At 59.2% G+C, this 44,180-nt stretch carries 43 protein-coding genes and 1 pseudogene (1 of these 44 only partly in view); 28 read left to right on the forward strand and 16 right to left on the reverse strand.

The features are described from left to right. Window positions 1–95, forward strand: the final stretch of a protein-coding gene (gene ubiT, locus ACP2AU_RS13120; RefSeq protein WP_426376656.1) for a ubiquinone anaerobic biosynthesis accessory factor UbiT. Its footprint begins 451 nt before the window's first position; 95 of the gene's 546 nt are visible here — the last part of the coding sequence; its start codon lies off the left edge, out of view; the stop codon is at window positions 93–95. A gap of 99 nt (window positions 96–194) precedes the next feature. After that, entirely contained in the window at window positions 195–521 is a 327-nt protein-coding gene (locus ACP2AU_RS13125) for a carboxymuconolactone decarboxylase family protein (RefSeq protein ID WP_426376657.1), read from the forward strand. Window positions 522–577: 56 nt separating this feature from the next. On the opposite strand, the gene ACP2AU_RS13130 is transcribed toward ACP2AU_RS13125, so the two are convergent. Further along, entirely contained in the window at window positions 578–892 is a 315-nt protein-coding gene (locus tag ACP2AU_RS13130) for a hexameric tyrosine-coordinated heme protein (RefSeq protein WP_426376658.1), read from the reverse strand. A gap of 341 nt (window positions 893–1,233) precedes the next feature. On the opposite strand from ACP2AU_RS13130, the gene ACP2AU_RS13135 reads away from it, so the two are divergent. Genes ACP2AU_RS13135 through ACP2AU_RS13150 form a run of 4 tightly spaced genes read left to right on the forward strand, consistent with a single transcriptional unit; the run spans window position 1,234 to window position 6,371 of the window. After that, window positions 1,234–2,841, forward strand: coding sequence for a cbb3-type cytochrome c oxidase subunit I (locus tag ACP2AU_RS13135; RefSeq protein WP_426376659.1), 1,608 nt, complete (start codon window positions 1,234–1,236; stop codon window positions 2,839–2,841). Then, window positions 2,838–3,443 (forward strand): cbb3-type cytochrome c oxidase subunit II, encoded by a 606-nt coding sequence (locus ACP2AU_RS13140; RefSeq protein WP_426376660.1) that lies wholly within the window; start codon window positions 2,838–2,840, stop codon window positions 3,441–3,443. The genes ACP2AU_RS13135 and ACP2AU_RS13140 overlap by 4 nt, the downstream gene beginning before the upstream one ends. Window positions 3,444–3,451: 8 nt before the next feature. Further along, complete coding sequence (locus ACP2AU_RS13145) at window positions 3,452–4,048, forward strand: c-type cytochrome (RefSeq protein ID WP_426376661.1); 597 nt, start codon at window positions 3,452–3,454, stop codon at window positions 4,046–4,048. Window position 4,049: 1 nt separating this feature from the next. Further along, window positions 4,050–6,371, forward strand: a complete 2,322-nt coding sequence (locus ACP2AU_RS13150) for a heavy metal translocating P-type ATPase (RefSeq protein ID WP_426376662.1) — start codon at window positions 4,050–4,052, stop codon at window positions 6,369–6,371. Here the strand turns inward: ACP2AU_RS13150 and ACP2AU_RS13155 are convergent. Then, window positions 6,351–6,458 (reverse strand): annotated as a pseudogene (locus ACP2AU_RS13155) (DUF2892 domain-containing protein); the annotation flags it as partial. The gene ACP2AU_RS13150 and the pseudogene ACP2AU_RS13155 overlap by 21 nt on opposite strands. A 64-nt stretch (window positions 6,459–6,522) precedes the next feature. On the opposite strand from ACP2AU_RS13155, the gene ACP2AU_RS13160 reads away from it, so the two are divergent. Both ACP2AU_RS13160 and ACP2AU_RS13165 read left to right on the forward strand, forming a co-directional pair. Continuing rightward, on the forward strand, window positions 6,523–6,972 hold the full coding sequence (locus tag ACP2AU_RS13160) for a hypothetical protein (protein ID WP_426376663.1): 450 nt from the start codon (window positions 6,523–6,525) through the stop codon (window positions 6,970–6,972). A 90-nt stretch (window positions 6,973–7,062) separates the two neighbouring features. Beyond that, the gene (locus tag ACP2AU_RS13165; protein WP_058341687.1) at window positions 7,063–7,776 is read left to right on the forward strand and encodes an MOSC domain-containing protein; all 714 of its coding nucleotides are present in this window, start codon (window positions 7,063–7,065) and stop codon (window positions 7,774–7,776) included. 14 nt (window positions 7,777–7,790) lie between these two features. On the opposite strand, the gene ACP2AU_RS13170 is transcribed toward ACP2AU_RS13165, so the two are convergent. The 3 genes from ACP2AU_RS13170 to ACP2AU_RS13180 are packed head-to-tail and all read right to left on the reverse strand — an operon-like array spanning window position 7,791 to window position 8,813. Further along, entirely contained in the window at window positions 7,791–8,156 is a 366-nt protein-coding gene (locus ACP2AU_RS13170; protein WP_058341688.1) for a DUF488 domain-containing protein, read from the reverse strand. Between the two features lie 36 nt (window positions 8,157–8,192). After that, window positions 8,193–8,351, reverse strand: a complete 159-nt coding sequence (locus ACP2AU_RS13175; RefSeq protein ID WP_426376664.1) for a hypothetical protein — start codon at window positions 8,349–8,351, stop codon at window positions 8,193–8,195. A gap of 54 nt (window positions 8,352–8,405) precedes the next feature. Further along, the gene (locus ACP2AU_RS13180) at window positions 8,406–8,813 is read right to left on the reverse strand and encodes a radical SAM protein (protein WP_426376665.1); all 408 of its coding nucleotides are present in this window, start codon (window positions 8,811–8,813) and stop codon (window positions 8,406–8,408) included. On the opposite strand from ACP2AU_RS13180, the gene ACP2AU_RS13185 reads away from it, so the two are divergent. After that, window positions 8,778–8,984 (forward strand): hypothetical protein, encoded by a 207-nt coding sequence (locus ACP2AU_RS13185; protein ID WP_426376697.1) that lies wholly within the window; start codon window positions 8,778–8,780, stop codon window positions 8,982–8,984. The genes ACP2AU_RS13180 and ACP2AU_RS13185 overlap by 36 nt on opposite strands. Window positions 8,985–8,993: 9 nt before the next feature. Here the strand turns inward: ACP2AU_RS13185 and ACP2AU_RS13190 are convergent, their stop codons facing one another. Continuing rightward, on the reverse strand, window positions 8,994–10,325 hold the full coding sequence (locus tag ACP2AU_RS13190; RefSeq protein WP_426376666.1) for a ferredoxin reductase family protein: 1,332 nt from the start codon (window positions 10,323–10,325) through the stop codon (window positions 8,994–8,996). A 202-nt stretch (window positions 10,326–10,527) separates the two neighbouring features. Between ACP2AU_RS13190 and ACP2AU_RS13195 the strand changes: the two genes are divergently transcribed. Genes ACP2AU_RS13195 through ACP2AU_RS13205 form a run of 3 tightly spaced genes read left to right on the forward strand, consistent with a single transcriptional unit; the run spans window position 10,528 to window position 15,561 of the window. Next, window positions 10,528–11,166 (forward strand): TetR/AcrR family transcriptional regulator, encoded by a 639-nt coding sequence (locus ACP2AU_RS13195; protein WP_426376667.1) that lies wholly within the window; start codon window positions 10,528–10,530, stop codon window positions 11,164–11,166. After that, the gene (locus ACP2AU_RS13200; RefSeq protein ID WP_426376668.1) at window positions 11,150–12,472 is read left to right on the forward strand and encodes an efflux RND transporter periplasmic adaptor subunit; all 1,323 of its coding nucleotides are present in this window, start codon (window positions 11,150–11,152) and stop codon (window positions 12,470–12,472) included. The genes ACP2AU_RS13195 and ACP2AU_RS13200 overlap by 17 nt, the downstream gene beginning before the upstream one ends. Continuing rightward, window positions 12,469–15,561, forward strand: a complete 3,093-nt coding sequence (locus ACP2AU_RS13205; protein ID WP_426376669.1) for an efflux RND transporter permease subunit — start codon at window positions 12,469–12,471, stop codon at window positions 15,559–15,561. The genes ACP2AU_RS13200 and ACP2AU_RS13205 overlap by 4 nt, the downstream gene beginning before the upstream one ends. 41 nt (window positions 15,562–15,602) lie before the next feature. Here ACP2AU_RS13205 and ACP2AU_RS13210 read toward each other — a convergent pair whose 3' ends face one another. Next, window positions 15,603–16,496 carry a U32 family peptidase gene (locus ACP2AU_RS13210; RefSeq protein WP_426376670.1) on the reverse strand — a complete coding sequence of 298 codons (894 nt, stop codon included), beginning with the start codon at window positions 16,494–16,496 and terminating at the stop codon, window positions 15,603–15,605. 13 nt (window positions 16,497–16,509) lie between these two features. Then, the gene (gene ubiU, locus ACP2AU_RS13215; RefSeq protein WP_426376671.1) at window positions 16,510–17,505 is read right to left on the reverse strand and encodes a ubiquinone anaerobic biosynthesis protein UbiU; all 996 of its coding nucleotides are present in this window, start codon (window positions 17,503–17,505) and stop codon (window positions 16,510–16,512) included. A gap of 282 nt (window positions 17,506–17,787) precedes the next feature. Between ubiU and ACP2AU_RS13220 the strand changes: the two genes are divergently transcribed. Beyond that, complete coding sequence (locus ACP2AU_RS13220; protein ID WP_426376672.1) at window positions 17,788–19,809, forward strand: methyl-accepting chemotaxis protein; 2,022 nt, start codon at window positions 17,788–17,790, stop codon at window positions 19,807–19,809. A gap of 52 nt (window positions 19,810–19,861) precedes the next feature. On the opposite strand, the gene ACP2AU_RS13225 is transcribed toward ACP2AU_RS13220, so the two are convergent. From ACP2AU_RS13225 to hemN, 3 genes are all read right to left on the reverse strand, one after another. After that, complete coding sequence (locus tag ACP2AU_RS13225; RefSeq protein ID WP_426376673.1) at window positions 19,862–19,996, reverse strand: putative transporter small subunit; 135 nt, start codon at window positions 19,994–19,996, stop codon at window positions 19,862–19,864. Next, a complete protein-coding gene (locus tag ACP2AU_RS13230; RefSeq protein WP_426376674.1) occupies window positions 19,993–21,669 on the reverse strand; it encodes a sodium:solute symporter family protein in 1,677 nt (558 codons plus the stop codon). The genes ACP2AU_RS13225 and ACP2AU_RS13230 overlap by 4 nt, the downstream gene beginning before the upstream one ends. 476 nt (window positions 21,670–22,145) lie before the next feature. After that, window positions 22,146–23,555, reverse strand: coding sequence for an oxygen-independent coproporphyrinogen III oxidase (gene hemN / locus ACP2AU_RS13235; RefSeq protein WP_426376675.1), 1,410 nt, complete (start codon window positions 23,553–23,555; stop codon window positions 22,146–22,148). A 177-nt stretch (window positions 23,556–23,732) separates the two neighbouring features. Here hemN and ACP2AU_RS13240 point away from each other — a divergent pair, with 177 nt between their 5' ends. Further along, window positions 23,733–25,265 (forward strand): cryptochrome/photolyase family protein, encoded by a 1,533-nt coding sequence (locus tag ACP2AU_RS13240; RefSeq protein ID WP_426376676.1) that lies wholly within the window; start codon window positions 23,733–23,735, stop codon window positions 25,263–25,265. Between the two features lie 34 nt (window positions 25,266–25,299). Here ACP2AU_RS13240 and ACP2AU_RS13245 read toward each other — a convergent pair whose 3' ends face one another. Continuing rightward, window positions 25,300–26,988 (reverse strand): HAD family hydrolase, encoded by a 1,689-nt coding sequence (locus ACP2AU_RS13245; protein ID WP_426376677.1) that lies wholly within the window; start codon window positions 26,986–26,988, stop codon window positions 25,300–25,302. Between the two features lie 69 nt (window positions 26,989–27,057). Here ACP2AU_RS13245 and ACP2AU_RS13250 point away from each other — a divergent pair, with 69 nt between their 5' ends. Both ACP2AU_RS13250 and ACP2AU_RS13255 read left to right on the forward strand, forming a co-directional pair. Next, on the forward strand, window positions 27,058–27,198 hold the full coding sequence (locus ACP2AU_RS13250; RefSeq protein WP_426376678.1) for a DUF2256 domain-containing protein: 141 nt from the start codon (window positions 27,058–27,060) through the stop codon (window positions 27,196–27,198). After that, window positions 27,198–28,721, forward strand: coding sequence for an FAD-binding domain-containing protein (locus ACP2AU_RS13255; protein ID WP_426376679.1), 1,524 nt, complete (start codon window positions 27,198–27,200; stop codon window positions 28,719–28,721). Before ACP2AU_RS13250 ends, ACP2AU_RS13255 begins: the two co-directional genes overlap by 1 nt. Before the next feature lie 2 nt (window positions 28,722–28,723). Here ACP2AU_RS13255 and ACP2AU_RS13260 read toward each other — a convergent pair whose 3' ends face one another. After that, a complete protein-coding gene (locus ACP2AU_RS13260) occupies window positions 28,724–29,185 on the reverse strand; it encodes a universal stress protein (protein ID WP_426376680.1) in 462 nt (153 codons plus the stop codon). Continuing rightward, entirely contained in the window at window positions 29,157–30,776 is a 1,620-nt protein-coding gene (locus ACP2AU_RS13265) for a BCCT family transporter (RefSeq protein WP_426376681.1), read from the reverse strand. Before ACP2AU_RS13265 ends, ACP2AU_RS13260 begins: the two co-directional genes overlap by 29 nt. 202 nt (window positions 30,777–30,978) lie before the next feature. Here ACP2AU_RS13265 and ACP2AU_RS13270 point away from each other — a divergent pair, with 202 nt between their 5' ends. Then, the gene (locus ACP2AU_RS13270; RefSeq protein WP_426376682.1) at window positions 30,979–32,889 is read left to right on the forward strand and encodes a methyl-accepting chemotaxis protein; all 1,911 of its coding nucleotides are present in this window, start codon (window positions 30,979–30,981) and stop codon (window positions 32,887–32,889) included. A gap of 105 nt (window positions 32,890–32,994) precedes the next feature. Here the strand turns inward: ACP2AU_RS13270 and ACP2AU_RS13275 are convergent, their stop codons facing one another. Then, entirely contained in the window at window positions 32,995–33,765 is a 771-nt protein-coding gene (locus ACP2AU_RS13275) for a hypothetical protein (protein ID WP_426376683.1), read from the reverse strand. Here ACP2AU_RS13275 and ACP2AU_RS13280 point away from each other — a divergent pair. The 5 genes from ACP2AU_RS13280 to ACP2AU_RS13300 all read left to right on the forward strand — a co-directional run bounded on the left by ACP2AU_RS13280 (window position 33,737) and on the right by ACP2AU_RS13300 (window position 37,258). Continuing rightward, window positions 33,737–34,831 (forward strand): ricin-type beta-trefoil lectin domain protein, encoded by a 1,095-nt coding sequence (locus ACP2AU_RS13280; RefSeq protein WP_426376684.1) that lies wholly within the window; start codon window positions 33,737–33,739, stop codon window positions 34,829–34,831. The genes ACP2AU_RS13275 and ACP2AU_RS13280 overlap by 29 nt on opposite strands. 134 nt (window positions 34,832–34,965) lie before the next feature. Then, complete coding sequence (locus ACP2AU_RS13285) at window positions 34,966–35,337, forward strand: hypothetical protein (RefSeq protein ID WP_426376685.1); 372 nt, start codon at window positions 34,966–34,968, stop codon at window positions 35,335–35,337. Beyond that, the gene (locus ACP2AU_RS13290) at window positions 35,228–36,028 is read left to right on the forward strand and encodes a helix-turn-helix domain-containing protein (protein WP_426376686.1); all 801 of its coding nucleotides are present in this window, start codon (window positions 35,228–35,230) and stop codon (window positions 36,026–36,028) included. The genes ACP2AU_RS13285 and ACP2AU_RS13290 overlap by 110 nt, the downstream gene beginning before the upstream one ends. A gap of 48 nt (window positions 36,029–36,076) precedes the next feature. Further along, the gene (gene cadR / locus ACP2AU_RS13295) at window positions 36,077–36,541 is read left to right on the forward strand and encodes a Cd(II)/Pb(II)-responsive transcriptional regulator (RefSeq protein ID WP_426376687.1); all 465 of its coding nucleotides are present in this window, start codon (window positions 36,077–36,079) and stop codon (window positions 36,539–36,541) included. A 63-nt stretch (window positions 36,542–36,604) separates the two neighbouring features. After that, a complete protein-coding gene (locus ACP2AU_RS13300; RefSeq protein ID WP_426376688.1) occupies window positions 36,605–37,258 on the forward strand; it encodes a cation transporter in 654 nt (217 codons plus the stop codon). 1 nt (window position 37,259) lies between these two features. Here ACP2AU_RS13300 and ACP2AU_RS13305 read toward each other — a convergent pair whose 3' ends face one another. Beyond that, a complete protein-coding gene (locus ACP2AU_RS13305; RefSeq protein ID WP_426376689.1) occupies window positions 37,260–38,177 on the reverse strand; it encodes an AEC family transporter in 918 nt (305 codons plus the stop codon). A gap of 189 nt (window positions 38,178–38,366) precedes the next feature. Between ACP2AU_RS13305 and ACP2AU_RS13310 the strand changes: the two genes are divergently transcribed. The 6 genes from ACP2AU_RS13310 (at window position 38,367) to ACP2AU_RS13335 (ending at window position 43,929) form a co-directional block, all read left to right on the forward strand. Beyond that, window positions 38,367–38,816: a c-type cytochrome gene (locus tag ACP2AU_RS13310; RefSeq protein ID WP_426376690.1), complete on the forward strand. Its 450-nt coding sequence runs from the start codon at window positions 38,367–38,369 to the stop codon at window positions 38,814–38,816. A gap of 10 nt (window positions 38,817–38,826) precedes the next feature. Beyond that, window positions 38,827–40,242, forward strand: coding sequence for a cbb3-type cytochrome c oxidase subunit I (locus ACP2AU_RS13315; protein ID WP_426376691.1), 1,416 nt, complete (start codon window positions 38,827–38,829; stop codon window positions 40,240–40,242). A 61-nt stretch (window positions 40,243–40,303) separates the two neighbouring features. After that, entirely contained in the window at window positions 40,304–41,254 is a 951-nt protein-coding gene (locus tag ACP2AU_RS13320) for a 4Fe-4S binding protein (RefSeq protein ID WP_426376692.1), read from the forward strand. Between the two features lie 14 nt (window positions 41,255–41,268). Further along, on the forward strand, window positions 41,269–43,092 hold the full coding sequence (locus ACP2AU_RS13325) for a nitric oxide reductase activation protein NorD (RefSeq protein ID WP_426376693.1): 1,824 nt from the start codon (window positions 41,269–41,271) through the stop codon (window positions 43,090–43,092). Window positions 43,093–43,103: 11 nt separating this feature from the next. After that, complete coding sequence (locus ACP2AU_RS13330) at window positions 43,104–43,679, forward strand: cytochrome c oxidase subunit 3 (RefSeq protein WP_426376694.1); 576 nt, start codon at window positions 43,104–43,106, stop codon at window positions 43,677–43,679. A gap of 10 nt (window positions 43,680–43,689) precedes the next feature. Continuing rightward, window positions 43,690–43,929 carry a cytochrome C oxidase subunit IV family protein gene (locus ACP2AU_RS13335; RefSeq protein ID WP_426376695.1) on the forward strand — a complete coding sequence of 80 codons (240 nt, stop codon included), beginning with the start codon at window positions 43,690–43,692 and terminating at the stop codon, window positions 43,927–43,929. The last annotated feature ends 251 nt before the right edge of the window (window positions 43,930–44,180 follow it).

The raw sequence follows: 44,180 nt of genomic DNA on the forward strand, positions 1-44,180 counted from the left end.
TCGAAGGGGACACGGAACTGGGACTCGCGCTGAAAAATCTGCTTGATAGCCTGGATTGGCACGTACAGCTCAGGGATTTGCTGAAGCCCTGGTAGATGACCACTCGGGGAAGGTTTGCGTGTAAGATCAAAACCTGTCTACCGCGTTGAAACCGACCGCTCAGCCGATGCGGCCACCCTAATCGAGGACATACAATGGATAAACATAACAGCGAACTCCCTAAAACCTTCGTTGCCTTCAGCCAACGATTTCCAGAGCTTCAGCAAGCGCACAAGCAACTCGGTAAAGCCCTTGCCGATGCTGGCCCTCTCGATGAAAAAATGCGCGCAGCGGTAAAGTTGGGCGTCTGCGTTGGAGCAGGTCGCGAATCCGCGCTGAAATCCCACATCCGTCGCAGTCTGGAACTGGGCCTCACACGCGAAGAAATTGAGCACGCGCTGGTGCTGGGCATGAATTCAATAGGCTTCCCGGCAACGGTCGCCGCCTGGCAGTGGGCTCAGGAAGCCCTTAGCCAGGAGTAACGTTTTTTCAACAGATCAGGCAGTTCAGGCGGCCTTTGAGGGCCGCCGAAACACATTTACTTCCAATAGCCGTTGGCCTCGGCCACGGTCTGAAAATGCACAGCGATCACTTCTGAGGCATGAATAAGTGCTTCACCATCCTGAGAATATTTGGTCCGTTCACGGAACAGGACTTCCTTGTTCGACTGGGTACTTTTAACCCCCATACGGGACAACTTAATCGCGAGTTCGAATCCCTGTTGGGGTGTTTCGGTGATCAACGTTGGCAACCAGTCGCCTGACGTCTTCCCGTCCTCGGCATGGCCGGTCAAAGGAAAAGCGACCAGCAACGCGACCAACATCATCAGTGACTGTCGTTTCAGGTGGATCATCTTTCACTCCTTGCTCTCATCTTTTGTTATCACGACATCGGGACGAAATTATGTACATCCGCGGCCCGGCACCGCCTTCTTGATATTAAGAACCACATAACACTTATTTTCAATGCATCTTCTTTCTTATAGAGAGACGTCATCGCAAGCATTGCCATGCAATTTTTGGCACATTGGCCAGCAAAATGATCTGAATCAAGTTATCGGTCGATACTGACATTTATTCGCTCTATGGTAGGCGAAAGCTGTGCCGCAACGGCTCCACTGCATCCGCAATTCACTTGCCCATCAGATAGACGGAAAATTAAAGCATTTAATATGACTCTTTATCGGAAAATCCTATGACGCCTACCATTGCCGTTCTCCTCATTATTACCTTTCTGCTGTCGACGGTCGGTTTGCTGCTCTTGATCTGGTCGATCGCCAACAACCAGTTCGGTCACAGTGAGAAATCCGCCCGAACGATTTTTTCGCCCGGCGAAGAGGGCATCGGCGAAGATCCTGCGAAAGCCCCGCAACGCCAGAAGCGGGAATTGTCCGACGCCGAATACCAGGCGCGATACGATGCCGACCAATCTTCCCGGCTGGCCAGCCTGAGCTGGCTGTCTTCGGGTGTTTTCTGGCTGCTTCTGGGCTCCGCCTACGGCCTGCTTTCCTCTGCCAAGATGCATATGCCGGAACTGCTGGCTAACAGTGAGTTCCTGACCTTTGGCCGAGTTCGTCCCATGCACCTGAACGCAGTCACCTATGGCTGGGCGTCCATGGCGGGCATCGCTGTCGCGCTGTTTCTCATCCCCCGATTATTCAAGACCCGCCTGGCCGGCGGCCGGTTTGCCATTGCCGGTGCCGTCTTCTGGAATATCGGCCTGGTGCTCGGGCTGGGGGCCATCAATCTGGGCTTGTCCGACGGCAAGGAATGGCTGGAATTCCCCTGGCAGGTGGATTTACTGTTTGTTGTCGGCGGTGCGCTGGCCGCCGTCCCCCTACTGCTGACCGCCAAACAAAGGACGGTCTCTCACCTCTACGTCACCAGCTGGTATTTTCTGGCGGCATTGGTGTGGTTCCCGTTCCTGTTTCTGATCGCCAACCTGCCCTACACCTTTCCCGGCATCTCGGGCGCCACCGTTAACTGGTGGTTTGCCCATAACGTGCTAGGCCTTTGGGTAACCCCCATTGGCATCGGCATTGCCTACTATATGATTCCGAAAATCCTGGGGCGGCCGATTATTTCCTATCAGCTGTCACTGATTGGTTTCTGGTCACTGGCGCTATTCTACAGCCAAGTGGGCATTCACCACCTGGTGGGCGGCCCCATTCCCACCTGGCTGGTCACCCTGTCGATTGTGCACAGTGTGATGATGTCGATCCCGGTCATTACCGTCGCCATCAACCACCACGGCACCATGATGGGTAACTTCCACCGGCTGAAAGACTCACCAACGCTGCGGTTTGTCTGGATTGGTTCGCTGATGTACACGGTGTCATCGCTACAGGGTTCCATGGAAGCCCTGCGCAGCGTCAACGTGATTACCCACTTCACCCACTACACCGTGGCGCACGCCCATCTGGGTATGTACGCCTTCCTCAGCTTCATCCTGTTCGGCGCGGTCTATTTCATTATGCCCCGGCTGATGAACTGGGAATGGCCCTGGCGCCGGTTGATTGCCCTGCACTTCTGGCTGGTGAGCATTGGCATTTTGATTTACGTGGTGTCACTGACCATCGGTGGCTGGAAGCAGGGCGTGGAACTGCTCACCGCCGACACACCGTTTATGGATATCGTAAGAATGACGCTTCCTTACCTGGAAGCAAGAACCATTGGAGGCGGCCTGATGACCGCGGGGCACATCGTATTTGCCATTCACTTTGTTGCCATGCTGAAACGGAAAGGCCAGCTTCACGACCAGCCCACGCTGTTTCGTAATCCGGCCCGGGAGGTAAACCAATGAAACGCGCTTTAGCAATCATGGTCGGTGCCGCGCTGATTCTGCTACTGGCCACCCTGACTCTGGTGGTTATGCCCTATCTGCAAATGTCGGCAGAGCAAGTGCCACCGGATCTGGAACCCTACACCGAGCGGCAACTCAAAGGGCGGCAAATTTACATCGCCAATGGCTGCGTTTACTGCCACAGCCAGCAACCCCGCGATCCATCCTTCGCCAGCGGCGACAAGGACCGCGGCTGGGGCCGCCCGTCTGTGCCCGGCGACTATGCCTACGACACGCCCCACCTTCTGGGCACCATGCGTACCGGGCCGGATCTGTTCAATATCGGTGCCCGCCAGCCCAGTAAAGACTGGCATCTGCTCCATCTTTACAACCCGCAGGCGGTGGTAAAAGACAGCATCATGCCACCCTACCGGTTCCTGTTCCGCTGGGTTCGCTCGGTGGGTGAGGACGACCCCGTCGTCCGATTGCCGGAACCCTATGCTCCGGAAGAAGGCTACATCGTGCCCACCGAACAGGCGCTGGCCCTGGTGGACTATCTGCTGGCTCTGGATCACACGTATCCGGCGCCAACGCTGCCCGAACCTGAAAAGACCCAGGAGTAACTGCCACCGTGATAACCGACAACGAACGCGCACGCCAGAGAGAAAACCCGGAACCCGAAGAAGGGATGCGGAAAACCCCGATGATCGTTTTGCTGTGGATCGCGGTGCTGATTGTCTGGGGTGTGGGCTACTACGCCTACAACATCGGCAAGCCATTACTGGGCGGTGACAGCCGCACGGCACCCGAGGTAAAAGTGAGCAGTGCCGGCGACGAAGGCGGCAGTGGCATCAATGGAAAAACCGTATTCAATGCCCAGTGTGCATCCTGTCACCAGGCTAATGGCCAGGGGGTGCCGGGCGCCTTTCCGCCGCTTGCCGGCAGTGAATGGGTGGTGGCCGCCCGCGACATCCCTATTGCCATTGTCCATGATGGCTTGCAGGGCGAGATTGAGGTTGAAGGCCAGACCTACAACGGCATGATGCCCGCCTTCAAAGGCACCCTGAGCAATGACGAAATTGCCGCTGTGCTCAGCTACGTTCGTCAGGAATGGGGAAACCAGGCAGAACCCATCACCGGCGCCCAGGTGGAGGAACATCAGACCGGCGTGGGCGAACGTGGCTCCTGGTCGGCCGCTGAACTGAAGGAAACCTACCAGGCCCCCTGATGTGAACGCGCCAGGCATCGCAAGCAAGCAACAACCAGACGACACCATCCTGTTTGTTCGGGGAATGTACTGCGGTAGTTGTGCAGCCGCCGTGGAAAGCCTGCTCAAACGCCAGCCGGGGGTACTGGATGCGACCGTCAACTTTGCCGCCGGCACCGCCCTGTTGCGCTGGGATACCACTCAAACCGGCGTTGCAACGTTGGCGCAGGTGGTTCGCCGGCTGGGTTATCGACTGCAGGATGCGCCCCCGAACGCCAATAGCCAGGGGGTCGATCTGGCCCGAAAAAAACTGCAGTGGCGACTGGCCGCTGCCGTAGTGTTCGGGATGTGGTGCATGATGCCCGCACTGCTGGTTTACCTGGCTCCGCTGGGGCTGGTGGAACCGGAAGCCACCTGGCCACTGGCTCTGGCCAGCGGCGTGTTCGCCCTGCCGGTCCTCACCTACTCCGGTGCCCACTTCTACCGGGCTGGCTGGCGCACCCTGCGCATGGGGGTGCCCGGGTTGGATACTCTGATCACCTTCGCGGTGGTGGCCGCCACCCTGCTATCCGCCTGGCGCCTGAGCCAGGGCGAGAGCCACGTCTACTTTGATGCGGCAGTCATGCTGATTACCTTTCAACTGATTGCCCGGCTACTGGATACCAATGTACGGCGCCGGGCCACCGACATCATTCACCGCTACCTGGGCCAGAACAACAGCACCCCGGTAACTCTCGACGACGGCAGTTTCCGGCAAATACCGGCAGACCAGGTGACGCCCGGCATGCGGATTCGGCCGGAGGCCGGGCAACCATTCAGCCTGGATGGCTGCATCACCTCAGGCGAGGCACTGGTCGACTTCGCCCTGATCACCGGCGAGAGCCAACCAGTCCCGGTTCGGCCTGGCGACCGGGTGTATGCCGGTTGCGTATTGATTGAAGGTTGCCCGCAAATCCGGGTAACCGCAGGGGTCGGCCAGCGGCGAATCGATGGTATTACCCGTGCCATACATCAACTCTTGTGCCGGAAAACTTCGCTGCAACGGCTGACCGATCGCATTGCCCGGGTGCTTTTACCCACCGTAGTGGTTGCAGCGTTGGCCTCGGTGGTGCTGGCCTGGTTTCAGGGAGCAGCGCCGGGCGAATCACTGGCCCGGGGGCTGGCCGTGCTGATCATCAGCTGCCCCTGCGCCCTGAGCCTGGCTATTCCATTGGTGATAATGATGGGGTATGCCCGGCTGGCGACCCGGGGCATTTTGTTGCAGGATCCGGCCGCCTTTGAGTTGGCGGCTGATATTGAGGTGGTGGTTTTCGACAAAACCGGCACGCTCACCACCGACCGCCCCGCCATCGCAGCCTGCCATCCACAACCCGGCTGGACACCTCAGGCCCTGTTGCAACTGGCCATCAATACCCTGCAGGGCTCCAGCCATCCCACGGCCCGGGGCCTGGCACTGGAAGGTGCCCCCAGCCTGCCCGAAGACATGGGGACCCGCACCGCCATACCCGGCCAGGGAACCCTCTGGCGGTTAGCCGAGCATCGGGTACTGGCTGGTCGAAGTCGCTGGCTGGAACAGCAGGGAGTGAGCCTGCCAGAGTTGGCAGATACCGGCATGAGCCTGCACCTGGCCTTCGATGGCCAGTACGCGGGCCGGATTGATTTTCAGGAACGGCTGAATCCCGAGGCTGCCGGGCTGATCGAACAGCTCAAAGCCCGGGGCATCGCCATCTATATGCTCAGTGGCGATACCCGAAACGCCAGCCTGGCGCTGGCAAAACGCCTGAACATACCGCCAGCCAGAGTGATATCCGAAGCGTCACCGGAGCAAAAACTGCGGTTTGTCGAAAACCTGCAGAATCACTACCCCACCGCGTTTATCGGCGATGGACTGAACGATGGCCTGGCGCTGGCTTCTGCCCGCATCGGCATCGCCATCAACACCGCCCCGGAGGCCGCCCAATCGGCCGCGGCGGTGCAGCTTACCGGTGGCCTGGATACCGTTGCCAGCACGCTCGATTTTGCCCGCCAGGCGCGGCGACTGATGCGGCAGAACCTGGTGTGGGCCATCGCCTACAACGGCCTGGCTCTGCCGCTGGCGGTAGCAGGCTGGGTGCAGCCGGTGATCGCCGCAGTGGCTATGTCCCTGAGCAGCCTGTGTGTGCTCGGCAACAGCCTGCGCATTCACCACGGCGATCAAACCCCGATCAACACCCCCGAACCCGGTCAAACCAGGCCTGAATCACGCATCCCGCAGCCCGAGCTTGCGCAAGATCATCATCGCCGGGCACCATCGGGTAAACGCCGACTGAATCAGATTGAGTGCTATAAAGCCGGTGAACAATAACCAGTAAGGGCTTACGTAATGGGCAAGCAGGATCGACACCAGGGTAAATACCCCGGCCATCAGGCGAAGGCCTTCATTAACCGTCATAATCAATCTCCCAAGTTGGTATAAAAACCTAAACCATCCCCGTTATCCAAAACAGGACGTGTTCATGTCACTGGCCGAAAAACTCTGCCTCAGCGCCGCTGCGCTTTTCTTTATCACCGGCCTGCTGACCGGTGTCTGGAAGTACGCCTGCATGGCCCGAAGCCCCAGGGCTGCGGCACCGCGCTATGTGGACATTGCCCACCGCAGCTCCCTGATGTACAGCTTTGCCGCGCTCTTACTGGCCTGGCTGACCCGCTACAGTGTTTACCCGGATTGGCTGAACACCCTGGCGGCCGCTTCTGCCCTGAGCTTTTTCGCACTGGCCATTGGCACCTACATAATCCACGGCATTCTGCGCGACACCAGCAACCAGTTACGTAAGCCACACCGGCTAGGCACAGCCTCCCTGCCAGGCTGGCTGGTAAACGGCTTTATGGTGGCCCTGATTGTTGCTGAAATCGGCGGCTCGCTGATTCTGAGCGCAGGCGCCCTGACCGGAATCTGGAACCTGTAACCAAGCTTATCGCCATTACCCGCCCGGCTCAGTGACAATGTCACCAAGCGCTCGGGCCTGTTGGCAAAACCCACAGCAAGGACATTGACGATGACTCACGCCCGCAAACCCGGCCCGATCAAGCTGCTGCAACTGCGCATCGGGCGCCTGCAGACTCTGGCCACCAGCGGTGTTGAAACCGGCATCTACAAACAGCCGGTGGATCAGGCCTTCCTCACCACAACCGGCCTTGAGCAGGATGAACACGGCGACCCACGACATCACGGCGGCCCTGAAAAGGCCCTGCATCATTTCGCCTCGGAGCACTACCGGGGCCTGCAGAATGGCCTGCCCGAACCCGCCGCCGGGCACTGCCAACCGGGCGCCTTTGGGGAAAACCTGGTCACCGAAGGGCTAACGGAGTCCGATGTCTGTGTGGGGGATGTGTTCCGGCTGGGCGACGCGCGGTTGCAGGTATCTCAGCCCAGGCAGCCCTGCTGGCGGCTGAATACCCGGTTTGGTATCGCCGATATGTCCCGGCGGTTTCAGGAGACTCTGCGTACCGGGTGGTACTATCGGGTGCTGCAGGAAGGCATGATTCACGCCCACGACAGCCTGCAACTGGAGCAAAGAGACAATTCCGACTGGCCCCTGAGCCGGGTGCTGGAAGTACTCTACCAGCGGCCACTGGAGCTGGAATCGTTACGTGGCATGGCAAGCCTGACCACTCTCTCGCCCAACCTGATCCAGCTTGCGAAAAACCGCCTGGCCCACGGCGAAATCGAAGACTGGCAGCGGCGATTGCTGGGCCCTGCCGCGGAGTGAGGATACATTCAATGTTACGGCAGGCGATTGGTTAACAGAAACTCCCGCAGCGCCACCGCATTGTTGTGTTCGGTATCTTTGGCGGCGAATACCAGCGTGATCCGCTTGTGGTCTTCCAAGAGTGTCATAAAAGCCTGCAGATCTTCCTCAGCCTCCGCTTGCTTCAGCTCTTCCAGATACCGGTTCTGAAACTCCGGCCACTTGTCCGGGTCATGGCCAAACCATTTACGCAGCTCGGTGGAGGGCGCCAGCCCTTTCAGCCAGTGATCGATGCTAGCATCCTCCTTGGCTACACCTCTGGGCCAGATGCGATCCACCAGCACCCGGGGCCCATCAGAGCGGGCGGCGGTGTCGTAGGCGCGTTTCAGGCGAATGTCCATCAATATTCCCCCCATCCTGAAAATAGCAATCCCAGCCTACGCCCGAAACTCCAGGGTTTCAAAGAGCGGACGCAGGGTGCTGCAAACCCGCAGACGATCTTCACCGCTCAGGGGGCAGGCACCAAGCTGATCGTTCAGCATCTGCTCGCTTCGGGCTGGCTGCACCGCAAACCGGCGAACTCCCCGTTCAGCCAAACACCGGCCCACACGCACTACCTGTTCAGCACTCTGCAGCGCACCATGCCAGGTTCACCGACACTCGAAGTCCACACCGGCCGTTCGCAGCGCATCAATCGCGGCCCAGCTGTCCAGCCCGGCCCGGCGATTGGTGGCGATCAGTTCGTAATCAGAAGGTAACGCCTTGATATCCAGCCCAACCCAGTCCAGATACGGCAACAAAGGCGTCAGCCGTCTGAGTTGCGGCACACCGGTATGAAGGCCGTTGCGGAATCCGAGTGTCCGGGTCTGCTGCATGGCGGGCAACAGCGCGGGCTGGATCGTCAGCTCTCCGCCGCTGAACACCACCGCATCCAGCAGGCCACGGCGCTTTAAAAGGTGCTCCAGAGCTTGCTGCCAGGTGATTTCCCCCGCCACCTTGCGCCGGGGAATCAGATGGGGGTTGTGGCAGTAGTGACAACGCCAGGGACAACCCTGCAAAAACAGGGTTGTCTGGAGTTGACGCCCGGAGAGCCCTCACTGGAAACGCCCGAGCGCTTCTGGATTCCAGAGCTCGCCTGGCACTTCCGGTTCTTCTGGCAGCAGCAGAACTGGTGTGGGCGTAGTCTGTATCAGAAAGCTCGGAAGCAAGGCCGGCTCCAGCACCAGTAAGCGCAGCCCTCAACGCATATCAAAAAACTCCCGGTGCATCCGCCGGGCCGGCATACCCCATTTCCGGAACTGGTTGAACAGCGTATTGGCCAGCCCCACCGGGCCGCAGTACCACAGGCTGGCGTTCTCCCAGTCGGGTACCGCATCCCGGATTTCCTCCGGCATCAGCCGGCCTTCGGTGCGGCTGCATCGAATGACCAGGTTCACGCCCGCGGCTTCGGCATCCGCCCGCAACTTGGCCAGGGCCTCCTCGCTGACATCCGCGGTAGGATGGAACAGGTAAACGGAACGATTGTCAGGACAACCCGCCAGGCGTCCCATCCGGGCAATAAACGGCGTAATACCAATACCCGCCCCCACCCAGATCTGGGTGCGGCAATCATCTTCAAAATCAAAGCCGCCATAGGGTCCCTCCAACGTAACCGGCATACCCTCGCAGATCCGGCGGCTTGCCCGGCGGGTGTGATCCCCCAGTTCTTTGACCACAAACTTCAGGCACCGGGTTTCCGGGTTCCAGTCCGAGGCAATGGTATAGGGATGCGGGCCTTCCGCCGCATCCGAGGTGATAAAGGCAAACTGCCCGGGGTTATGGCCAGACCAACCCTGCGTTAGCTTCACCAGAAATTCGAAAACTTTCAGGTCCGGATATCGGGTGACCGAAACCACCTCCCCCGCTACCTTCCGAACCTTGCCCGGCCAGCCAACCAGCAGCAAAACGGCTGCAACACTGCCCGCCACAACAGCGGCCTGAGTCAGCCAGCCAATGGGCGCTACCCAGTAATCAAACTCCATCAGGATAAAGCTGTGCCAGGCCAGGGGCAGGAACACCACCGCCAGCAATTTGTGGGTTTTACGGAACAGGTGGTAGGGAAAGGCCTTCACCAGCGCCAGCACAATCAGCACGGCAGCCGCATAGAAGGCCCACTCGCCCAAAGTTTCTGCCAGCCCCCTTTGGCTGCGGAACCAGGCTTCAAGGCCAGTGAGTTGCTGCCCTGCCCCTTTGCCGACCGGCTTTTCCAGCCAGCCCCAGCCCACCATCCACTTGGTGCCCTGCGCCCACCACCAATGCAGCGTGGCCAGCACCAGCGAACCAATGCCCAGCCATTTGTGCAGCCGGTACACCTTGTCCAGGCCACCAACCCAACGTTCCAGAACCCGGAGCCGCAGCGCCAGCACCAGGGCCCCCGCCATCATGACCACCGCCAGGATGCCGGAATACTGCACAAACACCGACCGGAACGGGAAGTAAGCAAACGGGCTCACCCAAAGGCTATCGGCTGCGAACCAGACAACACTGACGACTGCAACCAGCCCCCAGAAAAACAACGGAATACGCGACATGACAATTTCCTCTGCGTCGCCATCAACAAATAGCAAACTACGCTTACCACCGATCGTAATGCTTGAGGTAAATCAAACCGGATGGCCTTTACACGGTTTTTACCTACACCCTGAACCATGACTAGCCCACCTTGTTTCTTGCGTAATCGGCAACCACCTACCAGAATAAAGCAATTGATTACTTTCTTTCAGGGAAGCTCCAATGGCAACCACAAAAGCGCCCGAAAAACGAACCTACCAAAGCACCGAACTGCGCCAGTCCGCCACTATCGAGGCGGTCGTCCAGCTGTGTGCCGAACAGGACCCGGCCACCCTGACCACCGCCCGGATTGCCGATGAAGTGGGGCTGTCGCAGGGTGCGCTGTTCAAGCATTTCCCGAACAAAAGCCGGTTGTGGGAATCCGTGGCAGGCTGGGTCTCGGAGCAACTGACCAGCCAGGTGTTCCGGGAGGCGGACCGGCACGAACACGCTGATCAGGCCCTGGAAGCCATGTTTCGCGCCCATGTGGGCTTTATCGCCCGACACCCGGGCATTCCCCGCCTGATGCTGGGTGAGCTGCAAAAACCCGGCAACGGCCCCGCCAAAACCATCATCCGCCAGGCCCTTGCCCGCTACCGCAAAAAGGTGGTCGGTTTACTGAAGCTAGGCATCGAACGGGGGCGCATAGCCGCCGGTATCGATACCGAAGCGGCGGCGGTGTTGTACCTCGGCGCCATTCAGGGGCTGGTGGTTCAGGCAATGGTCAGCGGAGAGATTGCGACGCTTGAGCAGACTGCCCCCCGAATTTTCAAACTTTACAGCGCCAGTTTTCAGGAGATGAGCAATGACCCGGAAAAATAAACTGACGCTGGCGCTGGCCCTGATTGCCGGCATTGCCTTTGTGGTCATCATGGTAAAGCTGAAACAACCCCCGGAAAGGGTCGAGGCTCAAGCAACTGCGACGCCGGTGCGGATTATGGAAATCACTCCCCGTAAGTTCCGTACCGAAGCCCGCGGCTATGGTCAGGTGCTGCCGGCCCGAAGCTGGAATGCGGTGGCCAATGTGGGTGGCCGGGTTATCTGGAAACACCCAGAGTTGGAAAGTGGCAATCTGATCCCAGGGGGCACACGGCTGCTTGAGATCGACCCGACCCGCTATGAACTGGCCGAAGCCTCCGCCAGGGCGGACCTGGCCGGCATTGAAGCGGAGCTGCGACAGCTGGACCAGGAAGAACGCAATACCGGCGAGTTACTCAAGCTGGAAGAACGCCGGTTAACACTGGCCCGGCGTGAGCTGGACCGGGCTGAAACCCTGGTGGCGCGGGGAGCCCTGTCGCAAACCCGGTACGACGAGCAACAACGGGCCACCCTGCAACAGGAGCAGGCAGTCCAGACCCTGCGCAACCAGCAGAACCTGATTCCTGCCAGGCGGGAGACCCTGCAAGCCCGTATGGCCAGAACCGAGTCTGCCCTGGCCAGTGCCCTGGAAGACCTGGACGATACCCGCTTCGAAGCCCCTTGGGATCTGCGGGTACACCAGGCCAACATCGACACCGGCCAGCATGTCAGCCCCGGGCAGACACTGTTTATTGCCGACGATATCACCCACGCCGAAACCACCGTGCAGCTGAAATTGGCGGAACTGCGCCGGGTGCTGTCGCAGCTGTCCGGGAGCAGCCTGCCGGAAACGGGCTCCACCAACCACTTCACCGACTTTCATGACCAATTGCCCCTGGGCGAACTTGATATCCGGGTAACTCCCACCAGCGTGCCGGATGCCCACTGGCCCGGCAAACTCACACGGGTCACCAGCAGCCTGGACCCGGCCACCCGCACAGTCCAGGCCGTTATTTCTGTAGACGAACCCTACCGCAACGCCAATCCGCCAGCACGCCCGCCCCTGGTCCGCAATATGTTCGTGCAGGCCAGCATTACCGCGCAGACTCCCGAGCCCGTCATCGTCATCCCGGCCAGCGCGGTGCATCAGGGTGTGGTCTACCTTGCCGATGAGGACAACCGCCTGCAGCGCCAGCCAGTGTCTGTCGCCTGGCAACAAGGTGAAGATGTCATTATCGATGACGGACTGGCACCGGGAGACCGGCTGGTTCTGGATGACCTGGTTCCTGCCATCGACGGCACCCTGCTGGCTCCGGGAGATCAGCCATGATCCGCTGGTTCGCGGGGCATCCGACCGCCGGCAACCTGCTGCTGATCCTGATTCTGGCAGCAGGCCTGTTCGCTGCCCCCAACCTGACCCGGGAAACCTTCCCCGACTACCTGCCGCCGGAAGTCAGCATCACCATGGAATACCGGGGTGCCACCGCTGCGGATGTGGAGGAAGCCATCTGCCAGCGGCTGGGCGAAGCGCTACAGCGGGTGGATTACATGAAGGAGGTTTCCTGTACCGCCCGGGACAACCAGGCCCAGACCATTGCCAGCATGGAACCCCGGGGCGATATGGGCCGGTTCCTGGATGATATCCGCACGGAAATCGAAGCCCTGACCGACCTGCCCGAAGAGGCCGAAGACCCGGTCATCCGGGAGCTTTACCGCACCAGCCTGGTCGCGGCCATCGCGGTGTACGGGCCCATGAGTTTCTCTCACCTGGAGGCCTACACCAGCCAGCTGGAAGACCGCCTGTTCGCCATGGAAGGGGTGGCCGATGTGATTCCCGTGGGCCTGTCCCAGCGCCAGTGGCACATCGAAGTGTCCCGGGACCTGCTGCGCCAGTACGGCCTGGGCGTGCGGGATATTGCCCGGGCCATCAATAGCCAGAACCTGGACATGCCCCTGGGCACTATCGAGACCGACAGCCAGGACATCCAGCTGCGGTTTGTGGATGAACGCCGTTCCCTGCAGGCCCTGGCCGAACTGCCGGTTATCGGTGGAGCAGCCGGCGCTGTGCTGACGCTGGGCGACATTGCCACCATCACCGAGGCCCACGAACGGGAGGAGGAACGGGTGGATTTCAACGGCCAGCGCGCCATCGTTCTGGAGATCCACAAAAACCGCCATGACGATGCCCTGCGGGTGATGGATTCCCTGGAAGCCTTTATCGACGAGGAAAAGGCCCGCCGTGGTGGCAATGTCGAGCTGGAAATCACCCAGAACATGACCTCGATTGTGAAGGACCGCCTGCAAATGCTGGTGGGCAACGGCATCACCGGCCTGCTGCTGGTAGGCCTGGTGATGGCCCTGTTCTTCCGCCCCCGCCTCGCCTTCTGGGCACTGTTCGGACTGCCGGCCGCCTTTGCCGGTGCCTTTGTGGTGATGGCCCTCACCGGCCTTTCCCTGAACATGATTACCCTGGTGGCCCTGCTCATGGCCATCGGTATTGTGATGGACGATTCGGTGGTGATTACCGACAACATTGCCCAGTGGCACGCCGACGGCAACAGCCCGCTGGAGGCGGCCGCCAAAGGAACCCGGGAGATTCTGCCCGGGGTGTTGTCCTCCTTCCTGACCACTGTGTCCGTGTTCATCCCGCTGGCGTTTCTGGCCGGAGAGCTGGGCGCAGTGCTGGAGGTGCTGCCGGTGGTGCTGATTGCCGCTCTGGCCGCCTCGCTGATCGAAGCCTTCTGGATACTGCCTCACCACCTGAAAAGCGGCCTGGGCAAAAGGCGCGAGAAGGCCCCTTCCCGCTTTCGTTCCGCCTTCGACAACGGCTTTGAAAACGTCCGGGAGAAAGTGGGGCAACTGGCCGACCGCGCCATCCGGTTCCGCTACGGCGTACTGGCCGCCATGCTGCTGATACTGCTGGGTTCGGTGGGGCTGATGGCCGGCGGCCATGTGCGTATGGAAGCCATGCCGGAAATCGACGGCGACGTACTGGAAGCCCGGGTGCTGATGCCCCAGGGCACGCCCCTGCACCAGACCCGCGCCATTACTGAACGCATCACTTCGGCCATGCTCCGGCTCAACGAGGAATACACGCCAGACCAACCCGACCAGCAAGCCCTGGTGCAAAACATCCAGACCCGCTTCAACCAGCACGCCGGCGCCGGTGAAAAAGGCGCCCACGTGGCCACGGTGATGGCCGATTTGCTGACGGCGGAGCTGCGCACCATGGACCTGACTACCCTCACCGACCGCTGGTATGAAGAGATCGGAGATATCCCCGGCCTGATAGCCCTCAATATCCAGGAACCCGGTTTCGGCCCCGCGGGCATCCCCATTGAAGTGCGCCTGCAGGGTACTGACCTGAATGAACTGAAGGCCGCGGTCCGGTATCTGAGCGACGAAGTTGCCCGCTATAACGGCACCTTCAACGTGCTGGATGATCTTCGCCCCGGCAAGCCCCAGCGCACCCTGTCGCTGAACGACCGCGCCCTGTCGCTCGGATTGACGGCATCCGACGTGGCCAGCCAGATCCGAACCGGGCTGCTCGGGGATATCGTGGATACGGTGCAGATTGGTGATCAGCACATCGAAATCCTGGTGCGCCAGACCAGCGCCGAACGCAACACCCGCCAGTTCCTGGAAGACACCGTGATCACCACCGGCAAGGGCCAGATGGTGCCCCTGCGGGAGGTGGCTGATATAACCGAGGAACGCCAGTGGGCGCAGGTGACCCGGATTGACGGCCTGCGCACGGTCACCGTGTCTGCCGATGTGAACGGCCGGACAACCAACGCCGATGCCATCGTGGCGGATTTGCAGAGCCAAGTATTCCCGAAGGTTCAGGAACAATGGCCGAAGATTACCTTGCAGGTAGAGGGCCAGACCGCCCGCTCCCGGGAAACCGGCCAGTCCATCGCCCGGGGGCTACTGATCGGCCTGCTGGGGATTTTCCTGATCCTGTCGTTCCAGTTCCGCAGCTATCTGGAACCGGTCATCGTGATGCTGGCCATTCCGATCGCATTTATGGGGGCAGTCTGGGGCCATATGCTCATGGGCTACAACCTGTCGATGCCCTCACTGATCGGTTCCGCCTCACTGGCCGGCATTGTGGTGAACAACGCCATTCTTCTGGTGCAGTTCATCAAGAGCTACCGGGAACAGGGCATGGGCGCACAGGAAGCCGCCGGTGCCGCCAGCCGGGCCCGCTTCCGCGCCATCCTGATTACCACCAGCACTACGGTGGCTGGCATGCTGCCGCTGCTGGCGGAAACCAGCACCCAGGCCATGGCGGTGATTCCGCTGGTTATTTCTGTGGTCTTCGGCTTGCTGGTGTCCACCCTACTGGTGTTGATGGCCCTGCCTGCACTCTATGTCATCCTGGATGATCTTGGCTGGGCCACCATCGCCGATGATTGAGGGTCACACCAAGCCTTATAGTTACAACGCCCGGGAAGAGTTCAGGAAGCCACCAGTTCCATACCCGGCTTGCCATACCAGTAACCGTTACAGGGCGGTGCTTCCACCAACTGCAGCGGGTCGGTGGCCGGCATTTCACCCCGGCGTACCTGGTCGAAACGCTTCACTACCTCATCCATACCCTGATGTTCCGGGCTCAGGCGCACCGTGCTGACACCCAGCCGTTCCATGTCCGGCAGTTCCCGCATCAGGTCGTAGCGGGAACCAGACAGCGTGGAAATACCGTTAATTCGAAACAGCTCCTGGCTTTCCCGGGAGCGCAGCTCCATGCCATCGGGATGCTCCAGGCAACGGAATTCGCAGTTGTCCTTGGGCAGGTTGTAGTGGCGGGCGGTAAAGCAGCGGGACGACCAGGCCAGTGGCAAAAAGCCCCAGGAGAACACCTCGGCGGGTAAATCCAGGCCTTCTTGTTTCAGGTCTGCAATCAGCCGCCCCAAGGTGTCCTTGCCCAGCTCCACTGGCAGGTTCCATCCCACCAAGCCCTGTCGGGCAAGGATTTTCAGGGTGGCGACGTTGTAGATGTTCATCGAAGGGCCGGTGATGAATTTCAGCCCGTTGCGGATAGCCACCTGCACAGCACTCTGGTCGTTGGCTTCGACCAGAAATTCATCCTGCTCACAGAACCGGCGCAGGCGCCGCAAGTCAGCTTCGGACTCAATCAGTGTCAGGGTCGAGAGCACCACGTTCTTGCCGCAGGCTTTCAGATCCCGGGCCAGATCCAGCCAGTCATCGGATTTGAGTTCCCGGCGGCGGGAACAGACCACCTCACCCAGGTAAATGGTATCCACCGGCCACTCGGCGGCCTTGGCGTAAAAATCGAATACTGACTGCTTGGACCAGAACCACAGAATCGGGCCCAGGGATAAGTTCATCATAAACAACGCAACCTTATTTCCACTTGCGATGGTAGGCGCCAATGGTGGTCAGACCGCCCTCGGACAATCCCGCCAGCGTGCTGTTCCAGGCACTCTCTACAGAAAAGTGATCGGGATCGGACTGCACCCGGTCCAGAGCCTGGCGCCAGGTGCCGGCCACGTCAGCAATGTAGGCCGGGCTGCGCTGACGGCCTTCGATCTTGACCGCGCTGATGCCCAGGGCTTTCAGCTCCGGCAACAGATCCAGCGTATTCAGGCTGACCGGCTCTTCAATAGCGTGGTAAACGCTGCCTTCCACCTCGAACCGCCCCTTGCACAAGGTTGGGTAACCGGCGGATTCGCCCTGCCCGTAACGATCAATCAACACGTCATTCAGGCGCGACTCCAGTCCCTCGGGCGTTTCCTGCCAGCGCACCGCTTTGGCGGGTGAACAGGCACCGCGTGTATTGGGGGATTCGTCGGTCAGGTAGGACGAAAGGTAGCATCGGCCTTCGGCCATGATGCACAGGCTGCCGAAGGCGAAGACTTCCAGTTCCACCGGGCTGTGTTTGGCCACGCCACGCACCTGGTCCAGCGACAGAACCCGGGGCAACACCGCCCGGCGAATGTCGAAGTTGTCCTTGTAGAACGACAGGGCCTCATGGCTGGTGGCTGAGCCCTGTACCGAAAGATGCCGGAGAATGTGCGGGTGCTTATTGGCGGCGTAATCCAGCAGGCCCATGTCGGCCAGGATAATGGCATCCACCCCAAGGTCGGCAGCACGATCCACCGCCGTTTTCCATTGCTCCCAGCCGTCTGGCTGCGGATAGGTATTAATGGCGCAGAACACGCGACTGCCTTTCGAGTGGGCGTATTCAATGCCCTCGGCGGCGCGCTTGTCGTTAAAGTTCAGGCCGGCAAACTGGCGGGCGTTGGTGCTGTCCCGGAAGCCGAAATAAACGGCATCGGCGCCGTTATCAACGGCGGATTTCAGTGCGGGAAGACTGCCAGCCGGGCAAACGAGTTCCATGAGGTTCTCCGCTGGATGAGTTGGCGGAACCATACCCTGCTACTCAAGCTCCCACCTTGACCTTTGTCAGCGGATTGGCGGAAAACGCAGAGCTACCCCGGAAGGGATACTCTACGCAGTATTTCGTATCGACTGCAAAACACTCGAAAAATCATTGGATTAACCTTTATTTACAAAGCATTACAAGCCATGACCTACCCCATCGACTACCCCAATGCGTCAATAGTGTGGGCTGCTACACTTAGCCACAATGGAACCCACTCTCAATGATGAGGCCCTCCCATGACTTTTATCAACAACCTTTCCATGCGAGGCAAGCTGATCACGCTGGTGTTGCCCGCGCTGTTGGTCATCCTCTTTTTTGCGGTTCAGAGCATTAACCGTAACCTGAATGATCTCGACAATATGCAGACACTGAAAACCATGGTTCAGCTTGCCGAGCTGGGGGACCCCCTGGTTGAAGCCCTGCAAAAAGAGAGGGGCCGCTCCGCGGTGTTCCTTTCCGGTAACGCAGGAGCCGATGGCGCCCAACAAGCCTCCCGCGACTTGCAAAGCCAGCGCCAGGATACCAATCGGCAACTCGAGGCCTATCAGAATGGCATTCGGGCACTGGCCGACGATGTAAATTTTGATGACACCGTCCAGGCCAGCCTGAGCAGCTTCGAACGCAGCATCAGCGGGCTGTCGGACCTGCGTCGTTCGGTGGACAACCGGGCTGTTGCCGGGGCAGAGTCCGGTGCCCGTTACACCGGTTTGATCATGGAAATGGTGAATCGCGTGCCCTTGCTGGTTCGCCGGGCCTCCGATCCTGAAATGACCCGTCAGATAAGCGCCTATTTTGCGCTCGCCAATGCGGCAGAGATGGCGGGTCGCGAACGAGCAACGGGGGCCTCATTCGTGCGCAGCGGTAACTTCGACTTGCCGAGCATTGGTCAGATCACGTCGCTGGCCGGGCGGCAACAGGCTTATTTCCAGACTGCTGCGACCATGCTAAGCGCCGATTCCGCGATACGAGCGCAAATCGAGGCCTTGCCATCCACACGCCAGAGCCGCGATATGCAGGCCATGAGAGAAACCCTTTTGAGCAGCCCGTCGGGGATGTATGCGCTGGAAGCGTCAGAGTGGTTCAATGCCTCGACCAATCGAATCGGGGCCATGAACAACATTCGGGCCGATATGCTCACGCAGGTAAAATCGCAGGCCGAGGCTGGCTTGGAAGCCGAGCGAAATGCCCTGATTCTGGCATCCACCATTGCCGTGGGCTCGATTGCCCTGGTCATCGTTCTGATGGCGGTCATCATTCACGCCATTCATGTGCAGGTAAACCAGCTGTTGACTGGCGTGCGCCATGCCATGGACAACAAGGATCTTTCCCGAGAGATCCCGGTTTCCAGCAAGGATGAAACAGGCACCATTGCGAAGGCGATCAACGAACTACTCGGCAACTTTAAAGAAGCCATGCTGCAGATCGACAAGGCCAGTGTTCAATTGGCCACCGCGACGGAAGAGACCAGCTCAACGGCCGGCCAGAGCGCCTCCCAGATCAAAGGGCAACAGCAACAGATTGAACAGGTGGCCGCAGCCTCTGAGGAAATGACGGCAACGTCGGAGGAGATTTCACAGAATACCCAGCAAGTGGCGGATGCCTCCAACCGGGCCATGGAGAAGAGTCAGAACGGGGAGCAGGTTCTGCATTCCAGTGTATCCCAGATTCGTAATCTGGCGCGCTCCGTGCAGGAGGTCAATCAGGTGATCGAAGAGCTGGAATCCCGCAGCAGCACCATCAGCGATGTGGTGGATGTGATCCGTAAGGTGGCCGATCAAACCAACCTGCTGGCACTGAACGCCGCCATCGAAGCAGCCCGGGCGGGCGAACATGGCCGGGGCTTTGCGGTGGTCGCCGATGAAGTTCGCACCCTGGCACAGCAGACCCACGAATCAACAACCCAGATCGAAGACATCATCAACGGTTTTAAAAACATCACGGACAGTGCCAGTCGCTCGATTATTACCAGCCATAAACTGGCCAGTGAAACCAGTGAACAGGCCTCCGAGATGGAAAAAACCTTCGCCGAGATACTGACAGACGTGAACGGCATTTCCGATATGGCCACCCAGATTGCCACAGCTTCCGAACAGCAGGTGGCCGTGACCCGTGAACTGGCGGGCAGTATGGAGACCATTAGCGAAACCGCCATTCTGACCCTGACCGGTTCCCAGGAAATCACTCAGGTAACCCAGGAGCAGGCCCGGCTGGCAAGGCAACTCCAGGACCTTGCGAACGAATTCCGGGTTGCCAGCTGAGCCAGATTCCGGGCAACGCACCGCGTTGCCCGGAATTGTCAGCACCGTTCCGTTACACCAGGTCTTCGTCGTTCTTCCGGGCCCGGCGAACGTCGCGCATCACCGCGCCGCAGATCACCGCCAGAATCCCGAGAGTCAACGCCGGCCAGACAAGAATATAAGCACCGTAAACAAGTTCGTTGGTCATTTTGCACCCTCCGGTAAGAACGCATTATCTTCGTCAATTTCCACCTCGTCGTAGCTGCCAACGCGCTTGCGAATCAGGTCAAAATCGAACCGTTCCTTGCTGAACAAAGTCATTCCCGTGCACACAATGGTGCTGGTGCCGTAGGCGGTCAGTGATGCCATCAATACGCCGTAATCCCGGAGGAAACCGGTGGCGTACACCAACATCGCCAATAACGCTACAAGGCCCGCCGCCAAACCGGCCGTGCGCCCGAAGAAGCCAAATACCATCAGGCCGATCACCACGGCACCACCTACCGACGCCAGCACCTCAAACGCGAGTACGGTTAACCCGGTCATCTCCAGCAATTCGAAGCGGGCGATGCAAAACAACGCCATGGCAATCGCCACCGACCAGGTAAAGGCGGCATTGCTGACCCGGTCCCAGTAGCAGCTGACGATCACCGGGAATACGATGGCGCCCCACAAGGCCCCGACAAACACCAGCATAACCAGAATATCCAGCGAGAAACTGGCGAAGATCAGGCCTGCGGCGGTGGCAACGATCATGGTGATGCGCCCCACCAGCATCATGGTTTTGGGATCGGGTTCGTCACCGGCCAGGTTCTGGCCATACACATCGGCCATCATGATGGTCGACAGTGCCGACAGGTCAGAATCGGCGGTCGACGACAGCGAGCCAATCACCAGCACGAAGAACAGCGCCACGAACACCGGCGACAGGTAAGTCGACACCATTTGCGGGATCAGATTGTTCATCTCGCCATCAATCGGCTTCATGCCCACCGACAACGCCATAAGGCCAATCATTCCCAGCCCGATAACGATGGCCCCATAGCCAAGGGTTGCGGTAACGAAAGTAGACTTGATGTGGCTTTCACGAACCGCGAACAGTCGCTGGGAAATGGTCTGGTTACCGATGGCGTAAGCCAGCACGGCAACAAAAAATGGCGCACCCTGGTTCATGATGGCATCTACCGAGAACAGGCTGGCTTGCTCATCGGTCATACGGCTTAGCCCTTCCACCATGACTTCAGGGCCACCGGCGGAAAACAACACCGCCGGGATGATAATAATCGCGATGGCCATCAGCGCCACCAGTTGGGCAAAATCGGTGAACACGGAAGCCCTGAAGCCGGATGTCAGGGTATAGGCCAGAACACCAACGCCGGCAACCATCACCCCGGTTTCAAACGACAATGGAGACAGCACCGCAACCAGAGCCCCGGCAGCGGTGAAGTTCACCATCAGGCTGATGACGCTGCCCATAATGTTGGAGACGGCCAGAATCAGCTGGCTTGAGGTCCCATGGCGAGCGTGGATCAGCTCACCCAGGGTATGGCCATTGGGGGCCAGTTGCCGGAAACGACGGCCGAATGGGTAAATGAACAGAATCATCAGCGCACCCCATAGACCGTAGTGAATTGGCCCGGACACGCCATATTTGTAGCCAGATGTGGCGGCAGCGTAGAAAGACGCCGCCCAGATCCAGGTGGCGGTCATACTCGCCGCCCCCATACCAAAACCCACATGGTGACCGGCCACCATAAAGCCGGAGGTATCTTCTTTATCTTTCCTGATCAGTAATGTCAGCAGATAGGTACCGCCGTAAAAAGCGGCAAGCAACAACAACACCGTCATCGTTGAAAACTGCGTAAAACCGTTCTCGTTCAAACCGGACCTCGTACGTTCAAGACAACATCGAACACCCTCCCAACAGACGCGCGCACAGTCGTCCGAACCCTATCGGCACGGAACGCGGGCGAGGAAGGCAAACTTGCAGTATGGGTACCGAGAAGCACCGCTATAGGGAGAGAGAACTTAGCTAAGGAAAGCTGAGGAGGCGTATCAACCTGTTAAAATATTTAGACGTCATGATATTTTCCATCCTGTTAACCAGACACGCAGCATCGTTGGCAGAATGATTTTTTACGACGATTACCGAAAAAAACCGGAATTCAGCCTGATGCGTAGACGCATCCAACACATTGGGTAGGGAGCAGGAGAAGATACGCAAAAAAAAGACCAGGGTCTAGTCTTTAGAGTACATAATATTAGTGTGAGTTGTTTTTACTCTTTAACCCTGTCCCGTCCTGAAAAACAAAAGGCTGCGCAAGGCAGCCTTTTCTGAACACCGGAAGGGCTTGTTATCAGATGATCCGGGAGAAACGCTGACTGGCGCCTTCCTTGCGATACAGATCGAAAATCTGGCAGATCGCCCGAATCAGCAGCCGGCCTGCAGGCTGCACCTGCAGGACAGACCCTGAATCGGCAATCAGCTCGTCCTGGATCATCGGTCTCAGCCGGCCCATTTCATCGGCGAAGTAGCGATCGAAGTCCTCGCTCCACTGCTCGGCAAACTGTTTGCGGTCGAGCCGGAACTGACAGATCAACTGGCCGATCACCCAACGACGGATGCGGTCATCGCGGGTCAGACTGACACCGCGAATAATGGCCAACTGGCCGGCGTCGATGGAGGCCTCCCAGGACGGCAGGTCGTGATTGTTCTGGAAGTAAGCATCGTCGGTCTGGCCGATGGCCGACACGCCCAGCGACACCAGGTCGCAATCCGAATGGGTGGTGTAGCCCTGGAAATTGCGATGCAGCCGGCCTTCGCGCTGCGCCACGGCCAGGCTATCGTCCGGTTTGGCGAAATGGTCCATGCCGATGTACTCATAGCCGGCTTCCAGAAGGCGATTAATCGTGTTGTGCAGAATCGTCAGTTTTTGCTGCGGACTGGGCAGGGTGTCGCCCTGAATCCGGGTTTGCGGGTAGAAACGATCCGGCAGGTGCGCGTAGCTGAATACCGAGAGCCGGTCTGGTGACATCTCGATCACCGCTTCCAGCGTCTCGGCAAAGCTTTCCGGGGTCTGGTACGGCAGGCCGTAGATCAGATCCAGATTGATGGAACGGAAGCCAATGCGGCGGGCTTCACTCAACACCGCTTCGGTCATGTCCCGGGGCTGGATACGGTTCACCGCTTTCTGCACTTCCGGGTTCACATCCTGGACACCCAGGCTGATGCGATTGAAGCCCAACTCCCACAGAGTGGGCAAGGTATCTTCATCCACTTCCCGGGGATCGATTTCCACACTGTAGTCCCGATCGTCACCGGACTGCAGGTTAAAAAGATCAGCGTAACCCGCCATCAGATGCTGCATGACATCTTTCGGCAGAAACGTCGGCGTACCACCGCCCCAATGCAACTGCTGCACCGGGCGGTCTGCCCCGAACAGCTTCGACTGGATGGCTGCTTCCTTCAGCACGCGTTCCACATAGGGCATGGCTTTATCGCGCTTCTTGGTAATCACCTTGTTGCAGGCGCAGTAGTAACAAAGGTGCGCGCAGAACGGCAGATGGGTGTACAGCGAAATCGGGCCACCGGCCGCTTTGCTCCGGCCCGCCGCTTTGACCATGTCGTCAATGGAGTAATCCCGGTTGAACTCCACGGCCGTTGGGTAAGATGTATAACGGGGGCCGCTCAGATCATAACGGCGAATAAGCGCCTCATCCCAGATGAAAGCGGGCAGGGTGTTTGCTGCAGCGGTATCAGAAGCCATAGTAAAACTCTAACGTTCAATAGGATCGGCGTGCCGGAAAGCACCTATTATGCCTGACCGGCGGCGGTCACGATTTGATGCGAATCAGCTGAGTGTAACAGCATACTGAATGAACCACCCTTGCGCCCATGGCGTATTCTGCGTACCTCTAAAGGATAAACCCTCACGGAGTCGGCCATGGCCAACCTCATTCTGATTCTGGGCGATCAGCTCAGCCCCGCGCTCTCTGCACTGGACGGTGCGGATAAGTCCAACGACCTGATCGTAATGGCCGAGGTACACAGCGAAGCCAGTTACACCAACCATCACAAAAAAAAGCTGGTGTTCATCTTCAGCGCCATGAGGCACTTTGCCCGGCAACTGGAACAGGACGGCTGGCAGGTGCATTACCAGACCTATCACCCGGACAACACCGCCCAGTCGCTGGAACAGGTGATCGGAGAGCTTGCCGAACAGCATCAACCGGAGCGGCTGATCACCACCGAATGTGGCGAGTGGCGGCTGCACAGCCAGATCAGCCAGTGGCACAAAACCCTGGGCCTGCCCGTGGAGATCCGGCCGGACACCCGTTACGTCTGCGCCATCGACGAGTTCGCCCGATGGGCCGAAGGTAAAAAGCAACTGCGGATGGAATTTTTCTACCGGGAAATGCGCAAAAAAACCGGCCTGCTGATGACCTCCGACAACAAGCCGGAGGGTGGCAACTGGAATTTTGACGCCGATAACCGGAAAAAATGGACTGGCAAACCGCCAGCGCCAGGCCCGTTCCGGATTGAACCGGACGCTATCACCCGCGAGGTGATCGAATTGGTGGAAGAGCACTTTCCCAACCACTTCGGCACCACCGAAGACTTTCACTTTGCGGTGACTGAAAAACAGGCTCGGGAGGCTCTGGCCCACTTCATCGACTTCGCCCTGCCCTGCTTTGGGGACTATCAGGACGCCATGTCGGATAAGGAAGACTGGCTGTTCCACTCGATTCTGTCGCCGTATCTGAACACCGGGCTGCTGGACCCGATCGCCGTTTGTGAAGAGGCGGTGCGCGCCTGGCACGCCGGCCAGGCTCCCCTGAATGCGGTAGAAGGCTTCGTGCGCCAGATCATCGGCTGGCGGGAATTTGTGCGCGGCATCTACTGGCGGCTGATGCCGGATTACGCAAAGGAAAACCGATTGGGCAATCAACGTGACCTGCCCTGGTTTTACTGGTCCGGCGAAACCCGGATGCGCTGCATGCACAAGGCCATCGACGCTACCCGTCGCAATGCTTACGCGCACCATATTCAGCGGCTGATGGTCACCGGCAACTTTGCCCTGCTCGCCGGCATCAAGCCCGAAGCCATTTGCGACTGGTATCTGGCGGTCTACATCGATGCGTTTGACTGGGTGGAACTGCCCAACACGCTGGGTATGGTGATGCACGCCGACGGCGGCTATCTGGGCTCCAAGCCCTATGCGGCCAGCGGGAAATACATCCAGCGAATGTCCGACCACTGTCAGAATTGCCACTACCGGGTTCAGGATGCCACCAGCGAACAGGCCTGCCCCTTTAATAGCCTGTACTGGCACTTCATTGACCGCCACCGTGACGATTTTGCCAAAAATCCCCGAATGTCGATGATGTACCGCAGCTGGGACAAACAGAAACCGGAGCGGCGCGAAGCGCTGTTGAAGCGGGCCAACTGGATTCTGGAACATCTGGACGAGATTTAAACGGGTGCGCCATTTCGCGCAAGACTGAGGGGGATTAAGGCGGCCCAATCTCACACGCCAACACCAGCGCCCAGAATTCCGAAAAATCGTTAACCACCACATCCGGCTTGTCCGGGTGTTTGTGGGTGCCGGGAAAAATCCGGTTCAGCCAGGGCTGATCCCACTGCGCGCCGTTGAAGAACACGGCGGTCATGCCGGCCCGTTTGGCGGCGATGATGTCGGTGGTGGAATCGCCCACGTACCACACACTGGGGTCCGGCGGGTAATCCAGTTTCTGTATAGCCAGCAGCAACTGGTCCGGATGGGGCTTGCGCAACGGGGTGTCATCTCCGCACACCGTCACATCGAACAGGTGCGTCCAACCGGTGCCCTCCACGGAGGCTAACTCGTGCTCGAAAAATTCCCGGTCGCGGTTGGTGATCACGCCCACCTGGATATTCAGCTTGCGGAGGCCCTCAAGCATCTCACGCACTCTGGGCTCAAAGGCCTTCACCGTGCCGTAATGATTGCGGTAATGGTGGTTGAAGGCTTTATGAGCAACCTGCTTGGCGGCCTGATCGTCACCAAACAGCACTTCAAAGATATCCGTGCGGGAAATTTTACGGTCGGCCTTTACCTTCGGATGCAGTTTGGCAAACTCGCGGACGTAGGCCACCAGTCTCGCATCCTCAGGCGTTTTGCTGTCTTCCGGGGCTACCATGCGCTCCATTAACCCCAGTTTATGAAAATCGGGCAGCATATCGTCTACCGCGTGGTACATCGCATCCAGCGTATCCACCAGGGTGGCGTGCCAGTCAAGCAGGATAACCGAGGGTCGGATTAAGCGCACCACAGCCGGATGCCAGTCCGGCTCGATTCTGGGTACCGGTCGTTCCGGTTGAGGAAAGGGTTTCGGGCGCACCTCGGCCGGGCTGGCCTCGAAGGCGTCCGGATGCTCACGCTCCAACAGAGCCAGCAGGTCGAGCAAATCCTCAAAGCTATCCAGCACCGCCACCGGTGCATCGCGTTTGGTGAACCAGCTGCTGATCCGGTCGGGTTCCCAGCAGGCGCCATTGTAGAACACGCCGGAAACGCCGGCGTGATGCGCCGTGAGCATATCCACGTAGCTGTCGCCTATATACCAGGCGTGCTCATCGGTCGGCAGCGACAGCTTCTCCAGCGCTTTGAGAATCACTTCCGGGTCCGGCTTGTATTCGGTAACGTCATCGGCGCACACGGTGGCATCGAACAGGTATTGCCAGCGGCCTTCATCGACAATCTCCAGCTCCTTATCCAGAAACTCCCGGTTGCGGTTAGTGCACACCGCCAGCTGGATGCCCATGACCTTCAATGCTGACAGATACTCGTAGGCGCCGGGCTGAAAGGGTTTTACCTGCCCGAAGTACTTGCGGTAGGCCTGGTTGTAGGCCTGATGCGCGATCAGCTTGGCCGCCCTGTTGTCACCAAAAATGGCGTTGAAAATATCCGTTCGCGACACCCGGCGCTCGGCGAGAATACGCGGGTGCAGCCGCCGGTAAATGCGGATGTAGCGCACCAACCGGGCGTCGTCTCCGGTGCGGCACCGGTCCTCCGGCAACAGTTCGTCGACCAGGCCCAGCTCTTCCAGTTGCGGTAACATCTCCTCCATGGCGCTAAACATGGCATCATGGGTATCCACCAGGGTACCGTGCCAGTCGAAAATCAGAACCGACGGCGGCCGGATATTGTCGTCAAATCGGGACATGGCAAAACCTCTGGACGCTTAGTCACGTATCTGCAATTACTAAAGGTCAGTTAAACCCATAAACCGCCCATGCACAAAAAACCGCATTTGCCCGAGAAAATCTGCCCGGTCTGTAACCGCTCGTTTGCCTGGCGCAAAAAGTGGGCGAAAGACTGGGCGCAGGTGAAATACTGCAGCGAACGCTGCCGGCGCAGCCGGGGGACTTGCTGATGGCAGTGGTGGTGTGGTTCAAGCGGGATTTCCGGGTGGCGGATCACGGCCCCTTGCTTGCGGCCGTGCAAACCGGCCAACCGGTGATTCCGCTGTATGTGGTGGAGCCGGATTACTGGCAGCAGCCGGATACCTCCCACCGGCAATGGCAGTTCGCGGCAGAGTCCCTCGAGGGTCTGCGTACCCAGTTGAAGCGTCTGGGCAGCGACTTGTGCGTGTTTACCGGGGAGGTGATCGACGCCCTGGCCCGCCTGAACCGGCAATATGGCGTTTCGCAGGTGTTCTGCCACCAGGAAACAGGCGGCGACTGGACGTTCCGGCGCGATACCGCCGTCATTGCCTGGTGCCAGGCCCAACAAATTGAATTCCGCGAATGGCAAGCGTTCGGGGTGGTCCGGCGGCTGGCCAACCGGGACGACTGGGACCGGCACTGGAACCGGATTATCAAAGATACGCCGCTGCCCGCGCCCGGGGCCATCACCTCCCCGGACCCGTCCGGCTGGCCACAAACCCTGCCCGAGCCGACCCATCTTTACGGCGCGCCCTGTCCGGATCGCCAGGCCGGCGGCACGCATCGCGCCGAGGCTTTACTGGGCTCCTTTCTTGAGCGGCGCTGCGTGGGCTACCAGTACAATATGTCGTCACCGGTAACGGCCCCTCGTTCCTGCTCCCGGCTAAGCCCCCACCTGGCCTGGGGCACCATCAGCCTGCGCCAGGTATACGGGCAGTCGAAAGCCGCTGGCGAACACCGCAACACCCTGCCCCGCAAGAAAAAAAGCCTCACCAGCTTTCGCTCCCGCCTGCATTGGCATTGCCACTTTATCCAGAAGCTGGAAGACGAACCGGAACTGGAGTTCCGGGCCATGCACCGGGAGCTGGAGCACCTGAAATCCGGTCCTAACAACAGCGAACGATTGCAGCGCTGGCAGGAGGGGCAGACGGGCTGGCCGCTGGTGGATGCCTGTATGCGCAGCCTGCACCACACCGGCTGGATCAATTTCCGAATGCGCGCCATGTTGATGGCGGTAGCCAGCTACCAGTTGTGGCTGCACTGGCGCGATCCTGCCCTGCACCTGGCCCGCCTGTTCACCGATTTCGAACCGGGCATTCACTACCCTCAGGCCCAGATGCAGTCAGGCCTCACCGGCATCAATGCCCTGCGTATCTACAATCCGGTACTGCAAAGCCAGAAACTGGACCCCGAGGGGGAATTCCTGCGCCGCTGGGTGCCGGAACTGGCCGGCGTACCGGCGGAAATGATCCACACCCCCTGGCTGATGACACCAGCCCAGAAACAACGATACGGCGGCAATACTTATACCGCACCTATCTGTGACCATGAGCAAGCGGCACGGGTAGCGCGCAAGGCGGTGGGCGATTTCAGAAAGCAGCAGGTCAGCCAGGCAGAGACCGAGCGGGTTTTGAGCAGGCACGGAAGCCGAAAAGGGCCCAGACAGAACCGGCCTAAGGCGGGCACAGCCACACCATCCTCCGCGCCGCAGCTGTCCCTATTCGACGAGTAGGGTCACTCGGCCTGATCACCTTCAGTGGATTCGCGCTTTTCCAGGGCCGGCAACACCAACACCGCACAGGGCGCATTCACGGAAACGTACTCGACCGTTGCCCGCCGCAAAGGCCAATGCCCACTGCTTCCGCGGGACACCAGAATCATCAGATCGACGCCCAGCTGGCCGGCCAGGGCAACCAGTTTTTCACCGGCCGTACCAGCAACCACGTGTAAGGCTGCATCCCTATTCAGGGGCAAATACTTCCTGGCGATCAGGTCCAGATGGTGGCGCACTTCGGTTTCTTTATCATCGGGTGATGCTTCGGTCACGTGCGGGAAAAAACCGCTGCCGCCGGGGCTGAACACACTGGCCAGATGCAGTTCTCCGCTGTCACCCGCCAGGGGCAGCGCGGCTTCCAGTGCCCGCTTGCCTTCGCCGTCATCTTCCGGATCAATCGCGATCAGTAACTTCCGGTACATAGTCTCTCTCCTGTTTGGATTCGGAACCGGCTTCCACTTCCGGGAAAGCTCGCCCGCGCACCAGCTCGTTCACACTGTAGCCCCGATAGTCGGCGTGCAGGGCCCGGTACAGCGACACCGCCATAAAGACCAGCAAGATGCAGAACGGCAATCCCAGCGATGTAATGACGTTCTGCAGGGCATCCAGCCCGCCGGCGAGCAACAAGGTCGCGGCGATAACGCCTTGCGCCAGGGCCCAGAAAATCCGCTGGCGAACCAGTGAGGGTTGATCGTCCCGGCGCGTGAGCATATCGATCACCAGGGAGGCGGAGTCCGAGGAGGTGGTGAAAAAAATGACGATAATCACCACACTCAGGGCCGAGGCCAGCTCCGCCAGAGGAAATGCTTCGAGAAACGCAAAGATGGCCACCGATGGATCTCTCTGCACCTGTTCGGCCAGGGCAACCTGCCCCTGCATTTCCACGTGGATGGCCGACAAACCAAAGATACCGAACCACACCAGGGTAAACGCAGTGGGCGCAAACAGCACGCCGGCCACGAATTCGCGAATGGTTCTGCCCCGGGAAATGCGGGCAATAAAAATGCCAACGTACGGTGCCCAGGAAATGGTCCAGGCCCAGTAAAACAAGGTCCAGTTACGTTGCCAGTCGGTTTCACGGAAGGTCTCCGTCCAGAACGCCAGCCAGGGCAGCGCATCAAAATAGTCGCCAATGCTCTGAACCATGCCTTCGCCAATAAACACCGTCGGGCCAACGGCAAACACGAACAACAAGAGCGCAATCGCCAGCAGAATGTTCAACTGCGACAGACGCCGCACCCCCTTGTCGAGCCCCAGCGCCACGGAGGTGGAAGCAATACTGGCGATAACGGCAATCAGGATGACCTGGACCGGCCCGCTGACCGGCACGCCAAACAGGTAATTCAGGCCACTGTTCAGCTGAAGCGTCCCCAGGCCGAGCGAGGTGGCCACCCCGAACAGGGTCCCGAGCACAGCAATCACATCCACCGTCCAACCCCAGGGGCCGAACGTGCGTTCGCCCAGAATCGGATAAAACAGACTGCTGATGCGCATGGGCAGGTTATGACGGTAGGCGAAGTAGCCGATCGCGAGGCCGGGCATGGCAAAAATGGTCCAGGTATGCAGGCCGAAATGATACAGGGCGATGGTCATGGCATCGGAGGCTGCCCGCTCTGTTCCGGCGGCAACACCATCAAACGGCGGGTTGGCAAAGTGGGACACCGGCTCCGCCACCCCCCAGAACATCAAAATCGTGCCAATGCCCGCCGCGAACAGCATGGTAAACCAGGTGAGATTGGAATAATCGGGCCGGCTGTCGTCTGCGCCCAGCCGGATGTTGCCATAGCGACTGACTGCCAGCCCCAATAGGAAGATAAGCAGCGAAGATACCGCCAGAATGTAAAACCAGCCAAGATTCCGGGCTACCCAGCCGGTCAGGTCACTGAAGACAGACGCTACGGCCTGATCAAAGGGAATCGCAAGAAGTACGAACAGGGCCGCAATGCCGGCAGAGGAAAAAAACACGCCCGGTATCGTTTCCAGGCCCAACTTCCTCTGTATCCGCTCCAACATCTTACGACTCCTTGTCTCCGTATCAGCTGCGCCCGGAACCATAGCACAGAAGACCCTGACGATGTTTTCGCAAGCTCACGAGTCAGCAAAATCAAGGATTGCCAGCAGCTGACATTGCGTTTAAGTTCGCCCGATTCTTCGCACCTGCACATCGCTCAGCTATCCTGAGGATAGCCTTAATACTAAACAATCAGGACATATCATGCAGATCCGAACCAAACTGACACTGGGTGCTGCCGTTGCACTCGTTGCCTGTATCGGTGTCATGGTCACCATCAACATTGTTCAGATACGCGATATTCTCGATCGCTTTCTGATGAACTCGGCGCTGCCCGCCAACGTTCAGTCCATTGCCAAGGAACTCGAGAATGAAATGCTGCCGGCCATTACAGCCTCCGAAGTGCTGGCCGGCAATGTCTTTTTGCATCAGTGGGCAAACCAGGGAGAGCCTGCCGGGGAGCGGGCACAGGTCAGCCGGCAGCTGGAGCAGGTTCGCCAGCAGCTGCAGGCCGACAGCGCGCATTTTGTGTCACTTCAGTCTGAAAACTACTACACCCATCAGGGCCTGGCCCGGCAGGTAACACGCTCTCAGGACGTATGGTTTTACAATTTCCTGGCCAGCGGCGCGCCCAGTGAGCTGACTCTGGACTCCGAGAAAACCACCGGCGAATTAACCCTCTTTATCAACGTGCGTGTTACCTCCGGAGGCGAGGCACTGGGCGTTACCGGCCTGGGCATTGATATGGACCGGATGGCGGAACTTATCCGTAACTACCGGTTTGGCGATACCGGCATCGTTTACCTGGTCAGCCCGGACGGCGCCGTCACCGTGCATCCAGACGTGACCAATGTCGGCAAACAGCTTTCGGCGCTCATGCCGCAATCTGCAGCACGACAACTGCAATCCGGCCAGAACCGGGTGTTCGGGGAATTCAGCCGCAACGGCGAAGAGTTCATCAGTGTCAGCCAGCCCTTGTCTTTTGGCGGCTGGCGCGTGGTTATCGAAGTTCCTTCCAGCGAAATCTACGGCCCTTTGTATGAAGCCATCGCGGGTGCATTGACGGCGGGACTGATTGTCGCCGGCCTCTTTATCGTGATTGTTATCTTTGCCGCCACCCGCATGACCCGGCCCCTGATTCGAGTCGCCAAAGCCCTGACCGACATCGGCAAGGGCGGCGGCGATCTGACCCAGCGGCTACCGGCCGACAGCAAAGACGAGCTGGGCGATCTGGCCCGGGGCTTCAACGCTTTTATCGGCTCCCAGCATGAACTGGTATCGGATCTCCGGCAGACTTCGAGCCAGCTTCAGGACTTTGTGACTGAGCTGACCCCCATTATCGAGAGCAACACCCAACGCTCCCGGGATCAGAGCAGCCTGACTGAATCGGTGGCAACGGCGATCTACGAAATGGAAACCACGGTGCAGGAGATTGCCCGTAACGCCAACGAGACGGCCGCCCATCTGGACGAGGTGAATACCAACGCCCGAACCATTCGCTCAGACATGAATATGTCGGTTGACCAGGTAACTGGCATGGCCGACAGCATTCGCAGCTCCGCCACCGCGATTCAGCAGCTGGCCGTGGAAGTCGATGGCATCGGCCGGGTCATTCAGGTGATCAACGATATTTCCGAGCAAACCAACCTGCTGGCGCTGAACGCGGCGATCGAAGCGGCCCGCGCGGGCGAGCACGGACGGGGGTTTTCCGTGGTCGCCGACGAAGTACGGGGGCTGGCCGGCAAAACTCAGACCTCGACCCGGGAAATTCAGGAAATCATCGAACGCTTGCAGGACGGCTCCCGAAAGGCGGTTCGCATGATGGAATCCGGCGAAGAGGCCACCGGCGAAACGGTCTCCGCAGCAGGGCGGATGGTTGAAGCCCTGGGCGAGATCAGCGACAAGGTGGAAGAAATCTCCGGCAAAGGGCTGCAAGTGGCTACCGCCACCGAAGAGCAAAGTTCGGTCACGGAAGAAATCAGCCAGAACGTGCAGAACATCGCCGAGCTCAGCCGCTTGTCCGCCGAGGACATGGCCGCAAGCCTGAAGGAAGTGGAGGCCCTGCGCCAGATGGCAGAAGAGCTGTCCCGGGCCATGAGCAGCTTCAAGTTGTAAAACCGCCATTCAAGAATCTGCACACTGCTTGCAGGTTTTGCAAAGTCTTTCCCGTCGTGTTTTCCCGGCTCACGATCTAACGTGAGTTCGGGATTTTCCCTTAGATCAACAACAACACGATACGGGAAGACAGACATGAAACATTTCATTCCGGCCCTGATCGGGGCCTCGGCTTTGCTCGTGCCAACGGGCACCGCATTTGCGGCAACCACAGACGCCACCCATACCCTTGCTCAGGGCTGCTACTCGGTGCAATCGCCGGAAACCGGCAATTTCATGCGCCGTTACCAGACCAATGGCACCGTAAACAGTGGCTGGAGCTTTGATTTTCGGGCATCGGATGCCGCTCAGGCGGCCCAGTTCTATTTCAAACCGTCCAGGCTCGGGGAGTATCTGCTGTATGACCAGGGCGGGCGCTTTCTGGATACCCGCTTCCCGGCCGAGATCACCGCAGGCAACGTGGTGGGACAACACGCCAACTGGCGCATCGAAGACAAAGCCGAGGGCGGCGACACCCTGTTCCGGTTTACCAGCCTGTCGCTGAACCGTGCTCTGCGACACAACTGGAACAGCCAGGGTATTTATTTTATCGATCTGCTGAACCCCGGTAACCGCGACAGTGAAGCCTGGTTCCGCCTGGTGCCTGCCGACAACTGCAGTGAATTTCCGGAAGCCGACCTGAATGTCGCAGGCGATACCGATACCCTCAACGGTAACGCGGCCACACCGGTGCGCGGCTCCGTTGACCCCCACACCCATATTACCTCCTACGAATTCATGGGCGGCACCATGATGGCGGGCACGCCCTTCCATCCGTTCGGCGTCAGTCACGCCCTGGGTACAGGGCGTGCCCTTTGCCACCGATATGAGCGGCATCGGCATCCAGGCCGGCCCCCGGGCCAGTGCCGAAACCGATCCGTTGAGCTATCCGTTTGTTACCGAATTCGGTCTGACCATCGACCGCCAGGTCTCCGGCAATCGCGTTTTCGACCTGAATACCGACGGCATGGCCCACTACGGGCTGGTAGCCGACCACATTCAGGACATTCGGGAGCAGACCCCCGCTCGAATCTACGAAGCAGTGATGAATTCCGCCGAAGCCTACCTGCAGATGTGGGAGCGGGCCCGGGCCAACACCGACCAGCAATATCTGAACCCGCTACCGGCGGAATTCTCGCTGTTCAACCGGGGAACGGGTACGTGCCTGGATATGCCCGGGAACGACAACACCAGTCCCGGCGACAAAGCCGGTCATTATTCTTGCCAGACTCTGGCACTGGATCAGCGCTGGCGCTTCGATAAAACCACCGGGCAGTTGTCCAATCGGGCCAGCAATCACACTTTGTGTCTCGACAACAACGGCACGCCCTGGAACAACGGCCGACCGGCCCTGCAACCCTGCGACAACAGCGCTCGCCAGCACTGGGACTATAACGGCCAGCGAGTGACCAACGCACAAAGCAGCCAGCATTCCCTCGACGCCTATAACGGCGGCGCCGCCGGTTTCTGGGTGTCCCATGGCGGCGCCAACCAGCAGTGGGAAATGCGCCTGGACAGCGCCAGTGGGCAATGGGCGGAATACCGCAGTGAACGCTCGGGGCAATGTCTGACATCCAATGGCAACAATGCGGCTGTCAGCCTGGCCACCTGCACCGGCGCGCCGCAACAGCGGTGGCAGTGGCAGGCTTCCGCGGGACTTATGATCTCCGCCGCCGACACCACATTGTGCCTGGCCAGCAATGATGCGCCCGGTAACGACGTGCCGGTTACCACCGGTGACTGCACCAGTGACAACGCACGCGCCTTCCAGCGCCACAGTGATGGTTCCTTCCGGCTGAAACAGAACAGCGCCCTCGCGCTTGATGCGGCCGGCAGTTCGGTGGTGCTCTATAATCATCACGGCAACAGCAACCAGCGCTGGGCGGCCACTCTGCCCCGGTAAGCCGGTATGGCCGCGGCGGCCAACCTCTGTGCCGGGTGTCATTGGCGCCCGGCACATTGGCCAATGTCATCTATCAAACACTCCTTCTATACTGGCGGACGACAATAATAAGAGTCCTCGTAGAAGGTTCTACCATGCTCACGCTCACCGGATTTGGCCTGGGATGTCTGGCATCCCTGTTCATGATTTCCTGGCGGGATTTGCGGCAACTGTTGGTGGGAAAACTGTTCCTGCTCATCGTGCTCGCGGCCTCGGCGTATCTGATCGATCCTCTGATGCCGGTGTCCTGGCGCTGGGTCACCTCCGATCTTCAAACCTCCTTGCCCCTGTTGTTCTGGCTGCTCTGCCAACTGGTGTTTGCCCCGCGCCCCAGGTTGGTCAGTGTCTGGGGGGGGCATGGCGCTTTACAGCTTTCTGGCGCCCGCCTTTTCCCGACCCTTTATCGAGGCCGGTGTCTGGCCCGACTGGGCTATTTACCTGGGCTGGAATCTCGGGCAATGGTTTGAGTATGTGGTGGTGCTTCACGGCACTGCCCATGTCATCCGCCACTGGTGCGATGATCTGGTGGAGCCACGGCGAATCGCCCGCCTCGCCATTCTTCTGATACTGGGCAGCGCCGTTGCGGTTGCTACCATCTGCCTGAACTTCGGGCTGTATCACGAGGCCATGCGCGGCGTTATCGTGAGCCTGGCATCGCTGGCCATACTGTTTTGCATGGTCAGTGCCCGGCGGGGGCTTCTGGAACTGTCTCCGGATGTCGGGCAAGAGCGGGCAGGCCCTGCCGATAGCCCAAAGGAAGACATCATAGAACCAGACATCAGCACACCGGAGGAAACCTCTCACCCGGCCGGTGAGCAGGACGCAAAGCAACTGCAAGCGCTGATGGAGGAGGGCTTTTTCCGGCAGGAGAAACTGACACTGGCCAAACTGGCAAATGCGCTCAATATCCCCGAGTACCGGCTGAGACGGGTCATCAATCAAACCCTTGGCTACCGAAACTTCAACGATTACATTAATCAGCTGCGCATCGCCGAAGCGTCTCGCAGACTAACAGCCATGCCCGATGAACCCATTCTGAACATTTCTCTGGACGTAGGTTACCGAACGCTCAGCTCTTTCAACCGGGCCTTTCGCGAGATCACCGGCACCACGCCCACGGCCTTTCGTGAGGACGCGCTGGCGCGGTATTCTGAATGACCCGGACAGGGCGATCAGCCCGTTCAGAAGCCTCAGCAGGACCCAGCCATGAAAATCGGAGAGCTTTCCAGACAATCGGATGTACCGGTAGAAACGGTGCGTTACTTTGAAAAAATCGGCTTGATGACCGAACCGGACCGGGGCGCCAATGGTTACCGCCATTACCGGCAAGAACACCTGGACCGGCTTCTGTTTATCAAACGCTGCCGCAATCTGGATATGGCACAGGATGAAATTCGCGAGCTTATCCGGCTGGCAGACAATCCGGCCGCCGACTGCTCAGACGTCGACGCACTGCTGGCCCGGCACCTTTCCCATGTCCGCGCCCGCCTCCGGGAACTGTCCAGCCTTGAAAAAGTGCTGGTCGATCTTCAAAGCGCCTGCTCAGACCCGCGAACGATACGGGAATGCGGCATTCTCGAGGGGCTCAGCGAAGACCTGGTTAGCATTCCGGAAGACACCGGCACGGGCAATCACGTGCCCGGCAGCCATCGCCCCGGCCAGCCGGATTGACAGGTGTTGACCCTGTAGCAACTACAGGGTTTTAAATGGAGGCATTCTCATAAGGAGGTCTCTATGGCGTGTTCCTGTTCTGCACCTGAACCCAAAAGCCCCGCCCCGGGATTCCGCCGGGCGCTCTGGATTGCCCTCTGGGTCAATCTGGTTATGTTTCTGGTCGAAGGGCTGGCCAGCCTGCAATCCGGCTCGGTCTCATTGATGGCCGACGCCATTGATTTCTTCGGAGACAGTGCCAACTATCTGCTGTCGCTCAGTGTCCTGGGCATGGGAATGCTCTGGCGCGGGCGGGCGGCCATGGTGAAAGGTCTGACCATGGCGGTGTTTGGCCTGATTGTCTGGGGCCGGGCAATCTGGGTACTGCAAAGCGGCATCACCCCGGAGCCCCTGACCATGGGACTGGTCGGGCTGCTTGCGCTGGCCGCCAACGTCAGCGTTGCCGTAATCCTGTTCCGCTTCCGCGATGGCGATTCGGATATGCGCTCGGTCTGGCTGTGCAGCCGGAACGACGCCATTGGTAATATGGCCGTTATGGCGGCGGCACTGGGTGTATTCGGCACAGGCAGTGCACTGCCAGACCTGATCGTGGCCGCCATCATGGGCACCCTGGCGATAACGGCAGGCATCAGTGTGGTTCGCCATGCCCGCAGCGACATCGAAGGCGCGCGGAGCGCCAGTTCCCAGGCCAGCGAGGCCTCATGCCAGAATTCCTGAGTCAGAAAACCCAGGCAATCATCACCGGAATAAACCCGAGTGCAAACAAGGTACTCAGCAGCGTCGTCCCCGCCGCCTGGCGGGGCGAGGCGTCAAGCAAGGTGGCAATCACCACGGTATTGGCGGCAATGGGGGTAATGGAAATCAGGAAAATGGCCTGGTGCACGGCCCGGTCGTAAACTCCGAACCAGTTCGCATCGAACCACCAGAAGGCCAGCGCCAGCGCCGGCCAGACCACAAACTTGCCGAAAAATGCCAGCAGCGTAAAACGGGGGTTGCCCGCCAGACCGCGAAAGCTGGTGATCCCCATGCCAATGATCATCATGCCAAGGATGCTGTAAGCGCCCCGCAGGTTATCGAACAACGGCACAAATACCTCCGGGATGGCCACCCCGGACAGATTCAACACCACCGCCGCCAGAAACGCATAGACCGAGGGCAGGCGGGCCACCCTTAACAGCGCATTCTGAATGCTGTATTTGCCGCGAGCCGCCAGATAAAAACCAACGGAATTCTCAAACAGGGTGGTACCCAGCATACAGACGATGTACAGCGCCAGGCCCTCCTCACCGAACAGCAACAACGCCACCGGAATTCCGAAATAACCGGTGTTTCCCGTACCCACAGATAGCGGAATAACGGCTGCGCTGCCATCCGAGAGCAGTCTTCGGGCAAGCACCATGTGGCCAAGGGAAATCACGGTACAAAAGCCGAACACCAGCACCGGCAGCAGGATCACTTCCAGGCTGAGCGGCGCCGCCATTACCCCGGAGAACACCACCGAGGGCGTAACAATGTAAAGCATGATACCGGCAATGTGCCGGCCACTGGCTTCCAGGAAACGCCCGGCAATCCAGCCCAGAGCCACGGTAACGTACAGGGGAAGGAGTTTGAGCAACAACGCCAGGGCGGCAGACATGACTTCTCCGGGCAAAAGTAGTGAAAGTACAACCGGCAGGGCAGTCTACCACCTACCCATCAAGAGGTAACTCCCCAGCTCAATAGAGAAACCCTTGATCTTCTTTGATAATCATCAATAGCATCATGGATACATCTTTATATCCTAGTGGGGCAGTCAGGTATTCGTAACAACCAAGGAGAGAGACCAATGGCCGAGCGCTTTACCAAAAGCATGGCCAGGAACATATATCTGGGGGGAAGTGCATTCTTCGTCCTGTTGTTCCTGGCCCTGACTTTTGACACTCAGCTGCGTGCTATGCCCGAGCGGGACAACCGCGAGGAGCTTACCGAAGAGGTGGTTCGCGGCAAACATCTGTGGGAAGAGAACAACTGTGTCGGTTGTCATTCCATCATGGGCGAAGGCGCTTACTTCGCTCCCGAACTGGCCAACGTGTTTGACCGCCGCGGCGGTAGTGATACCGAGGTCTTCAAGTCCTACATGAAAGCCTGGATGAACGCCATGCCCACGAACATCCCGGGCCGGCGCCAGATGCCAAACTTCAATCTGAGCGATTCAGAAATCGAAGACCTGGCCGCCTTCCTGGAGTGGACATCAAAGATTGACGACAACGGTTGGCCACCCAACATCGAAGGGTAAGGGAGCAGACATGAAATACGAATCTCAAAGGGTCGCCATGCCCTACTTCATCTTTGCCCTGATTCTGTTTGCCGGCCAGATTGTGTTCGGCCTGATTCTGGGTCTCCAATACGTTGTGGGTGATTTCCTGTTTCCGGAAATTCCGTTCAACGTCGCGCGGATGGTGCATACCAACCTGCTGATTGTCTGGTTGCTGTTCGGCTTTATGGGCGCAACGTATTATCTGGTACCGGAAGAGGCCCAGACCGAATTACACAGCCCTCTGCTGGCGTGGATTCTGTTCTGGGTATTCGCCGCGGCCGGAACCCTGACCATTCTGGGCTACCTGTTTGTCGACTACGCCACCCTGGCCGAAATAACGATGAACAAGTTGCTACCCACCATGGGCCGGGAATTCCTTGAACAACCCACCATTACCAAAATCGGTATTGCCGTGGTGGTGGTTGCGTTCCTGTACAACATCGCCATGACGGCACTGAAAGGTCGCAAAACGGTCGTCAATATTGTCCTGATCACCGGCCTGGTAGGCCTGGCGGTGCTCTGGCTGTTCTCTTTCTACAACCCAAGCAACCTCGCCACCGACAAATACTTCTGGTGGTTTGTGGTTCACCTGTGGGTAGAAGGCGTATGGGAGCTGATCATGGGTGCCATTCTGGCCTATGTGCTGATCAAGCTCACCGGTGTTGACCGCGAAGTGATCGAGAAATGGCTGTACGTCATTATCGCCATGGCGCTGATTACCGGCATCATCGGTACCGGCCACCACTTCTTCTGGATCGGGCCGCCTGAGTACTGGTTGTGGCTGGGTTCAGTGTTCTCTGCACTGGAACCACTGCCGTTCTTCATGATGGTGGTCTTCGCCTTCAACATGATCAACCGTCGCCGCCGTAACCACCCGAACAAGGCCGCCATGCTGTGGGCCATGGGTACAACCGTGATGGCGTTCCTGGGTGCTGGCGTGTGGGGCTTTCTGCACACCCTGGCTCCGGTGAACTTCTACACCCATGGCAGCCAGATTACCGCCGCTCACGGCCACATGGCGTTCTACGGCGCCTACGTGATGATCGTCTTGACCATCATTTCCTACGCGGTGCCGATCATGCGTGGCCGTCCTTACGGCAACAGCAACACGGCGCAGATTGTGGAAATGTGGGGCTTCTGGCTGATGACCATCTCCATGGTGTTCATCACCCTGTTCCTGACCGGCGCCGGTGTACTGCAAGTATGGCTGCAGCGCATTCCGGAAAGCGGTGACGCCCTGTCGTTCATGGCAGGCCAGGATCAGATTGCCCTGTTCTACTGGATGCGGTTTGTTGCCGGTGCCTTCTTCATGGCAGGCCTGGTGGTTTACCTCGGCAGCTTCTTTATCAAAGGTCAGGCCAGCCCTGCCGAAGAAGTCCGCGGTCCCGCCACGCAAGATGCCTGATCAGGCATAACCGCCGGGGCCTGCGGGCCCCGGCACATTCCCGATACTCTGGACAAGCTCAGTGCATGCGCAACACGTTAATCCCAAAGACACCCTTCAGCAGAAGCGCCTGATTACCCGCAGCGCCTTCTTTCTGCTGTTCCTGCTTGCGCCTGTTCTCAATATTTTCCGTTACGACCTGACTGAAACCCGCTTCATACTGCTGGGATTCCCTCTGTCGTTTAACCTGAACCTGGACTGGGTTGCCCACAGCACCCCGGCTGAAGTCGCGGGCCAGATACTGTTCTGGTTCATCCTGCCCATTCTGGTACTGGTGCCGCTGGTACTATGGATTGCCTTCAAATGGGGCCGCCTGTATTGCGGCTGGCTGTGCCCGCATTTTTCCGTGGTGGAAACCATCAACGACCTGATGACCCGCGTGACCGGGCGCCCCACCTTGTGGGAGGCCCTGAAAAAAGGCAGTACCGGCAAAGCCATTCACTGGGCCGGCCTGACCCTGGTGTGCGCGCTGATCGGTTTTTCCTGGGCCCTGGCGCTGCTGTCTTACTTGCTGCCGCCCATCCCGCTGTACACCGACCTGATCACCGGCCAACTCGGCCTGTATCCGGGCATTTTCCTGGCGGTTGCCACCGCGGTGTTTACCTTCGATTTTCTGTTCGCCCGGCACCTGTTCTGCAAATATGGCTGCGCCGTAGGGCTGGTGCAGAGCATCGCCTGGATGACCAACGGCAAGGGCCGGGTCGTGACCTTCGATACCAGGCGGGCCGCCGCCTGCCGGGACTGCACCAAGGCCTGTGACGAAGCCTGCCCCATGCGCCTGCCCACCCGTAGCCACAAACGGGCAAAATTCAGCTGTACCCAATGCCTGCAGTGCGTGAGCGCCTGTCGCGAGGTGCAGAAAGACAACCCGGAAGGCTCCCTGCTGACCTGGGAGCCCGGCGAACCCGGCAAGCAAACAGTGTTGATTCCCGTGCGCCAGGTGGAATCCACCCCGCGCCAGACACGGGCCTGATACGAGGAGTCGAAATGGAAGAGTGGGTCGGACTGAAATGGCACGACTACGTAACCCGCCAGGCCATGGGCGAGTTCCCCGAGTACGCCGTGCATCTGAAAGACGAAGCCCGCACGCTGGGCGTGCTGTTCCGTGCCATGGGCGGCGACCCGGCTCTGAGTCTGGTGACTGCCGAACCAAGGCATTTTCAGATCCGCCGGCGATTCCTGCAGAAACTGGCAGGCACCCACCGAAAATTCGAGCTGGCCTGGCGCGATGAGGAAAGTTTGCGCCTGCCTGACCGGCTGGCCCTGTTTCCCTCCCGCAAGGTCAACCGCGAGCTCTATCTCTGGCTGGCAGCCCTGGCGTCACTGGGGGAAATCCACCACCACAGCTGGCTGCAAGGCAATCAGGCTATGGTGCAGGAGTTACTGGCGCGTTGGCCGGGCCTGGAGCCCCTGTACCAGAGGCTGGTAAAACACACGTTGCGATGGCGGCCCGAGCCGGACAGTTTGCGCGGCAACGAAGCTAAACGTGAAACCGCCATCCGGCAGGCCCTGATACACCCCGGCAGCGTGGACGAACTACCCGACGCGCTGACCGACCCATGGCCGGTGGTGCTCTGGCTTTATCCTGTGCTTGGCAGAGGCAAGCTCAAGGGCGAGATCATCGGCGATGACAACACCACATCAAAATCCGGTGGCCTTGCGAAAAAACGCAAACGCCGCCGCGCTGAGCGGGTGGATGCCTTCGACAAAGACCAGGGGCTGATGCTGTTCCGGCTGGAAAATCTGTTCTCCTGGTCGGAATTCATTCCGGTAGACCGGGCCGGCGACGACAGCGAAGAAGACGATGCAGACGCCATCGCCGACGACATGGACATGATCTCTGTGTCCCAGGATCGTCGGGAAGCCTCCTCAGCCATCAAGTTTGATCTGGACCTGCCGTCCGAGGAAAACGACGACCTGCACCTCGGCCCGGGCATCCACCTGCCAGAGTGGGACTGGCGCCGCCAGGGCTATCGCGAAAAGTTCTGTTGCCTGCAACCGATGCTGAGCAAAGACGCCGTGCCCTCACCGCTGCCGGAGCACCTGAACCGCTCCGCCCGGACCCTGCGCCGGCAATTCAGCGCGCTCAAACCGCTGCGCCAATGGGAACGCCGGCAACTGGAGGGCGAAGAACTGGATCTGGACGCCTGCCTGGAGCGCATGGTGCAGCACAAGCGCGGTATCGGCGAAGTCGACCAGAAACTGTTCCGCCAATGCAAACAGAATCAGCGCGATCTGGCGTGCCTGGTTCTGACCGACATCTCGTTGTCCACCGACACCTACATCAACAATAACCAGCGGGTGATCGACATCGCCCGGGACGGCCTGCAACTGCTCAGCGAAGCACTGACCGCCAGCCGCGATCCGTTTGCGCTGTTCGCCTTTTCTTCAAGACGGCGCGATCATATTCGCTTCCACCATATCAAGAGCTTCGACGAGCCCTATAACGACACCACGCGGGGCCGCATCCAGGCCTTGGAACCGGGCTATTACACCCGCATGGGCGCTGCCATCCGTCAATCCATCAAATTGCTGAAGGCCCGGCCGGAACATCAGAAAATCCTGCTGCTCCTGACCGACGGTAAACCCAACGATCTGGACCTGTATGAAGGACGCTACGGCGTGGAAGACACCCGCATGGCCGTGCAGGAAGCTCACAGGGCCGGCCTCACACCCTTCTGTGTCACCATTGACGAAGAGGCCAACGAATACCTGCCCTACGTGTTCGGCAGCAGCAATTTCGTGGTCATCAAAGACCCCACACAACTACCAGGCCAACTACCCAAGCTCTACATGAATCTGACCCGTTAACGGAGACTGAAATGACCGACCTTCAGGCCCGGCGTCCGGCGCATCTGCCAGGTGACATCGCCGTCTGGTTTTTTATTTTTGCGGAACTGGCGGTGTTTGCCATCATGTTTATCGGCTTCGGCGTTGCCCGCAGCCTCGACCCGGCCACGTTCAGCGCCGGCAAACAAGCCCTGCACCCCTGGACCGGCCTGATCAATACCATCGGCCTGATCACCGCCAGCTATCTGGTGGCACTGTCGGTACACCGCCTGCGTGATCGTAAACCCGGCACGTCTACCCTGCTCTGGGCTGGCGTGGCGGCCTCGTCCATCTACACGTTCGGCAAGCTCTGGGAATACGCCGATCTGTACAGCAACGGCTACAACCTGGGCACCGATACCTTTTTCATGTTCTATTTCTTCCTGACCTTCTTCCACTTCATGCACGTGGTACTGGGCCAGATCATCCTGGTGGTACTGGCCGTCAAAGTAAAAAAAGGCGACTACAACGGCGACGACATGAACGGCATGGAATCCGGCGCCTCTTACTGGCACATGGTCGACCTGGTGTGGCTGGTGCTGTTCCCAATGCTCTACGTTCTGGCCTGAGGAGACTGATATGTTAGCGGTGTATGTGGCCCTGATGATCTGCACCATGGCACCGGTGGTGGCCATGCAAGCTGGTGCGGATATGTCGGTTCTGGTGTGGCTGGTGTTCGGTTTGGTGGTCGTAAAAGCGGTGTTGCTGGTGGATCATTTCATGGAAATGAAGCACGCCCCCTGGGGCTGGCGAATGGCCGCTCAGGGTTGGGCTGTTGTCGTGGTTTCGGTGTTGGCAGGCATTCACCTGGCTGGCTGACACCTGACATCCGCGCAGTGCGCAACTGCAGCCGTCCAGGCTGGAGCTTGCACCATGGCGGGGTAGGCCTTCCAAAAAACGCTCCTTGCGGCACATCCATGTGGCGCTTCTGCTCCGCCATCCATGGCTCCGCAAATTTTTGGAAGGCCTACCCCGCCACGGCGCCCTGACCTCGGTGGTTACAGCAACGCCCTGGGAAAAGTAGGCGGCTTGTTACCAATCGCTTGCGCCAGAGCAATCATCCCCCAGAG

Source organism: Marinobacter sp. VGCF2001, assembly GCF_049943275.1.
Taxonomy (GTDB): Bacteria; Pseudomonadota; Gammaproteobacteria; order Pseudomonadales; family Oleiphilaceae; genus Marinobacter.

Coding starts and splice junctions, on each gene's coding strand:
- ACP2AU_RS13325 (WP_426376693.1), top strand. CDS start 41,269: ATGGAAGAGTGGGTCGGACTGAAATGGCACGACTACGTAACCCGCCAG.
- ACP2AU_RS13285 (WP_426376685.1), top strand. CDS start 34,966: ATGCTCACGCTCACCGGATTTGGCCTGGGATGTCTGGCATCCCTGTTC.
- ACP2AU_RS13165 (WP_058341687.1), top strand. CDS start 7,063: ATGACTCACGCCCGCAAACCCGGCCCGATCAAGCTGCTGCAACTGCGC.
- ACP2AU_RS13270 (WP_426376682.1), top strand. CDS start 30,979: ATGCAGATCCGAACCAAACTGACACTGGGTGCTGCCGTTGCACTCGTT.
- cadR (WP_426376687.1), top strand. CDS start 36,077: ATGAAAATCGGAGAGCTTTCCAGACAATCGGATGTACCGGTAGAAACG.
- ACP2AU_RS13260 (WP_426376680.1), bottom strand. CDS start 29,185: ATGTACCGGAAGTTACTGATCGCGATTGATCCGGAAGATGACGGCGAA.
- ACP2AU_RS13160 (WP_426376663.1), top strand. CDS start 6,523: ATGTCACTGGCCGAAAAACTCTGCCTCAGCGCCGCTGCGCTTTTCTTT.
- ACP2AU_RS13315 (WP_426376691.1), top strand. CDS start 38,827: ATGAAATACGAATCTCAAAGGGTCGCCATGCCCTACTTCATCTTTGCC.
- ACP2AU_RS13245 (WP_426376677.1), bottom strand. CDS start 26,988: ATGTCCCGATTTGACGACAATATCCGGCCGCCGTCGGTTCTGATTTTC.
- ACP2AU_RS13135 (WP_426376659.1), top strand. CDS start 1,234: ATGACGCCTACCATTGCCGTTCTCCTCATTATTACCTTTCTGCTGTCG.
- ACP2AU_RS13210 (WP_426376670.1), bottom strand. CDS start 16,496: ATGATGAACTTATCCCTGGGCCCGATTCTGTGGTTCTGGTCCAAGCAG.
- ACP2AU_RS13205 (WP_426376669.1), top strand. CDS start 12,469: ATGATCCGCTGGTTCGCGGGGCATCCGACCGCCGGCAACCTGCTGCTG.
- ACP2AU_RS13200 (WP_426376668.1), top strand. CDS start 11,150: ATGACCCGGAAAAATAAACTGACGCTGGCGCTGGCCCTGATTGCCGGC.
- ACP2AU_RS13130 (WP_426376658.1), bottom strand. CDS start 892: ATGATCCACCTGAAACGACAGTCACTGATGATGTTGGTCGCGTTGCTG.
- ACP2AU_RS13170 (WP_058341688.1), bottom strand. CDS start 8,156: ATGGACATTCGCCTGAAACGCGCCTACGACACCGCCGCCCGCTCTGAT.
- ACP2AU_RS13240 (WP_426376676.1), top strand. CDS start 23,733: ATGGCCAACCTCATTCTGATTCTGGGCGATCAGCTCAGCCCCGCGCTC.
- ACP2AU_RS13250 (WP_426376678.1), top strand. CDS start 27,058: ATGCACAAAAAACCGCATTTGCCCGAGAAAATCTGCCCGGTCTGTAAC.
- ACP2AU_RS13140 (WP_426376660.1), top strand. CDS start 2,838: ATGAAACGCGCTTTAGCAATCATGGTCGGTGCCGCGCTGATTCTGCTA.
- ubiU (WP_426376671.1), bottom strand. CDS start 17,505: ATGGAACTCGTTTGCCCGGCTGGCAGTCTTCCCGCACTGAAATCCGCC.
- ACP2AU_RS13335 (WP_426376695.1), top strand. CDS start 43,690: ATGTTAGCGGTGTATGTGGCCCTGATGATCTGCACCATGGCACCGGTG.
- ACP2AU_RS13290 (WP_426376686.1), top strand. CDS start 35,228: ATGGCGCTTTACAGCTTTCTGGCGCCCGCCTTTTCCCGACCCTTTATC.
- ACP2AU_RS13265 (WP_426376681.1), bottom strand. CDS start 30,776: ATGTTGGAGCGGATACAGAGGAAGTTGGGCCTGGAAACGATACCGGGC.
- ACP2AU_RS13195 (WP_426376667.1), top strand. CDS start 10,528: ATGGCAACCACAAAAGCGCCCGAAAAACGAACCTACCAAAGCACCGAA.
- ACP2AU_RS13300 (WP_426376688.1), top strand. CDS start 36,605: ATGGCGTGTTCCTGTTCTGCACCTGAACCCAAAAGCCCCGCCCCGGGA.
- ACP2AU_RS13125 (WP_426376657.1), top strand. CDS start 195: ATGGATAAACATAACAGCGAACTCCCTAAAACCTTCGTTGCCTTCAGC.
- ACP2AU_RS13275 (WP_426376683.1), bottom strand. CDS start 33,765: ATGCCGCTCATATCGGTGGCAAAGGGCACGCCCTGTACCCAGGGCGTG.
- ACP2AU_RS13190 (WP_426376666.1), bottom strand. CDS start 10,325: ATGTCGCGTATTCCGTTGTTTTTCTGGGGGCTGGTTGCAGTCGTCAGT.
- ACP2AU_RS13225 (WP_426376673.1), bottom strand. CDS start 19,996: ATGACCAACGAACTTGTTTACGGTGCTTATATTCTTGTCTGGCCGGCG.
- ACP2AU_RS13330 (WP_426376694.1), top strand. CDS start 43,104: ATGACCGACCTTCAGGCCCGGCGTCCGGCGCATCTGCCAGGTGACATC.
- ACP2AU_RS13220 (WP_426376672.1), top strand. CDS start 17,788: ATGACTTTTATCAACAACCTTTCCATGCGAGGCAAGCTGATCACGCTG.
- ACP2AU_RS13305 (WP_426376689.1), bottom strand. CDS start 38,177: ATGTCTGCCGCCCTGGCGTTGTTGCTCAAACTCCTTCCCCTGTACGTT.
- ACP2AU_RS13255 (WP_426376679.1), top strand. CDS start 27,198: ATGGCAGTGGTGGTGTGGTTCAAGCGGGATTTCCGGGTGGCGGATCAC.
- ACP2AU_RS13310 (WP_426376690.1), top strand. CDS start 38,367: ATGGCCGAGCGCTTTACCAAAAGCATGGCCAGGAACATATATCTGGGG.
- hemN (WP_426376675.1), bottom strand. CDS start 23,555: ATGGCTTCTGATACCGCTGCAGCAAACACCCTGCCCGCTTTCATCTGG.